A 57,671-nucleotide genomic window follows, 5' to 3' on the forward strand; every position below is an offset into this window, starting at 1 on the left:
GACACTTGCTCACCGGCTACGCAATATACCGCTGCATGAGGCTATCTCGTGGCTTTGCGTGTGCGTTTTGTGGCACGCGTTGATGTCGCCGTTGACTTTTGATTAGCAGCCGGCTTTGCTTTCGTTGTTCGCTTTCGGTAGCCGGACGTACGCCGCCCTTTACGCGTGAAAGATTTAGAGGGGGCGGCAGGCAAGTCGCTTAACGAGGCCGGCGGTGGCGATGTTTTCACGGTTTCAATTAAGCCTGTCACTTGTGCCGTTAATCCTTGCATAAAAGGATGATATCCACACTGACGATCCGCCATATCTTGCAGTTGCCGCTCCCAATCCGCCGTCATATCCGGATATGTGGCACTGTCTGGCAGTGCGGCGATAAGCCCTTTACCACTGGCGCTGGCGTGTAACGTTTTTCCTTGCCGCGTTAATAACCCACGTTTCACCAATAACTCAATGATACCCGCACGGGTTGCTTCGGTGCCTAAGCCGTCAGTCTCACGCAATATCTCTTTCAGGGCTTTGTTTTGTACATAGCGACCAATGCCTGTCATCGCTTGCAGCAGGGTCGATTCCGTAAACGCCGCAGGCGGCTCTGTCATGCAATCTTTAATCTCACCGCGTTCACAGCGTTCTTGATCGCCTTTATTCATCAGCGGCAAGGGGGCGGCGTCACTGTCAGCCGTTTGTCGAGTCGGCAACAAAGCACGCCAGCCTGCTAACGTCAGCACCTTCCCTTTGGCGATAAAACAGCCGCCTGCGATATCAAATATGAGCTTGCCTTCCGCGTATTCGGCAGCAGGGTAAAACTGCATCACGTATTGGCGTGCGATGAGCTGATAAATCTTTGCTTCATCGGCTGACAAGCTTGTCGGCGCGACTTTCGCCGTGGGGATAATCGCATGATGAGCGCCTACTTTACTGTCGTTCCATGCCTTACCTTTACGCTGAGGATCAGCCTCATCACATGCCTGGCTAAGCGCCTCACAGCCTTGCTTAATGGCACCGAGTATCTTATTTGCCTCGGCGAAGTGGCCTTTGGGCAAATAACGACAGTCTGAGCGCGGATAAGTGATCAGTTTGTGGCGTTCGTAAAGCTGTTGGCACACATCCAGTGCTTTTTGCGCACTAAAACCAAACCGCTTTGAAGCGTCAATTTGTAATGCCGACAAATTGTACGGCAGCGGCGCGGCCTGTTTGCGTTGTTGACGCTCCGCTTCAGTGACGGTCGCGGTTTGTCCTGCGATGCGTTGTGCGACATTTTCTGCCAAGGGACGAGACAGGACGCGTCCCTGTTCATCTTGCCACTTTGCACATGCCTCACTGGGCTGCCAACGTGCCCGTATCTCTCCCTCTGGATGAGCAATGATCGCATCCAGTTGAAAAAATGGGTGTGGCACAAAGCTGTCTATCGCCTGATCACGGCGCACCACCAGCCCTAACACTGGCGTTTGCACACGTCCGACTGATAACACGCCTTGGTAGCCGGCCTGTTTCCCTAACAAGGTATACGCGCGAGACAAATTCATCCCATACAACCAGTCGGCGCGTGAGCGCGCTAAGGCAGATACGGACAGAGGCATATAGGCTTTGTTGTCTTGCAGTTGCGCGAGGGCCTTTTTCACCGCAGAAAGGTTTAAATCACTGATTAGAAGGCGCTTAATGTTAGCTTTTTTGTTGGCACTGACCTTGGCGTAATCAATCACTTCATCAACCAACAGCTGCCCTTCTCGATCGGGATCGCCCGCGTGCACCAATTGGTCAAACTGCTTGATCAGCTTTTTAACAATAGCCAGTTGCGCCGCGGCGACTTGACGAGGACGGAGCTGCCATTTTTCAGGCACAATAGGCAGATCAGCCAGATCCCACTTTTTATAGCGGCTGTCATACGCATCCGGCTCAACCTGCTCCAGTAAATGGCCGATACACCAGGTCACCACGTCGCCTTGAGCGGTCTCGATGTAACCTTTGTGATTTTTGTGCGGTTTGGGTAATCCAGCCGCAATTGCGCGTCCGAGACTGGGTTTTTCCGCTATAAACAATCGTGCCATGACAAAGCCTTTTTAACCGTCGCTGAGCGCATGGTATGCAAAGGCCGATCAGGGCGCAATAAAAAACCTGTACATATGCACAGGTTTTTCGAGGTGAGCGCGATGGGTATTCACTCAGAGATAAGTGACATACTTGCTGGCATCGCGCTTTGGGGCATTGGCTGGGGCGCAATCAGGCGTCCCTAAGTATAAAAAGCCCACAATCTGATCGTCACCTTCTACCGACAGCGCGTCGCGCACAGCAGGATGATAAGCAAAGGCGCCAGTGCGCCAAAACCCTTGAAAGCCCTGCGCGACAGCGGCCATTTGCATCGCTTGCGTGGCACATCCCGCCGAGATATGTTGCTCAATGGTAGGAACTTTATCGTGCGGACGCGTACGGGCAATCACTGCGACCACCATAGGCGCTCGAAACGGGGCGTTACGCGCTTTCTCAATCGCCGCCTCATCCGCGCCATTGGTTTGTGCGGCGTCGGCAAGAATGGAGGAAAGCCGGGTGAGCCCCTCACCTTCACAGATCACAAATTGCCATGGCGTCAACGCGCCGTGGTCAGGGGCGCGCAGTCCTGCTTGAATGATGTTTTCAAGCACGTCACCGCTCGGTGCAGGCGCGGCAAGACGCGGTATCGAGCGACGCTGTAAGAGCATTTCAAGTGCGTCCATGATTCATCCTTTTTGCCGTTAAACGGCCATGTATAACTCGGTTACAATAGATTAACACAGCCGTGAACAGATAAAATCGTGCAATGTGTATGGATTTAGAGTGCCAACGCCGTTTCAATCCCTTGGCGAATCGCGCGTTTCGCGTCCAATTCGCCCGCATGCTCTGCGCCGCCAATCAAATGGTAAGACACCTTCGCCTCATCCAACTGCTCAGCGAGCTGGTTAACGGACTCTTGCCCTGCACACAAGATGATCTCAGTGGCAGGAATCAAGTGCGCCTCATCTTTGATACTGACGTGCAGCCCCTCATCATCAATTTTGTGATAGGTCACCCCTCCTACAAGATTCACACCCCGTTTTTGCAAAGTTTTACGATGGATCCAGCCAGTGGTTTTGCCCGGCCCTTTGCCAACACGTCCCTCGCGGCGCTGTAGCACCCACACCTGCTTATCGCTATGGGTATCATGGCCAGGATACAAGCCGCCTTCGTGGCTTATGGTTTTATCAATGCCCCACTCTTTAAGCCAATCATCCAAGCTTTGATCGCTGGGCTCGGTGATCATGGTGGCAACATCGACCCCAATGCCTCCAGCACCAATGATGGCAACATGGCTGCCAAGGGCTGGCTTCTCGCGAATAAACGTTTGGTAATCAATCACTTTTGGATGGTCGATACCTTCAATCGCGGGGCGACGCGGTTTGACGCCTGTTGCGATAACAATGTCGTCGAATTCGCGCAAGGCGTCGACATCCACAGACTGATTGAGTGTCACCGTCACCCCCGCTTTTTCTAGCCTTCGAAGGTAATAGCGAATGGTTTCTTTAAACTCTTCTTTTCCTGGAATGGCCATCGCCAAATTAAATTGCCCGCCTAGACGATCCGACTTTTCGAATAAGGTCACGTCATGACCCCGCTCAGCCGCTTCGGTGGCACAGCTAATCCCTGCCATGCCTCCCCCAATCACCGCTACTCGTTTCACTTGCCGAACAGGCGTCGCCACCAGTTCCGTTTCGTAACAGGCTTTCGGGTTCACCAGGCAGCTTGCCCGTTTTCCTTTGAACACGTGATCTAAGCAGGCTTGGTTACAAGCAATACACGTATTGATGTCATCCGGCTGTCCCGCCTTAGCTTTGGCAACAAACTCCGCATCGGCCAAAAATGGCCGAGCCATCGATACCATGTCCGCCTGCCCGCTCGCCAAAATCGATTCGGCGACCTCCGGTGTATTAATGCGGTTACAAGTGACCAAGGGCACCGACACTTCACCTTTAAGTTTTTCGGTCACCCAGCTAAACGCACCACGTGGTACCTGGGTGGCGATGGTGGGCACGCGCGCTTCATGCCAACCGATCCCCGTGTTGATAATGGTCACGCCCGCTTGTTCAAGGCCTTTGGCTAAGGCAACCACATCCTCGAAGGTATTGCCTTGCTCGACCAAGTCCAGCATCGATAGGCGGAATATCACGATAAAGTCGTCGCCAGCAGCCTGACGGACCGCACGCATCACTTCAACGGCAAAGCGCATTCGATTTTCAACCGCCCCGCCCCACTGGTCATACCGACGATTAGCGCGGTGACAGAAAAATTGGTTAATGAGGTATCCTTCCGATCCCATGATCTCGACGCCATCATAGCCCGCTTCTCGGGCGAGCGCGGCACTGCGAGCAAAGGCTTTAATCGTGCGCCAAATCGCCCGCTCGCTCATTTCAAATGGGGTGAATTTACTGATAGGCGCGCGAATGGCTGACGCACTTTGCGCGAAAGGATGAAAGGCATAACGCCCCGCATGCAGAAGCTGAAGCGCAATTTTCCCGCCATTGGCATGGACCGCTTCAGTGATGGCACGGTGTGCACGTGCCGCGCGTCCGGAGCTAAATTGCGCGCTAAATGGGGTCAAGCGACCGCGAAAATTGGGCGAGAAGCCACCTGTGACAATCAACCCTACATCGCCTTTCGCACGCTCGGCGTAGAAGGCCGCTAGCTTTTTAAAACCATCGTTTGCTTCTTCAAGCCCAGTATGCATAGAGCCCATTAGGACCCGATTTTTTAGGGTGGTAAACCCAAGGTCGAGTGGGGCTAGCATGTGGGGATAAGGGTGCTGTTCCATTGCTTGCTCACTTATTGTTTGTGGTCTGACCAGACTATAGCGCTGACAGATACGTGATTTCAAACATTCGTTTACAAGTTAGCAACATGGTGTCGCGATTTATGATCTAGGTAGGACTTTCACCCAGTATTAGCGTATATCGACAATCGCTAGCACCTATCGCTCTTGGCTCTGATCAGCTAGGATATCAGCGACATGCACCGATGGACTCAAGTATGAAAAAACTGTTCCGCTTTATTGCATCCCTTTTTAAATGGCTGTGGCGTGCGCTCAGTTTCGCGCGGCAGCTTTTGTTAAACGTCCTTTTCATAGGCGTGATTGTTGCCATCTACTTTGCGCTCACCTCAGAAACACCCCTAACGCCCAAAAAAGAGGCAGAGTCCGTGAAGGTGGCACAGTCTGATCCCGAGCCACGCGCGCTTTTGCTGAATATTGATGGCCCGATTGTTGAACAGCGTCAACGGCTTAGCCCAATTGATACGCTGTCGCGCAACGCGCTCGGCCAGCCGGTTGAAAGTGAAAATGTGTTGTTTGACATTGTCGACACCATACGCCATGCCGCCACCGACGAGCAGATCAATGGGATTGTACTCAGCCTAGGCGACATGCCGTCCACCAGCTTGACCAAGCTGAGGTATATCGCCAAAGCCATCAATACGTTTAAAGAGAGTGGCAAACCCGTGATTGCCATCGGCGGCACCTATAGCCAAAGCCAGTACTATTTGGCCAGCTATGCCGATGAAGTGTTGATGTCACCTGATGGCATGGTGATGCTGCAAGGCTATGGCAGCTACAACCTTTACTGGAAGGACTTACTCGATAAATTGGATGTCTCTACCCATGTGTTCCGTGTGGGGACGTATAAATCGTTTGTTGAGCCTTACACGCGCAACAACATGTCTGATCCCGCCCGCGAGGCGAATCAAGCCTGGCTATCTCAGCTGTGGGATGCTTATGTGCGCGATGTCGCGGAGAACCGCGGTATCCAAGCCGATATGCTGTCTCCCAGCGCTGAGCAACTCCTCACTCGATTACGCCGTTTCGAAGGTGACTTCGCCGCATTATCTAAAGACGTGGGAATCGTTGATAAGTTAATGACACGCCAGCAAATCCGTCGCTATCTCGCCGAGACGTTCGGGAGCGATGGCAAAGACAGCTTTGAATACACAGGTTATTACGATTACCTGCCGAAGATACAAAATGGGTTTAGCTTGCCAGGCAACAATAACATTGCCGTCGTCGTCGCCAGCGGCCCCATCATGGACGGGCAACAACGCCCGGGTACGGTGGGGGGGGATACCACCGCAGCCTTGCTTCGCGATGCGCGCCTAGACAACAGTGTTAAAGCCGTGGTGCTACGTGTTGATAGCCCGGGAGGCAGCGCTTTCGCCTCTGAAGTCATTCGTAATGAGGTGGATGCATTGCGTGAGGCAGGCAAACCCGTGGTGGTTTCCATGTCAAGCGTCGCCGCCTCCGGTGGATATTGGCTATCGGCCAGTGCCGACCAAATCATAGCTCAACCGACGACGATCACTGGTTCAATTGGTATTTTTAGCCTATTCACTACCTTTGAGAACACGCTAGATGATTTGGGTATCCAGTCGGATGGTGTGGGCACCACCCCGTTTGCCGGAGTGGGGCTGACTCGCGCTCTCCCTGATGAGGTAGGAGAAATCATGCAACTCGGCATCGAGCACGGCTATCACCGCTTCCTCTCCGTTGTCAGTAACCACCGTAACATGTCGATGGAACAAGCCGATCAGGTCGCGCAAGGCCGCGTCTGGACGGGACAAGACGCATTGAATCTCGGCCTAGTGGATAAGTTAGGTGACTTTGACGATGCGGTATCAACCGCTGCCGAACTCGCTGGCATTGAGAGCTACCAGCTCGATTGGATGCAGCAGCCACTCACACCCTTCGAGCAGTTTATTAATGACATGCTCGGACGAAGTGCGAGTGCGCTTGGTAAGACGGTCCAGGCGAACATGCCATCGATAGCGCAACAACTGGCGTCGTCACCACAGTGGCAGTCATTGACCTTGTTGGAAAAATTTAACGACCCGCAAGGGCGTTACTTATTCTGCTTGAACTGTCAGTATCAATAAAATCGACTAGCCCTGACCATACAGTCAGGGCTTTTTCCTGTTTTTCTTCTATTCTGTGTGCCGCTCGGTGTTATCGATGTAATCGTTACATGTATACTGTGCCCACGCTCATTTAATGCAGATTTGACATGATGGAACGTAAACACATTTATATCGCTTACACAGGTGGCACGATCGGTATGCAAAAATCCGATCATGGGTATGTCCCTGTGTCAGGTTTTCTTCAACAACAATTGGAGAAAATGCCCGAATTCCATCGTCCAGAAATGCCGCTTTTTACTATTCATGAGTACGAACCACTCATTGATTCATCGGATATGACGCCAACGGATTGGCAACGGATTGCGGACGATATTGGCGAGAATTATCATCAGTACGATGGCTTTGTGATCTTACATGGTACCGACACCATGGCTTACACCGCGTCAGCCCTGTCGTTCATGCTTGAAAACCTAGAAAAGCCAGTGATCGTGACCGGCTCGCAAATTCCGATCGCAGAGTTACGCTCAGATGGGCAAGCCAATCTATTAAATGCACTTCATATTGCGGCCAATTATCCGGTCAATGAAGTGACCTTGTTTTTCAATAACCAGTTATTACGTGGCAATCGCAGTACCAAGTCCCATGCCGATGGCTTTAATGCCTTTACCTCGCCCAACCTACCCGCGCTGCTTGAAGCCGGCATTCATATCGAGGTAAAAGCAGATAAGCTTAACCAGCCATCCGTCGGCCCTTTTAAAGTGCATACCATCAATGATCAACCGGTTGCGGTGATCATGATGTACCCCGGCATCTCTCCCGATGTGGTGAAAAACGCACTCAAGCAGCCGGTCAATGCCATGATTTTGTTAACCTTTGGGGTGGGCAATGCGCCCCAGCAGCCCGAACTACTGGACTTGCTCAAACAAGCCACCGATCGTGGCGTCTTGGTGCTTAACTTGACCCAGTGTTTGGCGGGACGCGTGAATATGGGCGGTTATGCCACAGGCTGTGCATTGGCTGACGCTGGCGTATTGAGCGGCTACGACATGACGCCAGAAGCGGCGTTGGCTAAGCTTCATTTCCTGCTTAGTCAGTCCTTGCCGTTTGAGACCCTACGTACCTTGGTACAAAAAGATCTCCGCGGTGAACTCAGCTATTACTGATGCGTTGCTATCCAAGCAAATCACTCAGTGTGTGACGCCGGCAAGGTTGCCGGCGTTTTTATTTGCTAACGTATAGACAGAGCCAATCATTTTATATTGGTTGCCACTCAAAGGAGCGCAAAATGAGGGTATTACATGGTGACTCATTGTCGCCGCATACAAGGAAGATCGCACTCGCATTGAGATTGAAACATCTCACCTATCAACTCGCGCCTACCTCGCCCTTTGAGGCGCATGAACGTGTCATTCATCACCCACCGATGCAAACGGTGGTCGCGCTCGCCGAAGCATCACATACCATTTACCAAGACACAGTGATTACGGCCTACCTAGATGATGCCTATCCTGATCCGCTGCTTTATCCCGGTAACCCCACCCATCGCGCCGAGATTCGCTGGATTGAATGGTTTTGTCGCTATCAGCTTGATCCCTTAATCACAGATACCTTGTTTTATCAGCGGGTAGTACGCGGGCATATTTTAGACAAAACGGTGGATCACCAAGCGGTGAACCAAGCCCTGCAAACATTACCCGCATGCTGCCAATATTTAGGTGAGCAGGTAAAGGCAATGCCCACCCAGACAGTGACGATGGCGAGTATCAGTGTGTGGAGTCTGTTTCGTTGCGCAAAAATGGCAGGATTGGTGCTGGACGACCGATTCGCCGCACTGAGTGATTACCTCTCAGCCCTCGACCAACACCCTTTGTTCAATGCCTATGCGCAGGAAGAAAATCATCAATTGACGCCGTTTTTCGCCAGCCCGATTAGCCTAGCGACGATCTAGGTATCAGCACGCTAATGGCCGATTCAATGATAGATGCGGCCATCGCCGTGATCGCTGATCGCTAGTGCTTTGTGTGACTGTCCTGAGTCGTAACCTCAATCCGAGCTTCGTCTGGACGAGCGAATTCACGCTTCAGTTCCGCTTTCGATTTCCACGTCACATTGCCCCCTTTCGCGACGGTCATGTGTTGGGGCTGGCTGTTGTGACGTGATTGATACAACATAACGGCTTGCAAGGCTTGGTCGCGTTGCGCTTGGTTCAAGCTGGTACCGTCTGGCCATTTGCCCGTCTCCACGGCATAGCACAACCGATCATATACTTCAGGCGTCATTGCCTTTAACACTTGTTCAATATCCATGATTACCTCTTGGCGATCCTCATTAGACTATTATGCCTGAACTTGGTGGGTGGACGGCATGCTTGGTTCAGTGCGCTTTATCACGCTTTAGACCATCAACTACACTCAAAGATCACGTATACTCATCGCAACTGACTCAGGATACGATAAACCATGGATTTACGATTACTCACGCGTTGTTTTTACCCATTGGGTCTGATTGCGAGTTTACTGCTACTCGCCGGCTGTGAAGGTGAACCGACCACGAATCAAGTCTGCGAAACCCACCCAGAGCTATGTGCAGGACTGAACACCGGTGATGGGCAATGCCGATTTGAGCGCTCTGATTTGATTTTCGATCGCTTATCTGTCTATCAAAACCCCACCGATATGAACAAGCTGGCCGAGCTTAAACAAACCAAAGTCTACCTGCGCTGCATGGAACTGGTGGCAGAAATTGAGCCCACCACCTTAAAAGAACGCAAAACTAAGCGTACCGAGGCGGTATATCATGCTTACGACGCCATTGAGCGACTAGAAAACGAACTGAAAGAATCTTACCAACCGCCCGTGATTTACTATCGCTGGTCTCAAGGCGATAACAGTGCGTTACCACAGTTTTTAAAGCTAGAGGGAACACGCCACCTCGAAACGCCACAATTGCAGCTCGGACTTGCCACCTATTATGTGTCACGCAACAAAGCGAAAACGGTAGAGATCCTACTCCATGCATTGTCGCTTTATGACGGTGACAATGACACGGTTCGCAAAGAGGTGATCCCAGAAGCAATTAAGTCACTGGCGACCACTAATCATGCGCTAAAACGCTTTGAACATGCTTACTTGTGGGCAAAAGTGGGGGAAAGTTACAATCTTCCGATTGCGCGCGGTGATCGCCTCGCTCGGCTCTATCCGTTGACAGAGCAGCAGCAAAAATCGCTACAACGTCTGGCGTTCGAGATCGCCGCCGCCATCGAAGACGGTGAGTTCGAAGCAACCTTGCTACAAGCAATCGACAAAGAGACTCAAGCATCCTCGTAGACAGCTAGCCTCACCACTTCCGTGCAGCCCTTGTACCCGCATGCTGCACGGATGAGGCCGCCTTTGTTCCCGACTATCGCTTGTCATACCAGTTTAACTTTCACGATCGCGGTTCTACTTCTACGCTAACAATTACCAGCAGTCGCTCCGTGTCTGCAGCCGATGCGTTAATCGCTCGCGGTTAACGCGCATACAGACATGGCCGCAAGGGCGTCAAATGTTTAGGCGATGTAAAAAAAATCCGTACTTTTTTTTGACTTTAAACAATTTTGGCTGCGATTACCCTTGCATGGCGGGGTCCTATTCTGTAATTTTACTACCAGTTTCATCTCACTAGAAATTAAGTTGTGGAGCAACATAATGACTATCAAAGTAGGTATTAACGGTTTTGGCCGTATCGGCCGTTTCGTATTCCGTGCATCTGTCGAGCGTAACGACATCGACGTGGTAGCAATCAACGATCTTATCGACGTTGAGTACATGGCTTACATGCTGAAGTACGATTCAACCCACGGTCGCTTCAACGGCACAGTTGAAGTAGAAGGTGGTAACCTTATCGTTAACGGTAAAACCGTACGCGTCACTGCAGAGCGCAACCCAGCAGACCTTAAGTGGGATGAAGTGGGTGTTGACGTTGTTGCTGAAGCAACCGGTATCTTCCTAACTGACGAAACCGCACGTCAACACATCCAAGCGGGTGCGAAGAAAGTGGTTCTAACCGGCCCATCTAAAGATGCGACGCCAATGTTCGTTATGGGTGTTAACCACAACGACTACGCGGGTCAAGACATCGTTTCTAACGCTTCTTGCACCACCAACTGCCTAGCACCTGTCGCGAAAGTATTGAACGACAAGTTCGGTATCGTATCTGGCCTGATGACCACCGTTCACGCCACGACTGCGACGCAAAAAACCGTTGATGGTCCGTCTGCGAAAGACTGGCGCGGCGGCCGTGGTGCTTCTCAGAACATCATCCCATCTTCAACCGGTGCTGCAAAAGCGGTTGGTAAAGTATTGCCAGTACTAGACGGCAAACTGACTGGTATGGCGTTCCGCGTACCAACTGCCAACGTGTCTGTTGTTGACCTGACTGTAAACCTTGACAAAGCAGCGTCTTACGACCAAATCTGTGCGGCGATGAAAGAAGCGTCTGAAGGTGAGCTGAAAGGTGTTCTAGGTTACACCGAAGATGCCGTGGTTTCTCAAGACTTCATCGGCGAAGTACAAACATCAGTATTTGATGCCAAAGCAGGTATCGCACTGACTGACAACTTCGTGAAAGTGGTTTCTTGGTACGACAACGAAATCGGCTACTCAAACAAAGTATTGGATCTGGTTGCACACATCGCTAAGTAATGCGCATGTAACCCTATCCAACGTAAAGGCGGCCATTGGCCGCCTTTTGTTTATCAGGCCCCATGGCTCGGGACCACGCTTTCTGTGAACGTGTCTTCGATAACTGATTAAGGAACACTTACCCAAGAGGATCAGGCTATGACTTCTCCCACTCTGCATGTTGAGCGTCAACTTTCTGCATCTGTCGATCTGTGCTATCGCCAGTCCGTTCCGATTCTTCGTGTTACTCACCCTGCGTGTTCAGCCACTATTAGCCTATTCGGCGGACACCTCATCACGTTTGCTCCTGCAGGTGAAAAGTCACTGACTTGGATGAGTGATAACGCTATCTATGATGCCAACACCCCCTTACGAGGTGGTGTACCCATTTGCTGGCCATGGTTTGGTCACACCGGGCAACCTTCTCATGGCTTTGCTCGTCGTCAAATGTGGCAGTTAGCGAACATTGAAGAAACAGCGAAAGGCGTCACCATTCAACTGCAGTTATCCGACTCAGACGCTTCGCGAGCACTATGGCCACATTGTTTTCAGGCGACAGTGACCTTTACGCTCACTCATCACGCCGACATCGCCCTAACCGTGACCAATACAGACCAACGCCCTTGGACCATGGGTGGCGCCTTGCACAGCTACCTTGCGGTAGAAGATAGCGAGCAAGCCAACGTGGAAGGGCTCGGTTGTCAGTATCTTGACAACTTTGCGGCAGGCAACGCCATGCCAGCGACGGGGAAAGTGACCTTCGAGGAGCCAGTTGATAGGATTTATACGGGGGCTAACGACACCCTCACCTTAACCGATCCAGTGGGAAACCGCCGTCTCAAGGTCAACAACCAAGGGGCAACGAGCGCCGTCGTCTGGAATCCAGGCCAAGCGGCGTCCATTCAGATGGCGGATATGGACGATAACGGATACCTCAAATTTGTCTGTGTTGAAGCGGCGATTGAACAGCCCACACAAGTTGTCCATCCAGGACAAAGCTACACGTTAGCAACCCGGTTAATGGATGAGCGCCACTCAAGCTAAGCGCGCGTCACAGGCCGCTTTACACCCAAGCGGCCTGTTTTAATGGGTAAAACTACATAAAAATATAGTTTACCCCCAAGTAACCCGACGCGGCGGTAGATTGATCCACCATTGGGCTATCGGCAATATCATCATCCAAATTGGTGTAGCGCACACCACCCATTAGCTGAATACGCTCGGTCAGCATAAAATAACCACTGGCACCAATAAAATAATGGCCAGCCGAGCCCGGCTCATAAGCAGATAACCCCGACCGTGCCGCTTCGTCTTCGCTGATCCCATACAAGTGCTGATTGAGCTCATGGCTGTTATAGGAGTAACCCACTTCCGGTGATACGCCCCAACGAGCGTGATTAAAGCCATATTTCCAGCTTACTTCGCCATACACCCCGTCTCTGTCATGCGTGACGCCTTCCCCAGCCAGCACCTGGAAACGACCTATCGGCGAGTGGTACTGATAAGCTAACGCCGCCACAATCGACGTATCACGTTTGTCGAGCTGGCTCAGTTGCGGATCATCGGTATCGGCGGGGTCAAAACGGCGTGGATCATAGGTCGCTGATAAAACAAGATTGTGTGTTGAATCTTTCGGGGCTAGCCTTGCACCTGCCGTCAGCCCGCGAAAATAAAAATGGTCGGTATCAACATTGACCGTGGGGACCACAAGCGGGTCGGTATCCGTGTCTTTATAGACCTGAGGTGAAAATGCGCCTATCACACCAGCAGAAACACGCGTCTCCGCGTAAGCACTGCCGGTGGCTAGCATAAAGGCGCAAGCGACCCAAGCCGTTTCTCTCGCTATGTTCATCATCTATTCCCTTCTTGTTTGACGGCTGGCAACCGTCAGCCTAATCGCCCTAACGGGTAAAACTATCACCGTTAGCATACCTCACTCGCTTGAACGCCAGCTGTCAATATCTTGACAAGACAAGTGTACGGATACGGCAACAAAAATTATCGAAAAAACAAACAATTCTTTCACGCAAAATCGGCAAATCAGGTCTAACCTTATTAAAAGGAAAGGGACCATTCAGCCAATTTTGCACCTTTTCTTTTTGAGTTATTAGACGATTTAGGGGGCAGGACCATGACTATTTTCGATCACTATCGTCAGCGTTACGAAGAAGCGAAAGACGAGGAAATGAGCCTTCAGGAATTCTTGGATCTTTGCCGAGAGGATCGCGGCGCGTATGCCAACGCGGCAGAGCGTTTGCTGATGGCAATTGGCGAACCTGAAAAGATTGATACCTCGCTTGATCCTCGACTCAGCCGTATTTTTTCCAACCGAGTGATTTCCCGCTATAAAACCTTTGAAGACTTTTATGGCATGGAAGACTCGATTGAGCAAATCGTCTCTTACCTCAAGCACGCCGCCCAAGGGTTGGAAGAGCGTAAACAAATTCTCTATTTGCTGGGCCCGGTCGGGGGCGGTAAGTCGTCCTTGGCTGAAAAACTGAAAAGCTTGATGCAGCAAATGCCTATCTACGTGCTGACGGCGAACGGCGAGCGTAGTCCAGTGAACGATCACCCATTTTGTCTGTTTGATGCCGAAGAAGACGGCCATCTACTCGAGAAAGAGTACGATATTCCCCATCGTTATATTCGCCATATTATGTCACCTTGGGCGGCGAAGCGGTTGAAAGAGTTTGGTGGGGACATTAGCCAGTTTAAAGTGGTGAAACTGCGCCCATCGATTCTCAACCAAGTCGGGGTGGCCAAAACAGAACCTGGGGATGAAAACAACCAAGATATTTCTTCACTGGTGGGTAAAGTTGATATCCGTCAGCTTGAACACTATTCACAAGACGATCCTGATGCCTACTCCTACTCTGGTGCGCTGTGTCGCGCCAACCAAGGGATGATGGAGTTCGTCGAAATGTTCAAGGCGCCTATAAAGGTGCTCCACCCGTTATTGACCGCCACCCAAGAAGGCAACTATAACGGGACAGAAGGCCTATCGGCTCTGCCATTTGATGGCATCATTCTCGCACACTCAAACGAGTCCGAGTGGCAATCGTTCCGCAACAACAAAAACAACGAAGCCTTCCTCGACCGTGTCTATATCGTCAAAGTGCCCTATTGCTTGCGCGTGTCAGACGAAATTCGAATCTACAATAAGCTACTGTCTTCCAGTGAGCTACGCCATGCACCTTGCTCACCCAGCACACTGGATATATTGGCACGCTTCTCTGTGCTTTCACGGCTAAAAGATCCTGAAAACTCTAGCATTTATTCAAAAATGCGCGTGTATGATGGTGAAACCTTGAAAGATACGGATCCCAAAGCCAAGTCCTATCAGGAGTATCGCGATTTTGCTGGGGTCGATGAAGGGATGGACGGGCTCTCGACACGCTTTGCGTTCAAGATCTTGTCGCGAGTCTTTAACTTTGACCACGCAGAAGTCGCCGCAAACCCCGTGCATCTTTTTTATGTGCTGGAACAGCAAATTGAACGTGAGCAGTTTCCGCAAGAGATCGCTGAACGCTATCTTGAGCACCTCAAAGGCTACTTGATCCCCAAATATATCGAGTTTATCGGCAAAGAAATTCAAACCGCGTATCTCGAGTCCTACTCAGAGTACGGGCAAAATATTTTTGACCGCTATGTCACCTATGCTGATTTCTGGATTCAAGACCAAGAGTTTCGCGATCCAGATACTGGCCAGTTGTTTGACCGCTCGGCGCTCAATGCGGAACTGGAAAAAATCGAGAAGCCCGCTGGTATCAGTAATCCAAAAGATTTCCGCAACGAAATCGTCAACTTTGTCCTCCGCGCACGTGCCAATAACGAAGGCAAAAACCCAGCTTGGACCAGCTATGAGAAGTTGAAAACCGTCATTGAGAAGAAAATGTTCTCCAATACCGAAGATTTGCTTCCAGTGATTTCCTTCAATACCAAAACGTCGAGCGAAGAGCAGAAGAAACACGACGACTTTGTCGCTCGTATGATGGAAAAAGGCTATACCCGCAAGCAAGTTCGCTTGCTCGCAGAGTGGTATTTGCGCGTGCGTAAATCATCGTAGCCCTCGGGCTGACGCAGATGACGGGAGAGAGATATGGCGCATTTTATTGATCGTCGTCTCAATGGCAAAAATAAAAGCACTGYCAATCGACAACGCTTTTTACGCCGACACAAGCGGCAAATTAAAGAGTCCATTGCTGACGCCGTCAACAACCGCTCGATCACGGATGTTGAAAGCGGAGAGGATATTTCTATCCCTTCTCGTGACATCCGTGAACCGACTTTCCACCAAGGCAAAGGGGGACAGCGTGATGCTGTCCACCCTGGTAATGATCAGTTTAGCCCAGGGGATCGTATCGCTCGTCCCCCTGGTGGCGAAGGGGGCGGTGCCGGAGAAGGACAAGCCAGTCCTGATGGCGAAGGTCAAGATGAGTTCGTCTTTCAAATATCAAAAGACGAATATTTGGATCTCTTGTTCGAGGATCTTGAGCTTCCGAACCTGAAGAAAAACCAAATGAATAAAATGGTGGAGTACAAAACGCATCGCGCGGGGTACACCTCAAATGGGGTGCCCTCGAATATTGCCATTGTACGTTCACTACAAAACTCACTGGCACGACGCACGGCGATGTCAGCCGGCAAACGCCGAGAGCTGGCAGAGCTTGAAGAGGCGCTTGAGCGCGTGCGCGAGGCCGAGCCTGCACAACCGCTTGAAGTGAAACGACTCGAAGAAGAAATCACGGCATTGAAGCGCAAAATCGCCGCGGTTCCGTTCATCGATACCTTTGACTTACGGTATAAAAACTACGAAAAGCGGCCACAGCCAAGTAGCCAAGCCGTGATGTTTTGCTTAATGGATGTGTCCGGCTCGATGGATCAAGCGACCAAAGATATCGCGAAACGGTTTTATATCCTGCTTTATCTTTTCCTTACACGCACCTATAAAAACGTGGAAGTGGTCTTTATTCGCCACCACACGCAGGCGAAAGAAGTCGATGAGCACGAGTTTTTTTACTCACAGGAGACCGGCGGCACAATTGTATCCAGTGCCCTGCGGCTGATGGATGAAATCATCAAAGATAGGTATGACCCGACAGAATGGAACGTCTATGCGGCACAAGCCTCGGATGGCGATAATTGGGCCGATGACTCACCCGGTTGCCGAGAACTACTGCAAAACACTCTGTTGCCGGTCAGCCGTTATTACGCCTATATCGAAATCACCCGCCGCGCGCATCAAACACTGTGGCGTGAATATGAGGCGTTGGCGCAAAGCCATGACAACTTTGCAATGCAAAATATTCGCTCAGCGGAGGAAATTTTCCCCGTGTTCCGCGAATTGTTTAAGCGTCAGGTCGAAGCCTGACGCCATACCGGCATAGACGTATTTTATCAGGGAGACATGGTATGGCTGTCACCAAAGGTAAACGTAACACTCCACTTCATGATGGACCCGATTGGACCTTTGACCTGCTCGAGCAGTATCACAAGGAAATCAAACGCGTCGCTGAACACTACAAGCTGGATACTTATCCAAACCAAATCGAAATCATTGCCGCTGAGCAAATGATGGATGCTTACTCAAGCGTCGGGATGCCCATCAATTACAATCATTGGTCGTTTGGTAAAAAATTTATCGAGACCGAACGCAACTACAAACACGGGTACATGGGGCTCGCGTACGAGATAGTGATTAACTCCAATCCGTGTATTTCTTATTTGATGGAAGAAAACACCATCACCATGCAAGCGCTGGTGATGGCACACGCCTGTTATGGCCATAATTCCTTTTTCAAAGGCAATTACCTGTTTCAAACTTGGACAGACGCAGGCTCCATTATTGATTACCTGCTGTTTGCAAAAAATTACATCAGTGAATGTGAAGAAAAGTACGGCCTGGCAGAAGTAGAAAACCTGATCGATTCCTGCCATGCCCTGATGAACTATGGGGTCGATCGCTATAAGCGGCCACAAAAGATCTCTCTTGCCGAAGAAAAAGCACGCCAAAAAGCCCGAGAAGACTACCTGCAAACGCAAGTCAATGAACTCTGGCGTACCATCCCGAGTGGCCAAAAAGAGCAAGAAGAAGAAAAACGCCGTTTCCCTGCCGAGCCACAAGAGAACCTGTTGTATTTTTTTGAAAAGCACTCTCCACTGCTTGAGCCATGGCAGCGAGAAATCGTGCGGATAGTGCGCAAGGTCAGCCAGTATTTTTACCCGCAAAAGCAAACTCAGGTGATGAACGAAGGCTGGGCGACATTTTGGCACTACACCATCCTGAATCACCTTTATGATGAGGGGCTGGTGACTGATAGCTTTATTATGGAGTTTTTACATAGCCACACCAATGTGGTGGCACAACCGCCTTACAACAGTCAGTTCTATTCCGGCATTAACCCCTACGCACTCGGGTTTGCCATGTTCCAAGATATTCGTCGCATTTGCGAAAATCCCACTGAGGAGGATAAGTACTGGTTTCCCGATATCGCCGGGAAAGACTGGCTCGACACCGTTCATTTTGCGATGGCCAACTTTAAAGATGAAAGTTTCATCAGTCAGTTTCTCTCGCCTAAAGTGATGCGGGATATGAAGTTTTTTGCCGTCAATGACGATGACCGGCAAAGCTACATTGAAGTGACCAGTATTCATAATGAACAAGGTTATCGCCAATTACGTGAAGATCTCTCCGCGCAGTACAATCTCAGTAATCGCGAACCGAATATTCAAGTCTTCGATGTCGATTTACGTGGCAACCGTTCACTCACGCTTCGCTATGTCCCTCATAACCGGATCCCACTCGCGAAGTCTTATGAAGAGGTGCTCAAGCACGTCCATCGGCTGTGGGGGTTTGAAGTGATCCTCGAAGAGGAAACCAGTGAAGGACGCGGAAAAATACTGAGTAGCTGCCCCAAGCGGCCGCAGTTTGATCCTGACATCTTGATGGGCAGCCACTAACCTTGTCGAGCCATCCATAAAAAAGCCGCCATGGTCATCAGCATGGCGGCTTTTCTTATACACATGGTTTCACTCATTGGATCGCGTTAGGCTTCTTCTTCAGCCATATGTGCCGCAATTGTTTCACGGTTACTAAACCACAAGCCACCGCACTCACGTCCGTATTGTTTGACTCGATCGCCAATCATTGGGTGCTGATTATTGGCTATCATATCACGTAAGTCATTGTAAAAGCTCAATGCATTTTCACAGGCGCGGCGATCCATAAAGTAATATCCGCCCACACGCGAATAAATCTGACGCATGCCATTAATGGTTAACACATACACCTTGTTGCCAGAAAAATGCGCCATCCCTTGGAACAAACGATAGTCAAAGTGATTAAACGCGCGCCCCATACAAATGCGCTCGCACAAGGCGGGATCTTGCTTACCGTATTTGTCCTGGATCTTTTTAACGTCTTTTAAGACTTCACCTTGTTCATCGATAAGTCCCAAGAACTGCTCAAAGCTTTCGCACTCAAGCACTTGCTCACAACGTTTAATCACATGGTCAATAAGGTTTAAGCAGTCATCAGCTCGGTTTTTCGCTGCATAACGCATGTACACGCCACTGATGTCGGTGCGCGCCGCGAGTAAGTCCTCAAGCACACCATGCACATCTTGCCCCTCTAGGGTGACCAGCGTATCAAGAATGCTCAGTCCTGATGTACGCATATAATCATTTACGCGTGTTGGTTTGCCATGTTGAATGGTTAACCAGCCATCACGCGCCAGGCGCTGCAACACTTCACGTAAGGTGGTGCGAGTGACCCCAATCAGTTCAGACAGTTCACGCTCTGCAGGTAAAATGGAGCCTTTAGGAAAGTGATTATTCCAAATACTTTCAATTATATATTTTTCAGCAAATGTTGCTGGGCTATCCGCCTTTATAACCATTGAATCTAAATTCCAATTTGCTTCTTGCTCTGATTAATAACTCATCATACCACCAGACGCCATCAGCAGAAACCGCTGAGTGAGATCACCGGATATCGCGTGACATCTGCTATCTTTTTGTACCAGATCAATGAAAAACTGGGCATAAATCGCAAAACTAACCCATACAAGATGTAACAAAATATGTCTGAGGCAAACTAGCGCACACTTATGCGTGACGAAGCTATCCATCCACGCATTGTGAACCATGCGTCCCGATAACCCTTCGTCACTGATATCTGTCACCCTCTTACTGTGCCCATGCATCCATTCGCCGATTGGGCGTTTGTGTCGGTGCACGTTACTCGCCCATCCGCGCACTAGGTAGGCATAGATAACAATGAGACTTTCACTATGGCGAAGACCATGACACTCAGAACTGCGTTTCTTAAGAATTTTCTCGGCAAAGCACCTAATTGGTACAAACTAGCCATTGTTGGCTTTTTGATCCTTAACCCAATTGTTTTCGCGATCGACCCTTTTATCGCTGGCTGGCTACTGGTGGTCGAGTTTATTTTCACCCTCGCGATGGCTCTGAAATGCTACCCGCTGCAACCCGGTGGCTTATTAGCGATTGAAGCGGTCGCCATCGGCATGACCAGTCCCGCACAAGTCAAACATGAATTAGTGGCCAACGTTGAGGTTCTGCTACTCCTCGTCTTTATGGTGGCCGGGATCTATTTTATGAAACAGCTACTGCTGTTTATTTTCACCAAAATCCTGTTGGGCATCCGATCGAAAATCGCCTTATCATTGGCCTTTTGTGGCGCGGCGGCGGCGCTCTCTGCCTTTTTGGATGCCTTAACCGTGATTGCCGTGGTGATCAGTGTCGCCGTGGGCTTTTACTCCATTTACCACCGCGTCGCGTCCGGAAAAGAGTTCGGAGCTAACCATGATCATACCTCGGATGAAAGCTTAAGCGACGAGCTTAGTCGCAACGATTTGGAAAACTATCGAGCGTTTTTGCGCAGCCTACTAATGCATGCCGGCGTGGGTACCGCACTAGGCGGGGTAATGACCATGGTCGGCGAGCCGCAAAACCTGATCATAGCTGACCAAGCTGGCTGGCATTTTGGCGAGTTTATTTTACGCATGTCTCCGGTCACGCTACCGGTTTTCTTTGCCGGCTTGCTGACCTGTGCCCTTGTCGAAAAGTTTGGCTTATTTGGCTATGGCGCACACCTACCGCAAAACGTATTAAAAATTTTGGTGGGATACGATAACGCACAGCGGGCCAAACGCACACCACAGGATGTCGCCAAGTTGGTGGTACAAGCACTCATTGCTGTTTGGCTGATCACTGCATTGGCTTTACATTTGGCCGCCGTCGGTTTAATTGGCTTAAGTATCATTATCCTTGCCACCGCGTTTACGGGCGTCGTCGATGAGCACCATATCGGTAAAGCCTTTGAAGAAGCGCTGCCATTCACCGCGCTATTGGCGGTCTTTTTCTCTGTGGTCGCAGTAATCATTGACCAGCACTTATTTAAACCGGTGATTGATCTCGTGTTGTCACTGGACGGGCATTTGCAATTGACCATGTTTTATATCGCCAATGGCCTGCTTTCTATGGTGTCAGATAACGTGTTTGTCGGCACCGTGTATATCAACGAGGTGAAAACCGCCCTGCTCAATGGCGTGATTGGCCGCGAGCAGTTCGATATGTTAGCCGTTGCGATTAACACAGGTACCAACTTACCCTCGGTCGCCACGCCCAATGGCCAAGCGGCTTTCTTATTCTTACTCACCTCAACCCTCGCGCCGCTGCTACGCCTTTCTTACGGGCGCATGGTATATATGGCTTTGCCTTATACCATTGTCATGGGCGTATTGGGCGTGATTGGCATTGAGTTTTTCTTGGTGCCCGCTACCGAGTGGATGCTACACCAAGGTTGGATTTCCGAAACCATCCATATGGGCCAGCAAGCCATACCGAGCACTCACTAACGCACTTCTATCATTGACCTTCGTCTCAACAAACGATTGAATAGCAAGGCTCTCAATATAGGGCCTTGTTTTTTATCAGGAGTGAGTTATGTGGCGCGCCTTAAACCAGTTTTCTCGCAGCCGAGCGTCCTGGCTGTTGTTGCTTCTATGCGTTGTGGGGCTGGAAGCCACCGCGCTTTACTTTCAACATTATCAAGGGCTGGCACCTTGTGTGATGTGTATTTATGAACGCGTTGCCCTATTTGGAATTGGCGTGGCTGCCTTGCTGGGTTTAATCGCGCCCAACGACCCTTTTTGGCGTACTCTCGGCTTGCTTGGCTATGGCGTCACAGCTGGGTGGGCGCTCAAGCTCTCATTAGAGCACGTCAGTTATCAATTTCCTGATCCGAACCAACTATTCGGTGCCACCTGCGATGTGGCGGTGAACTTCCCGACTTGGGCGCCACTCAACCAATGGCTGCCATCCGTCTTTGAAGCCTACGGTGATTGCAGCAAAGTGGTGTGGCAGTGGCTAGGCTGGTCGATGCCCCAATGGCTAGTGGGGATCTTTTCCGCGATGTTAGTTGTCTGGACGCTAGTGGTAATTGCCCAGTTTATTGGCCGCCCCCCACGCCGCATTTTTTCATAATGGCGGGTGACGGATCGTGTAAGATAGCGTCGACTTCATCGGCGCTTTCGCTCCTTGCGACGTGGTTGAACCGCTCACAAAGCACCTTGATTAAAGGGCGATCTGCGCCACTAAAAACCCCAGCATCAAGGCGATGAGGCTCACTCCAATAGATGGCCTGATGTTGGTGTAGCACGGGCGGTCCATCAAGGATGTCACACCAAAAACTGCACAATAAGATCACCTTGTCGCCGTAATCGAATTCGGTTTCCACAATCGGTGCCCCGACATGGATCTCTACCCCAAATTCTTCACGCCACTCGCGTTTGAGAGCCTGCTGGTCAGTCTCGCCTTGCTCGACTTTGCCGCCGGGAAATTCCCACCAACTAATAAACTGCGCATCTGGCTGCCGTTGGGCCACCAGCACTTGCTTGTCGCGCATGGCAACGCCGGCCACAACACGTATTGGCGAGGATTGTTTTAACGATTTCATGTCATTAACGCCCACAGCACTTTTTGAACTTGGCACCACTGCCACATGGGCAAGGATCGTTGCGACCTATCGACTTAAATGGGTTAACCTGGTGCGCACCATGCGTGCCTTGTTGTGCTTCATCCGCCGCTTTCGCCACGTCTTGGATCATTAAATCCAGTTGATCCATATATTGGCCCGGCTCAACATCAATGCCAACCTCTTTCATCTGCGCTAACGTGCCTGCTTCATCGTGTAGCAGCAGCATGCTAGTGACTAAGGCGGATAACATCCGGCGACTGCCATCATTCATGCTCACATCGTGCCAGTATGGCTCAACATAGGGCCACACCGCTAAAAAACCCTCGGCGAAAGCTTGGGCGTGCTCACCGCGCATCGACAACATTAAGCTATCCGGCAATACATAATCATTACGCATCAAGGCGTGATATTGCTGCTCGAGGTGCGCCAGCACTGACTGTTTATCGTCTGGATGGAGACCGGCCGCCTCCTCGTCGTCTTCTACCCCAGCGGTCACTAATACCGACAGCCAAGTGTCAGGGTCTAAAGGAGCCGGACAAATGTTCGCGGCCAGCAGTGCACCTTCCACAAAGCTGGCAGGCATACCGTCCCAGTGCTCAGAGAGCGTCACTAGTGTTGACATAAGCTTTCCTGTGTCATCAATTCTGTTTGTTAACGTGCTTTATCGAGTGCACGCACTATCTCATCGGCGCGATTAAGAACGCGAATCACCTTAAAGCAGGCATCAGCCTGGGGATAATATTGGCGCAAATACTTGAACCATTGCTTGATGCGGTTGGGGAAATACTGCGCCTTATCACCTTGGCGTTCTTGATCGGTATAGCGAACCAGCAATGCTAGCACCGCAGGCCAAGGCATCGGTGCAACGCCATCACGGATATGCTGACCCAGATTGGGCATGTTTAACGCCCCACGGCACACCATTAAGGTATCGCAGCCGGTCATTGCTTGGCAGCGCAGTGCATCCTCACGGTGCCAAATATCGCCATTGGCCGTGACTGGGATGGGCACGTGTTGATTAATGTCAGCAATTAAATCCCAACGAATGGTACCCGCTTTGTAACCATCGCGCTTGGTACGTCCGTGAACCACTAACTCATCAGCGCCTGCCTTTGCCACGGCCTCGGCAATGAACAAGTAATCATCAAGATCATTAAAGCCAAGACGTATTTTGGCGCTCACCGTATAGGCAGGATCCACCGTATCGCGCACCGCTTTAACCACATCAAACATGTGCTCTGGGGTTTTGAGCAACGCCGCGCCCCCACGGTTGCCATTCACCGTTTTCGACGGACAACCAAAATTGATATCAATGCCTTGCGAGCCAAGTTGGATCGCACGGACGGCATTGCTCGCCATCGCCGTTGGATCTTGGCCCAATAGCTGTACACGAACCGGGGTCCCCGCCGTCGTGGTGCCCCCATGCGCTAACTCAGGACAAAAGCGATGAAAGACTTTTTCCGGCAAGCGTTGGTCAACCACGCGCACAAACTCAGTGACACAGAGGCTGTAGTGATTAATCTCCGTGAGCAGCTTGCGCATTAAGGGGTCCAGGACACCTTCCATCGGGCCTAATACAATGCGTGGGAATTGATAATTCGTGTGACTCATGCCGTACCTTTACCGTTAAGGCGCGCTATTTTGCCAGCTTTTCCACCAAAGCGCAGCTAACAAAAAAAGCCAGTCGCAATAGGACTGGCTTTCAACGCATTAGCGACGCCGATAAGGGCTTAGCCTTCAGCTCTCGCCGCTTCAACCATGGCTTCGAGCTGTGGGTACGGCAAATAGCCGGGCGCGACCTGATCGCCAATGATCATCGCGGGCGTACCTCTTAGCCCTAGCTCAACAAACGCGCGATAGTTCTCTGCGACCGCTTTTCCGGTCATTTCTTTGCCGGCAAGCAATGCTTCGGTACCGGTTTTCTGCGCGATTTTCTCTAACGAGCGCGCATCATGCATACCGCGCTTTTTCATCAATAATTCATGGACCTGCGCAAATGTCTGTGGCTGTTCTAGCCACACGTTCATCGCATACACCGCGGAATTAGTGCCGAGCGATTCGATACTCTGCTGTTTGAGTGGTACAGCAATATTAATCACCTTGACATCGTCATGCGCGGCCACCAGTTTCTGCAATTCTTCTTCCAGTTTTTTACAGTATGGGCAGTTGTAATCCATAAAGTTCACCACGGTGACTTCAGGGTTCTCTGCACCAATCCAGCTGTGGGTGTCCGATTCAAACCAGTCTCGGCGTGCAGCAAGGTTTTCCTTTAACGTCTTTTGTTGTTCCACAAACTTTTGCAAGCTCTGGTTGAGATTGGCGATCAGTTTAGGGTTTTCTTCTAACAAGCTGACAATTTCATCCAGTTGCGCTTGCTCAGTATCAGACAACGCATTCGCGCTGACAGGAAGAGCCAGAAGCAGTAGAGCCCAAAGAGGGGCGATATAGCGAGATAAGGACATTGGGTTTCCTTTTGATAAATGTAAATTCATAACACCAGCCTTAACCATAGGCCAAGCGGTGTCGTGAAGCCTGTTGTGATTGACGTGATTTTTCCTTGCTCGATCACCATCACGGTGGGCGTCACTGTCACTGAAAACGCATCAGAGAGGTTTCCATGTCGGTCGTTCACCACGGGAAAATCATAACCATGATGAGCAAGGTATCCAGCAAGGTGTTTATCTGAGCCTGAGCGTAACGCGAACAAAACCACTTGCGCATGGCCGCTTAACCAATCTACCGAGGGTGTCACAAAACGGCATACACCGCACCAGCTTGCCCACACATAGACAAGCACGGGGTCGTGTTGCGACATGGCGACCAAATCCTGTTGACGGCCATCCAGCAAATGCACCGACTCGACTGGCACTTGACTGGTGTCGATATCGCGGCTGCGCCACCAATCCACCGCGGTGCTAGATATCAGCACAAATACGATGAGCCAGCAAAGATCACGTGCACCGGGTTTGACCCGTTGACGCCATGACCGTTTCATTTGCTTGGCTGTCATGGTGTTTTCGCCTGCTCAAGCGCCGCCATCACCGCTTTGTCAGTCAAAATAACCGGTAACGCAACGCCTTCAGGCGCACCAGGGCCATAAACGATATTAAACGGTACCCCATAGCGCTGGTGCTTTTGCAAGTATTGGGTCACGGTGTCGCTCGGACGGGTCCAATCACCTTGCATTGCCACCACATTCGGCGCGGTGATGGCGTCATACACGGGGGATTGTAAAATCACACCCACTTTGTTGGCATGACAGGTAATGCACCAATCGGCCGTCACATCAACAAACACCACTTTGCCCTGACTCACCGCTTGATCGATCGCAGCCTCATCAAGACTCACCCAGTCCGGTTCCGAGTTCAATGGCGTCGCCCATCGCTGCGCGGTCAATGACGCACCAATCAGCCCAAGCACCACCACCACTAACAGTCCCGCCGAGCCTTTGATCGCCGCCATTTTTCCAAGTGTGCGGTATGTTAGCCACACACTGGCAACCAGCAGTAGCGTCCCCACTGCGATAGCACCAGCAACGCCTAGATATGGCATCCACAACCAGAATAACCACACCGTGGTACCGGCCAGCAATAACGCGARTACCCGTTTGACATGATTCATCCACGGGCCAGGTTTGGGCAATGCGCGCGTCAGCCCAGGAAAAGCCGCGACCAGCAGCCACGGCAGTGCCATGCCAACGGCGAGTGCAGTAAAGATCAACCACAGAGAGGCCAACGACCCACCCAGCGCATAGGCGACAGCTGTCCCAAGAAAAGGCGCTGAACATGGCGTGGCCAGTAAGGTTGCAAACACCCCTTGAACAAAGTGGCCGCTGGTGGTGTGGCCGCCGCGTGTCGCCATCCAGGTTTGCCAACTGGACGGTAAATCAATGCGCAGCACATCAAACAAACTCAAGGCGAACAGCCAAATCACCAGCGTCATCACCCCAATAAATATCGGGCTTTGAAACTGGATCCCCCAACCGACGGCTTGCCCCGTCAGTTTTAAGATCATCAACAGCCCCGCAATCGCCCAAAAGGACACCAGGATCCCCACCGCTGAGGCCAAAAACTGGCCGCGAATAGCGCCACGTGTGGCACCTGGATTAGCCACGATACTGTTGAGCTTGAGCCCAAGCACGGGAAGCACACAGGGCATTACGTTGAGAATCAAGCCACCCAAGAGGGCAATACCGCCAATCATCCAAATCGATAACCCGGCTTGCGAAACCACACTGCCCGCCTGCACGGTAGTGGCATGCTCAGCCAGCAGTTGCTTATCCATGACCGTCACTTGAACCGGTTTATCGGTAAGGTTGGGCGTTTCAATCCAATTGGTGACATCAAAGGTCGCGGTCAAGGTATCGCCATCACGCTGGATACTGGGCACGCCAAAGGTATCATCGATAACCGCATCACCATCCACCAGCATATCGGGTTGCTGCCAAGCTTGGCTCCCAGTCACAGTGACCGCGAGTTGTTGCTGATTGGTATCCCACACCGCGGACTCAATCTGTACACTGGGTAGCGGCTTAGGCACTTGGCTCATCGCTTGGTTGAACTGATACATCCGCTCACCATCAGCCTCAAGCGTGCTCGGGGTAAAATCGAGAGAGATCGGATAGTCAGTAATCACACACACAGTAGTGCACGAAGATAAACGCAAGGTGGCATCCAGCGATATCGGCTGTTGCCACGTATCCACCTTGAAAGTCAGCGGGAAGGTCACTTGCCCTTTGTAGCCCAACATGGTCAGGCCAAGGAGCTCATGGCGCTTAGGTGCCGGCCAATGCCAAGTAATATCGTCCAAGTTTTGGCTATCATTGATGATAAGTTCCGGCGCCACCCCGCCCTCGCCTGGCGAGCGCCAGTAGGTTTTCCAATCACCTTCTAGGCGGATAGACAGCAGGCCATCAAGACGCTGCGTATCAGGGTCACCCTGACCGGTGAGAGCCAAACGTGCCTGTACAGGGGGATGTTCCGGATTTTGTAACCACCCTGTATCTGGCGCATTGGCCAATACTTGGGTGCTGAATAACAGTAAGCAAAAGGAAACGAGGTGGCGCAGTGCAAACTGGCGCAGTACAACACGTCGCCATACGCTAATTTGCTGTGCTATGTCCCCGTTGCTTTGATTTCGATTCATGTGTCGGTTCCTTGTTAAAGAGAAAAAACGCGGCTGGAGAAGAATCCGCTTTATTCTCGGAACACACAAAAACAAAGGTGCCGTCGCCGATAGGTCGGCGGGTCGTGAGTGGGTAAAGTGGCCGATACGCTAACGGTCGCCATCACCGCAAGTAGCACAATTAACCACCAAAGCGGTGACGGCAGCCAGTCTAACGCCAACAAAGTGGGATGCATCAGTTGCTCGGAAAGCGTGCATTTTTTACCGAGCACGCTATCAGCTCCTTTCGCGTCGCCAATATTGGCTGCTTGGCAAATCGCTTGCGCTCCTGATTGCCAACTCAGTTGGTTTTGCAAGGCACACACCGCCAGTACCCAAAGCGCAATCGCGAGGGCCCAGCCAGCTTTTGAACGACGCGTATACCTTTGCATTTCACCTCCTGTCGAGTTGGCCATCATTATGCCCAACAACAGAAATTAAACAATGGGTTATACCACATGGCGATATTTACACCACGTCACGTCTATGAGACTAGGTATAACTACTAATGTGCTTATTAGCCCCACCACTGATTTTGAATCTGCGCCTGTTTATAACTCTCGCGTTGCTTCATACGGTCGAAATAGTTAGCCAATAGTGGAAAATCAGCACTATTAACCCATCCTGAATAACCTAGCAACTCAAGCCTTGATAACACGACAGTCCAAATCACATCAGCTAATGAGTATTCATCACCTAGCAGGAACGACTTACCGACTAATTGTTGTTCAGCAAAGATAATAGACGCATGTGCACGCTGCTCAACCTGCTTGATATGTTGCACATCCACTCGAAATGTCTTACTGCGCTCAGAACGTGCCGCGCAATCCAAGTATATCTGCTTTAACTCAGGGTATTGCTTAGCCAGTATCAGTGACTTTTTTATACGCTTGTCTAATATTTTCTCAGATTTTTCCATCGAAGGATGGCGGGCATAGCTAAGAATCTGGAGATCAATGGTATCTGCTAGCTCAAGCAAATAATCCATTAATTGGTAGTTAGTATCACTTTGTGGCAGCAAGCTTTTTCCATTCGGAAGCGATGCGATAAATCGAATGATGTGAGCAGAGTCAGTGATCACTTCCGTTGTATCCTTTTGCCACTCAAGTGTAGGGATGACGCCTTTAGAGTTGAGTGCCAGATACCAGGGATCCAGTTGTTCCTGTGAACGCAGGATGTCGATTACACGCCCAGTCCAGTCCAAACCTTTCTCTTCCAATGCCAGTCGTACCTTCATTGAGCATACTGACAAAGGGTGATGATATAATTTGAGTGTATACATACTGATATCTTGATTTTCATTGAGTTTTAGCTAGATCGGCTATGAAGGACTAGTTCCATCTCTACGATCGCGGTTTTATCGGCAGCATTCGAGGTAATAAATCGGCTTCAGGGGAATCTAAAAAACGGTGCTTAAGTGCTCCTGAAACATGCAGGAAAAGCGCCACTAATAATCCGTATACAAGAATAACATGAACTTGTTTCGCCATCCCTGCAAGCGGCAGATCTTTGTCAAATAGTGGTGGGATCTCAACAACACCAAAAAGACTGATCGAGAAGCCTGAAAAATTAGTCATGGCAATGCCGCTTAAGGGGATCATCAGCATCAATGCGTAGAGCACTAATGTAACTCCCTTAGACAAGCGCCGTTCCCAATTAGCCAAAACGTTCGGTAATTTAGGGTAAGAGCTAACATGACGCCAAATAACCCGAAACACTGCCAGCTGCATGAAGATGACGCCAAACGATTTGTGTAGCATCACCAATTGAAACCGAGTTGGATTCGACGTTTCCAGCCCTGTCATGTAGCTGCCGACTAGGATAAGCACTAATAACACCAGCGCCATACCCCAGTGGAGTCCCTTCGCAATTTTTCCATAGTAAAAACTATGATGTTGTTTCTTCGTCATAAGTCACCTTTAAAAATTTGATGAACACCCAAAGCCTGATTTCGACCGTCTTTTTTCAGGTTATTGTCTCCCAGTGAAAAGATATATAGGATTTATGTGAACTCATTGTTTACTGAGAGCGATAAATGTGAATATCCTTACTCTGATGGAAACTTTCGCAGTGGTCGTAGATTCGGGGAGTTTTACCGCGGCTGCTGACCGATTGGCACTATCCAAATCATTTGTTAGCAAGCAAGTAACGCTACTGGAGAGGGAGCTGGGCTCGCGGTTGCTTTATCGCACAACACGTAAGCTAAGCCTATCTGACGAAGGAGCCCGCTTTTACAGCCATTGCAAGCTCATCATAAAAGAGGCCGAAAGTGCGCGTGCTGAGGTGATAGACAGCCAAAACTCACCAAGGGGGAAAGTTCGAATCACCATACCTCAAAGCTTGATTATCTCAGGGCTTGGCGGGTTGCTATTTGATTTTCAAAGCCAATATCCAGATATCGAGCTAGATGTGATTGCCAGCGGACGAGTTGCTAACCTCGTTGAAGAGGGAGTTGATGTCGCTATTAGGGTTGGTCAGCTAGAGGATTCTAGTCTTATTTCACGCAAGCTTACTGATTGTACCTTCCAAACGGTCGCCTCTCCCCATTATCTGGAAACAAGAGGAGTCCCAACACAGCCAAAGGATTTAATTCAACACAACTGTCTTATCTACGGTGAATCTAAACTTAATAAAGGCTGGCCTTATCGCTTACCAAATGGTGAGCAAATTACAGTAAAAGTCTCAGGGAGCCTAACCTGTAACGATGGCAGCTTAGTCACCGATGGAGTGTGTAAGGGGATGGGGATCGGGTTTGGTCCGGATTTTCTGTTTAGAAAATATGTGGACAGCGGGGATTTACGGGTCGTATTGATAGATTATTCACTCCCACCAACAACGATATCAGCACTCTACCCTCACAACCGCCACCTAACAAGGCGGGTGCGTGTCCTAATCGATTTTTTAGCAGAACGGTTGGATGTGAAGAAAGCAAAAAGTCGCTAACCTCGACAAGTAAAGCCCCTCTCGTTGCGTGAGTTAAACCATGGTATCTGTCACTCAAACAATAAGGAGCCGAATAAAGAGCTACGTGTTAAGCGCTATACGTATCGAATCGCTATTGGATATGATCTTCCCAATCAATCACATCGATTTCGTACACCACGCTGTCTTTTACCGAGATCCCCGCTTTATGCATCGCCGCCTTTGATCCTGTGATCAGCGGGTGCCACTCGGGTAAGGGCTTATGTTCAGCCAGCAAGCGGTAGGCACAGGTTTCCGGCAACCAATAAAACTCATCAATCTTATCACGGGTAAGCTTCAGGCATGACTCTTCATAAGAGAAGCGATTGGGATAATCTTTGCACGAACAGGTTTTATCATCGAGCAAACTACAAGCGACATTGGTGTAGTAAAGCTCGTCTGTCTCTTCATCAATCAATTTGTGTAGGCAGCAGCGGCCACAGCCGTCACAGAGTGATTCCCACTCCTCGTCGCTCATTTGCGCTAAGGTTTTTTGTTGCCAAAAAGGCGTGCTCATGATGTTTGCTCTCTTTTTATTTCACCGCCTTTTCGCGGCGACGACATTGCGCGCTTGTTATAACCATCATAGCCGTAAAGTGCAAGCAAGCCTTTGTGTGGGTTGGATAGTCAAAAAACGGATGATAGAGTGCCCGCCTTTGTTCATTCATAGAGGCTATGACTATGCCTAGTGCATCGCCATTTTCATGCCGCCTTGGCTGTGGTGCTTGCTGTATCGCCCCTAGCATTTCGTCACCCATTCCCGGGATGCCAAACGGTAAACCCGCAGGTACGCGCTGTGCACAACTGGATGAGCATAACTTATGTAAACTGTTTGGCTCCCACGCCCGCCCCGATGTGTGCACCGCATTCGATGCCGACCCCGATGTGTGTGGTAATACCTATCAGCAAGCGCTCGATAACCTTATTTATCTGGAAGCGGCGACATAAAAAACGCTGGCCTCTCCTAGCCAGCGCTTGGTAGTCTCCGGTTGTTTTCAGAGCAACGGATTAGCTTTGAATACCCACGATTAGCCAAGGTGCGTTCGGCTGGCGTAAGTCACGCTCTAGGTGCCAAATATCGGTAATGTCCTCTTCCACGCCTTCAACACGGTCACAATAACGGCCGGTGAACTTCAGGCTCAGCTGGGCGGTGCGGCTGTCATAATCGGCGCGGACAATCTCTGCATCCACATACATCACTTCCGTATGCTGCTCTTCATCCAGTCGCGCACGCTCTGCCGCTAAATCATTATAAAGCTCGGGCGACACATATTCTTGGATTTTATCCAACTCATTATGATTCCAAGAGCCTTGTAAAATACGATAATGTTCGCGAGCACCACTTAAAAAGCTTTGCATATCGAACTGCGGGGGGAAATTAAACGGCACATCATTGTTTGCAGCGCCAAACCCACCAGACGTCGCGCCTGTATCTGCCGCATTTTGTCGGAATGCATGAGGCTGTTCATGGTAATAGCCTTTATTTTGCCCCGCGTACGCTGGCCCTTGCGCTTGTGCGCCCGCTTTGGCTTGGGTAAGCCCGCGAAGAAATTTCATCGCAAAGTAGGCAATGACCCCCAAAATCAAGATGTCCATGAACTGGATACCTTCAAAGGCACCGCCGAAGAAAGCGGCCAGTAAACCACCGGCGAGCAAGCCACCGAGTAGACCACCGGCGAGTCCTTTTTTGCTGGTTTTCGAGGTGTTTTGTTTGAGTGTGTTGGTATTGGTGGTGGTATTTTTGGGCGCAGGGGCCGTTTTAAAGCTTTTGCCAAACGATTTGCCGCCACCGAAGCGTTTTGCTTCTGCATAAGGTGCTGTTACAACAAAGACAAACATCAAGGCAGCAACAGAGAGTAATCTTTTCATTATTGCATCATCTGTGGTTTTAGACCGTTATCATGCTAGAGTTTCCGGTGATGAAGTCAATTAGCAGTGCGAGAATAATTGTTACCAAACGTCATACTAGCCCCGCTGTTTTGCGGTCACTAGGAACCATTTGTCTCGCCTGGACTCCAAGCCATTAGTACATTTCTCACTGCAATAGGACCAAGCCATGAATGATACCCACAGTAAATTTGTCGGCTACTTGCTCTGGATCTTTGGTTTTCTCGGCTCCCACCGCTTTTATTACGGCAAACCAGTGACAGGTACCCTTTGGTTTTTCACCCTAGGCCTTTTCTTTGTCGGCTGGATTGTGGATCTGTTCTTGATTCCCGCCATGGATAAAGAGGCCGATCTTCGTTTTCGCAGTGGCCCCACGGATTTTACCATTGCTTGGCTATTACTGACCTTTCTGGGTGTGTTTGGCATTCACCGCATGTACATGGGTAAATGGATCACTGGCTTTATTTACCTATTTACCGGTGGCTTTTTCTTACTTGGCGTATTGTATGATTTTTGGACACTGAACGAGCAGGTGTCGATTAAAAACATGCAAAAATTTTCTTAATCATCACTAACGCCAAACTAACTCAATGATGCGCAACGCATTTAAGGTTGCGCACTTCTCCCTCGCTGCTAGTATAAGTCGCTTACCGCAGCGCGATATGGATCTGCCCACATGAGCCAACAGTTTCAGCTTTTACGTGAGCGACGCTTCTTGCCTTATTTTATCACCCAGGCATTAGGCGCTTTTAACGATAACGTCTATAAAAATGTGTTAGTGATCATGGTCGCATTCGCGTCGGCCGAACAATTGCCCATGGATGCAACACTGTTCATCAACGCCGCCGCAGGCTTATTTATCCTACCTTTTTTCTTGTTTTCTGCCTTTGCCGGCGAACTGGCGGATAAATATGATAAAGCGCTGATCATGAGGCGGGTGAAATGGTTAGAAGTCGTTATTATGTCAAGCGCTGCTGTCGCGCTGTATTTTCACGCCTGGATTGTGTTACTTGGCTTATTGTTTTTGATGGGGACTCAATCGGCTTTTTTTGGCCCGGTAAAGTACGCATTGTTGCCACAAACACTCAGTGACAAAGAGCTTGTTTCGGGTAATGCCTTGGTAGAAACGGGCACATTTTTATCGATTTTGCTTGGCACCTTGCTCGCCGGTTTTATTGCCCACCATCCAGACTCAAACCAGATAGCGGGGGGCGCTGTATTAAGCTTTGCCGTACTGGGCGTTATGTCTGCCTATGCTATCCCACCTGCGCCCGCAGGAAACCCAGGGCTCAATTTACGCTATCGGCCGGTGGCTTTAATGCGGCAAACCCTGCGCTTTGCGCGTAAAGACAAAGTCACCTTGCAAGCGATTCTCGGGATCAGTTGGTTTTGGTTTTTAGGGGCGAGCTACTTAACCCAATTCCCTAAATTTACGGCATCGATTGGTGGGGGAGAAATCGGCGTGTCGTTTTTACTGACCTTGTTTTCAGTCGGCATTGCCGTGGGGTCACTGTTGTGCGATAAGCTCTCCGGTCACCGTATCGAACCGGGCATTGTCCCCTTGGGCAGCATAGGGTTAACCGGTTTTGGCTTACATTTGTTTTTTGCCACACCAGCGGTCCCGACACTCCACTCCAGCCTGGTTGCTTTTATCACTGACCCAGCTCTGACCTGGGTATTTATCGATTTATTGATGATTGGCGTGTGTGGCGGGATTTTTATTGTGCCGCTGTATAGCTTAATGCAACAACGCGCCGATAAAGCTGCGCGTGCGCGTGTGATTGCCGCGAACAATATTTTCAATGCACTATTCATGGTAGCCAGCGCAGCGCTCGGCATCACACTATTGGTGGTGATGAAACTATCTATTGCGCAATTCTTCTTGGTATTGGCCGTACTTAACCTTTTAGTGGCGGTGTACGTCAGCAAACTGGTCCCCATCTTTGCGTTGCGCTTTTTTACCTGGATGGTCACACATACCCTGTACCGTGTGACACACAAAGACTTGCACCACATTCCTGAAAAAGGCGGGGCTTTGCTGATTTGTAACCATGTCAGCTATATGGACGCACTCTTGTTAGCAGGCGCTTGCCACCGACCTATCCGCTTTGTGATGTTTGAAGATTTGTATAAATTGCCAGTACTGCATTGGTTCTTCCGAACGTCAAAAGTGATCCCCATTAGTCATCGTGGCCGCACGATCCGTGCTGCCATGAACGAAATTCAAAAAGCACTTGAGAATGGCGAGGTGGTGCTGATTTTCCCAGAAGGCCACCTCACTTATGACGGTGACATTGATCAATTCCGCCGCGGGATGGATATGATTCTGCAACGCTCACCCGTGCCTGTGGTACCGATGGCATTACAAGGCCTTTGGGGCAGCTATTTCAGCCGCCATGGCGGGAAAGCCATGTTAAAACTGCCCAAACGCGTTTGGTCAAAAGTCACGGTTGTAGCTGGGGAAGCTGTTGAGCCTGAGCAAGCGACCTCAGAGTACATGCGCGAAGAAGTCATCCGCCTGCGAGCCGATCGACCTTAGTCAATCGCTTGGCGTTGCGCCCAGTGCGTTAACATCGCTCGAGACGGTTTAATCCCCGCCTCGGGCGACAACGATGGCCAAGGTAAAAATGCGACTGGGCGTTGATAAGCGGGCAATGTTTTGCAATGAGCCATCAGTTGCTTGGCATCGATATGTGTGTCACTTTGAACGATCGCAAGCGGTCGCGCACCGAACTCACTGTCATCAATGGGCACCACTATCACTTGGCCGATCTCTGCGCATTTTTGCAAATGAGCCTCAATCAGCTCAGGTTGGACGTTCTCCCCACCGCAGGTAAATTGATTATCCTTACGCCCGATGAGACGCAGTGTCGGCGGCTGAATCTCTGTACACCAGCTGGCTAAATCGCGCGAGGCTAGGCCTTTAGAGGCATCAAGCGGTTGCAGTATGCCCGCTTGCCAAAACCCTAAAGTTAACGTTTCTCCTCGGTGGATCACCTCACCGTCATCTGCCACTCTCACGTCACGATAAGGTAGCGTGGTGCCCACGTCATCTTGTCCATCCGCTCGCTTTAGGGTGACCGTCGATGCCGTTTCTGTCATTCCATACCCGCACCAGCAGCGAATTCCCTTTTTTTCCGCCTGTTTAGCCAGTGGGCGAGGGATCGCCGCCCCACCGAGTAGCACATGAGATAGCGACGATGCTCCCGACGTTTTGTCCAGCACCGGTAACACGCGATGAAGCTGGGTCGGCACCAAAGAGGCGTGAGAGACATGAGTGAGGGCAGTCGCTAACCTTTCACCACGGCAAGGGTATAGTGCGAGTTTTGCGCCTTTGTACAGCCAACGCCACACAATGGCCAAACCAGAAATATGAAATAAGGGCAAAGATAATAGCCAGCAGTCTACGCACGCCGCTGACACACTGTCCGCCAAGCCTGAAAAAGGCAGTCTCTGCGTTAAACCGGCTGCGCTGGCAAGATGCTGGCGAGCGGCATGCACCACTGCCTTGGGCGCCCCCGTCGAGCCTGATGTCAATGTCAGAGTTAAAGGTCTATCTGGTTGCCAAGAGGCAGAGGGAGGCGGCGACGTTGACGTCGCATCGAATAGTGTAGGCGCTAGATAGTGATAGGCGTCTAGATTGTCCAGCACTGCCGCTGTCACTTCCTCGCTCAAGCCATGGTTCAATACCAGTGTTTTTTTCCCTGCCTGCCAAGCGGACAACAACCCTATCACGAGCTCTTGTGGCGCCAAGGTGCTATCGAGCACCACAGTTGGTGCCTCACCCAGTTGGTGCTGCTGACAATCAACCCGATCCTGAAGCGCTTGCCATGTTAACGGCATATCGCTCTCGATGGCGCTGGCATCAGGTGCCACTGCGGCCCAGTGTTGCCATGGCCATGTGTTAAACCCAAACATGGCCCTCACAAGGTGTTTATCCAAATCAGTGGCTGATCGTGCAAAGGGATCAATGGCTGAGGGGCACCTGGCCATGTGCGGTCGAGTTGCTGCTGGTATATGCCCAGCGTATCGAGTCCAGGCACCACGTCTGGGGTTAACCAACTCGCTAAACGCGATAATTGGGTTAAACCCAAACTGGTTTCCAATGCTGAGCTCACGACAGGCGTTTTTCCCAGCGTGTGCGCGCGACTGATCCATTGATTGATGTTATCCAAAGCCCCCATCAAGCTCGGCTTTATCACCCAAACCGGCGCGACCTCGCTTTCGATCAAACTAGGTTCATGCGCTTCCCTTAACGTTTCGTCCCACGCCAAGGGATAGCCTAAGGCTTGGGCCTGCGCCAAAGACTGGTAAGGGTCGCGGCATGGCTCTTCAATCCATTGAATACGCGCTTGATGCGTTTCACTAAGGCCGTTCCAAAAACTGGCAAGCTGCTCGGGGTGCCAGCGGCGGTTGGCATCAAGACGCAAAGTCAACACCGGTAACGCCTCTAACAAGGTCGTCACCATTAGCCGGTCGCGAGCGACCTCATATTCACCCACTTTGACTTTCGCTTCATGAGCTTGTTCTGCAGGTTGCTGCAACAACGTCATTAGCAGCGCATCCGGGTCGCCAGTGCAGACAGGCACGTAACCAAACCCCGACAGAGTCGGTAAACGTTTATCTAACTCAGCTTGCGCAATGCTTAAGCCCCATGCGACCGAAGGCGGCAATTGCGGCATGGCGATATTCCGGTGATCACACCATACGGAGGTCGCCGCGATGAGTGCATGGCGAGCCTCGTCAAAGGTTTCTTGGCTAAAACCGGGTAATGGCGCGATCTCTCCCCAGCCACGTTGAGCCCCCTCACTCAATTCAACTACCAAGCCTTCTCGCTCAGTAACATGCTGATCGCGAATAAATAAGCCTGAATTGACTGGCAAGGTATAGTGATAGATCCGTGCCTGTCTCATAATGACCTCTATGGATTGCGTGGAAAACGGTCAAACTCGGGGCGGCGTTTTTCATTGAAGGCGTTGCGCCCTTCTTGCCCCTCGTCCGTCATGTAAAACATCATGGTCGCATTGCCCGCCAGCTCTTGTAGCCCAGCTTGGCCATCACAATCTGCGTTTAAAGCGGCTTTCAAGCATCGAAGAGCCATAGGGCTGTGCTGGAGCACTTCCCGGCACCAACGCACAGTTTCTCGCTCAAGCTCATCCAGCGGCACGACTGTGTTCACCAACCCCATATCAAGCGCTTCTTGCGCATTGTAAAACCGACACAGAAACCAGATCTCTCGCGCTTTTTTCTGTCCTACGATTCGGGCCATATAGGAGGCTCCCCAGCCGCCATCAAAACTGCCAACTTTAGGACCCGTCTGGCCAAACTGGGCATTGTCTGCGGCGATGGTTAAGTCGCACATCATATGCAGCACATGGCCGCCCCCCACCGCATAACCCGCTACTGCGGCAATGACGGGTTTGGGGCAGGTGCGGATCTGACGCTGAAAGTCCAGCACGTTCAAATGGTGCGTGCCTTCATCATCTTGATACCCGCCGTAGTCGCCCCGCACGGACTGATCGCCGCCGGAACAAAACGCCTTCTCTCCCAGCCCAGTGAGGATAATCACGCCCACTCGGCTGTCATAGCGCGCATCAGCCAACGCTTGCATCATTTCTTTTACCGTTTGTGGCCGGAATGCATTGCGTACCTGAGGGCGGTTAATGGTGATCCGAGCGATACCGTCGGCGGATTTATGGTATAGGATATCGCTAAACGCATGCTCAGTCGGTTCCCACTCAATCGGCGCGTAAAGCTCTTTTTCTGTCATTCCCGGCGTGACAGCCATAGTGTCTCCCCTTCCTCGGTTGCTTGGGACAAAGCCCGTCATAAAGATAAAAAGTCAAGCGAGTGCGTGACTTTGCGTGAGTACCTGCACAAACCTATCTGGATTTTCAACATGGCTGTTGTGCCCTGCCCCTTCTATCGGCGTGGCGGGGATCCCGGTGTGTTGCCATAGTGAATGTGCAAGTGAGGTAAATTTGTTGTCGTGCTCTCCACAAAGGTAGTCAATCGTGACGCCTTGTCGAAAGGCTTCACCCAGCCCCGCGCGTAAATTCGCCTGGCGGCCCAAAGAGGTCGCCAACAGCATTTTCGCCACGGCGGGGCCGTGATTATTTCCCCGCTCAAGCACTAAAGCGGTACGCTGGTCAGATGTGAGTGACTGGAAGACGGTTTGCTGGTACCAATCGTTTAACACCTCTGACAGGGTTTGATGCGCAAAGCGCGCCGCCCACTGGCTATCCTGTGCCAGCCGCTTGCGTCGTTGGTGGCTATCCGCAAAACCTGGGTGACCCGCTTCCAAGAAGACCGCGCGCCAAAGACTGGGGTGAGTGCAGACAAGATGCATGGCAAGGCGCGCGCCGAGCGAGTATCCGACTAAACATGCCTTTTGATGCCCCCACACCTGGTAACACGTTTGTCGTATTGCTGCGACTGTCGTGGCAAAGTCAACGGCTTGATAGCTCACACTGCTACCATGACCAGGCAAATCAATGCACAGCCAATGACAATGGTGCATTTTATCGGTCACCGTACGCCAATCTTCTCCGCTACCTAAAAAACCATGGAGAAACACCACTTTCTTTCCATGCCGATCGCCGCCTTGTTGGTAACTAAGCATGTGTCCCCCTGGCTGCCATGGCAGCTAAGCACTCGCTGAGTACCTGTCCCGCTTCTCCGGCCGGTGTCACCACTTCAATCACATCAGCCCCAGGGGTGGTGAGTGCCTGACTCACGCTTCGCACGAGATCATCTGGGGTCACGGGTTGATGGAAACCCAAAGAGAATTGCGCCGCGATGTGTTCAAAACCTAGATCATGCGGCATCCGGTAGTAGGTATCACAAAGGGTTTGATCAACCGGCAGCGCATCAAAAATGCCACCACCATTGTTATTCAGGATAAGGATGGCGGCCGGCGCAGACGTCTCCCGCCATAATGCGAGGCTATTAAGATCGTAAAGTGCACTGGTATCACCCAACACCACTAACATTGGCTGAGCGCGGTATCGCTGCACCCCAGCGGCACAGGCGAGTAAACCATCAATGCCCGAGGCGCCACGGTTGGCAAATACCCGATGGTGAGCAAGGTGAGACCAAATATCCGCTAAGCGGATCGCCAAGCTATTACCGATAAAAACATCCGCTTGGTGAGGTAACATCGCCGGCAGAGTTTGAAAGACATTGTGTTCCGACAAAGGGGAAGTCGGTATGGCGGCGGCTGCCAGTTGCATCTGATACTTGGCACCGTTGACCAGGGCGCATTGCCACGCGCTCACATGCGTCGAATCAGCTATCGCGTCAGAATGTGCACTGTCGACAGCATCAGTCAATGCGTTTAACCATAACCGCCACTGGGACGGCGGCACGACAAACTGTTCGACAGACAAATGATGAGGGGCAAGTGACTGTGTGTGTTCGCTGATCAGCCAGTAGTGAGCTTGCGTTTGCGCCAGCCATTGGCCAAGGCGTTTAGACACCAACCGCCCACCGAGCTGAATTACCCATTGGGCTTGATTCAATTGCTGGAAAAGATCGGGATGGTTAAGCCACAGATCGTAGCCAGGTGCACTGCTCGCCACCCCTGCCTGTGGATCGGCCAAGATAATGGCATGAAGCGCACTCGCTAACCGCTCCACGGCCTCGGACAGCCCCTCTGGCACGGCACCAAGTACAATTACCGTTCGTGGTCCTCCATCAGCCGGCGTCCACCAAGGCGGCCATTCAGGCATCGCAGAACAGCGAGCTTGATGGTGGCGGGTATAACGCTGGCCGCTTTGCCACCAGTGGGCAACAGACTCGCGAAGCTTTTCCTCCTCTGTCTCATCGCGATTGCCATAAAAAGGCTCACGAAACGGACAGTTAATATGGACGCTCCCCCCTTGCTCAGCCTGACGTGCAAGTAGCTGATCCACTTTGGTGAGTAACGCCGGCAAAGGGATCTCAGCAGTCGGCGCCGGAAGCGCCAATTCAGCGGTCACATGAGAAGAAAACAGGCCTGATTGGGTAATCGCTTGGTTCGCGCCACAATCCATTAATTCAAACGGGCGGTCAGCAGAAAGAATCACTAACGGTTCACCGGTTAAGCCACTTTCCACCACGGCAGGCAGCAAATTTGCCACCGCGGTGCCTGAGGTCACAATCACCGCGATAGGCTCACGGACACTCTTGGCCAAACCAAGGGCAAGGTAACCCAGCCCGCGCTCATCAAAGTGACGGTGGATTGTCACCGGACGTTGGGGATGCTGACTTTGTTTCACCGCGGCCAGCGTCAAAGGTGTGGAACGTGAACCGGGCGCGACACAAATATGCCTGACGCCTAGGCGCGATAGCTCTTCTATCACAACCTCTGCCCAGGTGTGTGTGAGAGAAAGCGACATTAGCAGGCTCCGAGTCTGATGGCGTCTTTTTCAGGCACCGTGCAAGCAGGCAAACACTGACGGAGAGTCGTGAGCTTATTGTCCAGCTCTTGCCACTCAGCATCCGGATCCGAGCCAGGGACAATACCGGCGCCGGCATATAAGTCCACGGTATTCTCTGTCACTTGTGCACTGCGTATTGCTACACAAAACTGGCTTTCACGCTGAGAAAGATAACCGACCGCACCGCTATAACGGCCACGTGCAATGCCTTGCTCGGCTAAAAAGGTACGCGCATTTTCACGGGGCAACCCGGCCACCGCGGCGGTGGGCTGTAAGGCACTGAGCAGCACAGTATCATCAACACCAGGCCCGATAATGGCGCTGATTCGACGACGTAAATGCTGAAGATGGCGAAGCACAATCAGATGCGGTTCAGGGTCAACCGTCATGGTTAACGCATGACGGCGAAGTCCGGCGAAAATATCGTCCACCACCAGCTGATTCTCGTGCACGTTTTTCGTGTCACTTAATAGCCACTCGCCAAGATGGTGATCTTCACTAAAGCTTGCGCCACGACGAACTGTCCCTGCTACCGCTTCTGTGGTCACACGACAATCGCGACGGCGGTATAGCCGCTCTGGGGTTGAGCCAACAAAAGCGTCATCAGGGCCGGTTGCAAAAAGGAAGTGAAAACTCTCGACATTGTGCTGTTGGCTATGCTGTAACAGCTGGCCGGCACTGATCGGCGCATTGAGCGACAGACGCGTTTGACGTGCCAGCACCACTTTTTGTAGTGCGGTCTGCTCCATGTGTGTCAACGCACAACGGACAGATTGACACCACTGAGCGTGGTTGGGGGTATGTGTCTCTTCACGGACAACCGCTTGCCCTGCCGCCAAAGGACGGCCTTGCCAAATCACCTGATTAAGTACCACTTGGCTGTCACACGCCGTGGTGAGATTAATACTCAGCTGCCATTGCTGGTCACGCCTGACGAGCTCAACCACTGGCAAGAAAAAATCACCACAGCCGGGTGCATCATCAAAGGCCACACAGCCCCAAATGCGCTGGTCAGGCACCAGACTGGCTTGGGCCGCTTGTAGCTGAGAAAACTGATGGCTAGCGCCCAGTGCCAATACCTCTTCACGACCATCGCGTGATTGCCAGTAGGTTTTCGGGTAAATAGGCTGTGCATCCAACCAAGCAACGGGCGACAAATCACCTGGCCAAGTAAACGCCATGGTCAATTGTGCAGGCGCTTGACTGATCGCTACTTGGCTTTGTAAATGATTAGCCGCTTGAATCAAGGTAGTCACGACATCCTCCAACCGCCTAGGCGGCAGTGCTCTTTGCAAGTCAATCCGTACTCTTTTATGTAGCACGTTATTCTTGCTTATCAGTCTACCTGTGAGCGTCTTTTACAAATATGCGCTAGATCAGTTATCTGTCAAACTTGGTCGATTTTTTTGCGCCATTCCTGGCAGTGAAACTTTATCTGCCCAAGTCTTTCGAATTGGCAAACAAATAGTGTAAGTTACCAAAAAAGCCTAATAACAATTTTCACCTTTTTATTTACAGGAACGTTAATGCAACCTATTGGAATGTCCGCCAAGCTGGATGATGTCTGCTACGACATTCGCGGTCCAGTGATGAAAGAAGCGAAACGCCTCGAAGAAGAGGGCCACCGCATTCTTAAGCTGAATATCGGTAATCCCGCCCCGTTCGGTTTTGATGCCCCCGATGAAATCTTGGTGGATGTGATCCGCAACCTCCCCACCTCGCAAGGATATTGCGATTCAAAAGGGCTCTACTCCGCCCGTAAAGCCGTGGTGCAACACTACCAAAAGCGCGGCTTGATGGACTTAGACGTTGAAGACGTCTATTTGGGCAACGGTGCCTCCGAGCTTATCGTGATGGCCATGCAAGCCCTGCTTAATAATGGTGACGAGTTACTGGTGCCCTCACCTGACTATCCACTTTGGACGGCGGCGGCATCTTTATCAGGGGGCAAGCCTGTCCATTACCTTTGCGATGAAGAGTCGGACTGGTATCCAGACTTAGACGATATCAAACGTAAAATCACGCCCAGCACCCGGGGGATTGTCCTGATTAATCCCAATAACCCGACAGGGGCTGTCTATAGCCGCGACTTTTTGTTGCAAGTGGTGGAGATCGCGCGCCAGCATAATCTGATCATTTTTGCGGACGAGATCTACGATAAAATTCTCTACGACGGGACGCAGCACTACTCTATCGCCACCTTAGCACCGGATGTACTGTGCTTGACCTTTAATGGCTTATCCAAGGCCTACCGAGTCTGTGGCTTTCGCGCCGGCTGGATGCTGGTCACAGGGCCGAAACAACATGCACGCGGTTACATCGAAGGCCTTGAGATGCTGGCATCGATGCGGCTTTGTGCTAATGTCCCGATGCAGCATGCGATTCAAACGGCGTTGGGGGGATACCAGAGCATCAACGAGCTTATCTTACCCGGCGGTCGGTTGCTGGAGCAGCGCGACAAAGCCTATGAGCTTATCAACCAAATTCCAGGGGTGAGCTGTAAAAAGCCGAAAGGCGCGCTCTATCTCTTCCCGAAAATCGACACCAAGCGGTATAACATTCATAACGATGAAAAGTTAATGCTCGACTTTTTATTGCAAGAGAAAGTGCTCATGGTGCATGGAACGGGCTTTAATTGGCATCAACCCGACCATTTCCGGCTTGTCACCTTGCCGCGCGTCGATGACTTGGAGATGGCTATCAGTCGCTTTGAACGCTTTCTCAGCGGGTACAGCCAAGAGAGCTAGTGGGTGTTACCTGTCGATAACGCAAGCACGTGCGACACGGCTTGCGTTATGTTATTGATCACCGTATTCCGTTTATAACGCCCTTATTCGTATGTCTCGATACTGCTCTCGCTGCCATAAAGCCCACGCCATTTGCATTTGCGATGCCATCATCAAGATTGATAATCCCAATCCCGTGATCCTGCTTCAGCACCCTGATGAAGTCTCGCACCCAAAGAACAGTGCCTGCCTGCTGAGCCTTTCGCTACAACATAGCGTGACCTTCGTCGGAGAAGATTTTAGCCACCATCCCCAACTGAATGCGTTATTGGCGGACCCGGACATTACTTATGCCGTGCTCTACCCCGGTGAAAACGCGATGGCACTCAGTGAGATGGCGGCCCAAGGTGCGAGTGCCAAACAAGGGGTTATTTTGCTGGATGGGACCTGGAAAAAAGCCTACAAAATGTATCAGTTGTCGACCAATTTACAGGCACTTCCGAGTATCCGTATTGACGCCTGTGCGCCAAGCCAATATCAGATTCGTAAGAGTCGGAAGCCGGGTGCCCTGTCCACCCTCGAGGCCGGCTATATGGCGCTGAGTCAACTCAGTGGCGACCCCACACCCTATCAGCCGTTGCTCGACAGTTTTGACCTTCTCGTTCAGCGCCAGCTCGCCTTTATACCCAATGCGAGCAAGCGCCACGACTGAACGAGCGACTTGCTTAGTGTCCCGCACACTGAGGGCGTCATCACCCACGCTCGTCCCCGATCGCTAGCGAATCGCGTACAGCGGACCATTACTGGCGGCGGTAAACATGGTGCTGTGGAGCTTTTGCGCAAAGCTGTCAGTCATCGACGACAGGTAATCGGCAATCACTCGCATTCCTGATTGGCCGTTCGCTCGGGCGGCCAGCCAATCGCGTCGATAATCCGTTGGCAACAAACGCTCGGGATCAGAGGCAAAGGCATCAAACAACTCCATGACCAACTGTTGGCCCTTGTACTCCACCACCTGAAGCTCTGGCTGTTTAACCACAAATTCACTGACAAAGCGCTTTAGCACCTCCAAAACACCGGCCATGACCTCAGTCAAATAGGCATTCCACGCCAATAGCGGAGAGGTAAAACTGTGGGTGCCATCTTGATTGGTCGGCGCGATCTCCACTGAGGTCAATAACGTATTGACCAGAGCGCCAATCGCGTCCTTACGCTCGTACGGAGGGCCAAACATTTGCTCACTTAGCTCACCAATGTTGGCCTCGAGCCATGGGTCACCACACTCTGCCAAATAGCTTGCTACTGACTCTTGCCATTGCTCCCTCGTCACTAGGCCCATCACGATGGCATCTTCCAAGTCATGGACGCCATAAGCGATATCATCGGCCAGCTCCATGATGGAGCAATCGAGTGATTTATAGCGTGTTTTGCGGTGTTGATCCGTGGCCGTATGATCACGAAACGCTAAAAATAACGCGCGATCCGCCTCATTTAATGGCGCGAGCACCCAATCTCGCCGCGCTTTATCATCATCATAAATGCCCTTGGCGGGTTGCCACTCCCGCGCTTTGAGATGGCGAAAGTCGTTAACGGGCGCAGGCTGATTGCCATTGTGAGCGGCACTGATCAATGCGGGGTACTTCATCACACCAAGCAAGGTGCGACGTGCCAAGTTCATCCCATGATCTTGTGTATAAGGCTCAAGCAGCGTGACAATGCGAAAGGTTTGCGCATTGCCCTCAAACCCTCCGTCATTGCGCATCATGTAATTCAGTGCGATTTCGCCGCCATGGCCGTAAGGAGGATGACCGATATCGTGAGCCAAACAGAGGCTTTCCATCAAACCGGTCGACGGAAGCAGTGGGCGAAATGCTGGTTGTTTCTCTTTGAGCTGAGCGACGATGCCGGTACCAATTTGCGAGACCTCAAGTGAATGGGTTAACCGAGTCCGATAAAAGTCGCTGTGCTCGGCACCGAGCACCTGGGTTTTTGCTTGCAAGCGTCGAAAGGCAGCTGAGTGCAGAATCCGCGCACGATCGCGTTGGTACGCCGTGCGTTTATCATGACGACGCTTTTTCTGCTCATTTGTCATCTGGCGAATTTGCCAGGCGTCAGATAGGTCAAAATCCATCATCACTGATCTCATCCAACGACAGTGTAAAACTATCCACAAAAGTGGCCATAAAGTAATCGCTCGCCGGAGAGCGCCTTTTCTCTAACGAGGCTTCCAGCCGCTTCTTCGCTTGCTCAAACTCATGGTTCCCTGCTGCAATCTCTTCCAGGCATTTTAAATAAGCACATAAGGTGTCGGCCTGTTTCACCAGTTGGTAATCATCCGGCGCGATGTGGTCTGAGTCTATTAGCCCGCTATATTCCTCTTGTAACTCAGGCGGCAGCATCGCGATAAGCTTTTTCTCGGCCATTTTCTCTATTTTTTTATACTCCCCCGCAATGGATGGATTGAAGTACTTTACTGGGGTAGGCAAGTCACCCGTGATCACTTCGCTGCAATCATGGAACATCGCTAATACTGCGATACGCTCGGGTTGATAGTGACCATTGAAGCGTTTGTTATTGATTAACGCTAACGCATGCGCCACAAAGGCAACCTGTAAACTATGTTCAGAGATATTTTCGGCGGAAACATTGCGCATCAGTGGCCAACGATAAATCAGCTTCATTCGCGCAAGGTGGGCAAAAAAGTGGCTTTGTTTTTGAGTCATCGCATCCTGCTACCATGCTACACATCGCTGTCATTGTGTGCATTCAAGCCAGCAGACACAAGTATTATTCGCGCAAAGCGCCAAACACCACTTTGCGCGAGCGTGGTTACACCTTTATGAGGTCTCGGTTTTTATCCAATGTTGAGGGACCAATGCCTTTGACCTCCATCAGTGCGTCTGGCGAGCTAAATTCACCGTGGGCTTGGCGATACTCAATAATGGCCTTGGCCTTCGCCGGACCAATCCCCTTGAGTTGCTCTGATAACTGCTGCTCACTCGCGGTATTGATGTTAACGGAAAGACGTTCAACTTGCTCAGTCGCTTGAACGGCGTTTTCATCAGCACTCCAACTCACCGGCGCCGTCACCAACGCAAGGGCAAAGAACAGACAGGATAAAAGGTGTTTCATGATTTCACTCCTTGTAGAAATGTCAGCCTTACCCTAAGTCCGCGCTCGCCTATTTGCATGTGAGCGATAAAAGAAAAACGACGCAGGACAAAGTCCTAGCGCCGTTTTTCTTACTCAAGCAAAGAGGGTGCGAGAGAGATCGAACTCCTGCTGCCCACTCGCTTACTGGGTATCTGACTCCGCGTAAGTCACATCCACCTCTTCGCGCAACGCTTGTAAGGTCGCAGACAGTGACATGTTACTCATCGCGCGTTGAACACGCGCCGCCATTTGGCTTTGCGGGCTGATATCTGGCACCTCAGGCACCATCACCTTATCCAGTGCGACAACCACCACATCACCTTGACGGTTTTGCGTCACGCCATAGCTGGCGTTGTCAGATGCTGGCTGTGGCAGAGAAAACGCCAGCTCAGCGATAGCTTGTTGCTGAGAAACACGGTTGAGTGTGATGGGGGCACTGAAGGTGTAATCGCTCCCCGTTACCTCACCGCTTTCTTCGAGTTGGGCAATCAAGTCACCGGCGGTTTCTTTTGCTTGCTCTTGGCCTTTCTCGGCGGCGAGCGTTTCGCGAACTTGGTCTTTCACTTCCGCAAAACTAAGCTGTTTTTCCGGCTTCACATCATCAAGGCGCACAACAATCGCATGCTCACCAGACAACTCAATCAACTCTGAGTTAAGCCCGTTTTCACGTACGTCATAGCTGTCAAGTGCTTGCTGGATCTGAGGACGAGCCATCAAGCCAGTCGCCGCGTCTAACGCAAAATAATCGGTATACTGCACCTTGCTGTTCACCGCATCAGCCGCAGGCTCCAAACCATTCGCCTCTTCAAAAGCGACTTCCGCCAGTGTGGTAGACTGCGCGTAGAAACGATCCGCCGCGCGCGCTTGTTGCAATTCGGTACGGATATCGTCTTTTACCTCTGCAAGCGGTGTCACATCCGCCGGATCAATATCGTCTAAACGGATAATATGATAGCCAAAGTCAGATTGAACGAGCCCAGAGACATCGCCTTTCTCTGACAGCGCATACGCCGCTTTCTCGAACGCCGGATCCATCACATCAGGTTCAATCCAGTCCAGCGACCCACCCTGCTCAGCACTGAAGGTGTCATCAGACATTTCCTTCGCTAAAGCAGCAAATGCGGCGCCTTGATTCAGGCGCTCTAGCGCTTGCTGGGCTTTGGCTTTAGCCTCATCACCTGTCCCTTCAATCAGGATGTGGCTCACTTTACGACGTTCTTGTGAGCCATACTGAGACTGATTCTCTTGGTAATAAGTCGCGATGGCTTCATCCGAGACCTGAACCTCATTAGCCAGCCCCTCTCCCGTGAGCTCTACATAAGCGACTTTGACCATGCGAGGCTGGATATAATCGTCTCGGTTAGCTTGATAGTATGCTTCCAGCTCGTCGTCCGTTAGTGATACCTGCTCTGCAAAATCAGCCACTGGGAGCGTGATGGTGCGCACTTGGCGGCTTTGCGCCTCTAAGCGATACAGATTCTCTAACTCACTGGGCAAGACAAAGCCTGAGCCTTGTAGGCCATTAACCAGCTGCTGACGCATTAAGTCTGTGCGCATATAGTTGGCAAATTCATCGGCACTCATGCCCGTTTGGCGCAGAGCGGCTTGATAACGATCGTTATTAAACTGCCCGCCTTGACGGAACTGTGGCATCGCTCTAATCGCTGCTTTGACTTGCGCATCACTCACACGCAAACCGAGTTCGCTAGCCGCCTGCTCTAACAGCAAGTCATTGATCATTCGATCTAAGATGTTTTGACGAAAACGCTTCACATACTCTGGGTTGCCCAGCAGTTGGTTAAACTGCTCTCCGGCTTGTTGCTGCATACGAGCACGTTCGTTTTGATAAGCTCGATCGAGCTCTGCACGGCTGATTTCTTTATCACCGACGGTTGCAGCGGGCGGGTTGGAACCGCCTGCCAGATAGCTGCCGACACCGGCAAAAGCAAAGGAAAAGATGATAAGGCTTAAAATGATCTTCACCGCAAGACTATTGGTGCCTTCGCGTATACGTTCCATCATAACTGGCCGGTACTCCAACTGGTTTGGGCTGGTTGTCTTTCAACTAAAAAGGCGCATCATGTGATGCGCCTTTACGCTCTTGTGCGCCGAATTATACGCGGTTGTTAGTGGCTTTGCAGCTCTAGCGCCCCGTCAAACGCGAATAATTCGGCAGCGAGTCACGAGGATTACTCGTTAACGGCGTCTTTTAACGCTTTACCCGCTTTAAAGCCAGGTACTTTGGCCGCCGCGATATCAATTTCAGCGCCCGTTTGTGGGTTACGGCCCTTGCGTGCAGCGCGTTCGCGTACAGAGAAGGTGCCAAAGCCCACTAGCGCGACCTGGTCGCCTGACTTCAATGTGTCAGACACCGCCTCTACGAAGGCATCCAATGCACGGTTTGCTGAGGCCTTAGAAATATCCGCACCTTCTGCAATATGATCAATCAGTTCCGACTTATTCACTTTTTCATCCCCTTAGATTACATCTCCGCAAACCTATCAATGTTGCGGTATTCAATAACAGACGCTTTGTCGACGAAAGACGTTGAAAGCGCGCTTGCCCGCCCCATGCAGGCAATGCGTCAAAGCAACGTTAGCGAGCAAAAAAAACGCTGACAAGCCTTTTACTGCCTGTCAGCGTTTTACGTTGCTTAATTTTGCTGCATGTCACTCTTTTCGGCGTTAACCAGCTCAATTCCGAGCGGATTATTCTCTAGCGCAATGGTCAAAACATCATCAATCCAACGCACAGGGTGAATAGATAAGTCCTCTTTGACGTTGGCAGGAATATCCTCTAAATCACGCTCGTTTTCTTTTGGGATAACCACCGTTTTTATGCCGCCGCGACGTGCCGCGAGTAGCTTTTCTTTCAAGCCACCAATCGGGAGCACTTCACCGCGTAAGGTGATTTCTCCCGTCATCGCGACATCGGACCGCACTGAGTTACCGGTTAAGCTTGAAACCAAGGCAGTACACATCGCGATGCCCGCACTTGGGCCATCTTTGGGCGTTGCGCCTTCTGGAACGTGGACATGAATATCACGCTTCTCGTAAAAGTCGCTGTTGATACCCAGCTTCTCAGCACGGCTGCGCACCACGGTCATCGCCGCTTGCACTGATTCTTGCATCACATCGCCCAGCGAGCCTGTGTGCGTCAGTTTGCCTTTACCTGGCATCGCTTCCGTCTCAATAGTGAGCAAGTCACCACCCACTTCGGTCCAAGCAAGCCCAGTCACTTGGCCCACCCGGTTTTGCTCATCCGCTTTACCATAATCAAAGCGGCGGACGCCTAAGTAATCTTGCAAGTTCTCATCCGTCACCGTCACTTGCTTGAGCTCGCTATTAAGCAGAATTTCTTTGACCGTCTTGCGACAAAGTTTAGAAATCTCGCGCTCAAGGTTACGCACGCCCGCTTCGCGTGTGTAGTAACGAATAATGCCGACAATGGCCGAGTCTTCAATCGTGATCTCATGCGGTTTCAAGCCATTACGAGCCACTTGCTTGTCAATCAAATGCTGCTTAGCAATGTTGAGCTTCTCGTCCTCGGTGTAACCAGACAGGCGGATCACTTCCATCCGATCCAGCAGTGGGCCGGGGATATTCATCGAGTTAGATGTGGCCACGAACATCACATCCGAGAGATCGTAGTCAACCTCTAGATAATGATCGTTAAACGCATTGTTTTGCTCAGGATCAAGCACCTCAAGCAGCGCCGATGAGGGATCGCCACGCATGTCAGACGACACCTTATCAATTTCATCGAGCAGGAACAGCGGGTTACGGACGCCCACTTTCGACATCTTCTGGATAAGCTTGCCGGGCAATGAGCCGATATAGGTGCGACGATGGCCACGGATTTCCGCTTCATCACGTACGCCACCCAACGCCATACGGGTATATTTACGCCCAGTGGCGCGAGCAATAGACTGCCCTAGCGAGGTTTTCCCCACCCCTGGCGGTCCCACTAAGCAAAGAATCGGGCCTTTCAGCTTCTTCATCCGATTTTGTACCGCGAGGTATTCCAAAATACGGTCTTTGACGCGCTCAAGGCCATAGTGGTCGGCATTGAGCACTTCTTCCGCGCGGGCTAAATTCTTTTTCACTTTTGAGCGTTTTGCCCATGGCACACTAATCATCCAATCGATATAGCTGCGTACCACGGTGGCTTCCGCCGACATCGGAGACATCATTTTCAGCTTTTGCAGTTCTTGCTCGGTTTTTTCCCGCGCCTCCTGCGGCATTTTTGATTCTTCGATTTTCTGCTTCAGCGCTTCAAACTCGTCCGGCGCATCATCCAGCTCACCCAGCTCCTTCTGAATGGCTTTCATTTGCTCATTGAGGTAGTACTCGCGCTGGCTCTTTTCCATTTGCTTTTTAACGCGACCACGAATGCGCTTCTCAACCTGAAGCAAGTCAATCTCAGACTCCATCATAGTCATCAGGTATTCGAGACGCTCGGAAATATCAACGATTTCCAACACATTTTGCTTGTCTTCAAGCTTAAGCGGCATGTGGGCAGCAATGGTATCAGCAAGACGCGCCGCCTCTTCAATACCATTTAAGGATGTCAGTACTTCTGGCGGGATCTTTTTGTTGAGCTTGATAAAGCCTTCAAACTGGCTGATCGCCGTGCGAACCAACACTTCCTGCTCACGCTCATCCAAGCTTGGCGTGGTCAAATACTCGGCCTGCGCAGTGAAGAAATCATCTTCACTAAACTGATCGATGCGCGCACGCTGCATCCCTTCAACCAGCACTTTCACCGTGCCATCTGGAAGTTTAAGAAGCTGGAGAATGGTTGCCACCGTCCCAACGGTGTATAAATCTGAGATACTTGGATCATCAGTGGCGGCATCTTTTTGCGCAACCAGTAGAATCTGTTTGTCGTTGTCCATCGCCGCTTCAAGGCAGCGTATCGACTTTTCCCTTCCCACAAAAAGCGGGATCACCATGTGAGGATAAACCACCACATCCCGAAGTGGCAGCACCGGAATGTCAATGCGCTCGGAACGCTCCAAGTTCATATGCTTCTCTCTTCCGTTCAATCTGATTATGAGTATATGGGGTCTGTTGGACAGGTTTCAACGGCTCAACCGTCAGAAAATAAAAAAGGGAGTTGTCACTCCCTTTTTCTATATCACTGATAACCTTGTGTAACGATATTACTCGCCACCCGCCGCTTGGTTATCCGTGTGTTCATACATCAGTAGAGGTGCAGATTCGCCTCGGATCACTGAATCGTCAATCACCACTTTGCTCACGTCTTTCATTGACGGTAAGTCGTACATGGTATCCAACAAGACAGCTTCGACAATCGAGCGTAGGCCACGTGCACCCGTTTTACGCTCCATCGCTTTTTTGGCGATAGCACGCAGTGCGTCGTCTCGAAACTCCRGCTCCACCCCGTCGAGTTCAAGCAACGCGCCATACTGCTTGGTCAACGCGTTTTTCGGCTCGCGCAGAATTTGCACCAAGGCATCTTCGTCAAGCTCTCTCAACACCGCGGTTACGGGTAGACGGCCGATAAATTCAGGGATCAGGCCATACTTCACCATGTCCTCGGGCTCAACTTTGCCAAAGAACTCATCGGCTGAACGGTCCGTGGCGCCTTTAACCTGCGCACCAAAGCCAATGCCAGAGCCTGTATCGACACGCTGCTCAACCACTTTATCGAGCCCCGCAAACGCACCGCCACAGATAAACAGGATTTTCGACGTGTCCACTTGCAAAAATTCCTGCTGTGGATGCTTACGTCCTCCCTGAGGAGGAATCGACGCGACTGTCCCTTCTACCAATTTAAGCAGTGCTTGTTGCACCCCTTCCCCAGAAACGTCTCGGGTAATAGATGGGTTGTCGGATTTACGAGAGACCTTGTCAATCTCATCGATATAGACGATACCACGCTCCGCTTTGGCGACATCATAATCGCACTTTTGCAACAGCTTCTGGATAATGTTTTCCACGTCTTCACCGACATAACCGGCCTCGGTCAATGTGGTGGCGTCTGCCATGGTAAATGGCACATCCAAAAAGCGCGCAAGCGTTTCGGCCAGTAATGTTTTACCACTACCGGTAGGGCCGATCAGCAAGATGTTACTCTTGCCCAGCTCCACGCCATCTGCGCTTTTATCACCGTTTCGCAAGCGTTTGTAGTGGTTGTAGACTGCAACCGAGAGCACTTTTTTCGCTTGCTCTTGGCCAATGACATAATCGTCAAGGTGTGCACGAATCTCACTCGGCGCGGGTAAGCTATCTCCCTCGCGCTTTGGCATCACTTCTTTAATTTCTTCACGGATAATGTCATTACACAGGTCAACACACTCATCACAAATGTAGACCGATGGCCCGGCAATTAACTTACGAACTTCGTGTTGGCTCTTACCACAGAATGAGCAGTAAAGCAGCTTTCCGCTTCCACCGTCTTTTCGCTTGTCTGTCATTCGCTAACCTCTTTGGGGCATTTGCCCGTCGTTGCCTTATGTTGAGTTTACAACAAATCGGCCACTTTTTCCGACCCAACCACTGACAAGCTTTGCGCTTGTTCACGCAGCTTGCTTGATTTCAACGCCCTAAGGCATGTTGGGTTTAGTCTCGTTGACTTAATACGGCGTCAACCAAGCCATAGTCCACCGCTTCCTGTGCCGCCATGAAGTTATCACGGTCGGTGTCACGTTCAATCACTTCCATCGGCTGGCCTGTGTGCTCAGCCAACAGGGTGTTGAGACGGTGCTTGGTTTTGATCATTTCTTGGGCATGAATTTCAATGTCAGACGCCTGGCCTTGGAAGCCCCCCAGCGGCTGGTGAATCATGACCCGTGAATTCGGTAGGCAATAACGTTTGCCTTTGGCTCCACCCGCCAACAGGAACGATCCCATTGAGCACGCTTGGCCAGTACACAGGGTGCTGACATCAGGCTTGATAAACTGCATGGTGTCATAGATCGCCATGCCTGCCGTGACCACGCCACCTGGCGAGTTGATGTACAAATAAATGTCTTTTTCTGGGTTTTCTGACTCTAAGAACAGCATCTGCGCCACAATCAAATTTGCCATTTGATCTTCCACTTGCCCAGTGAGGAAGATGATGCGTTCTTTTAACAGGCGAGAGTATATATCGTAAGAGCGCTCGCCGCGCGAGGTTTGTTCCACCACCATAGGAACAAGGGCGTCCATAATTGGCGGCATGGCATTATTGTGTTGTTGGCTCATAGCGTAATATCCCTAATCGAATTCGTTATAACTCTTGCCTTAACCAAGGTTTAGCACAAAACGCTGTAACAGGTCACTAAAATCTTAAATCGATGCACGCAGCTTAATGATCCAGCGAGGTTTTTTATGGCTAAAACGTCTCGCACTCTTGACGGTTAAGCGGCCAATATAGCGACTCAGTAGATGGAAAAAATGGCCCAAATGACAAGTCATTAGGGCCATTGTAAGCAAATCCATTTACGCAGTGTCAATGCGACACAAACGTTTTTTAACCTTGATTAAGCTTGCTGAGAAGCGTTCATCAAGTCACTAAAGCCGACTTCAGCTTCGGTGACAGTGGCTTTTGCCAGTAGCGCATCAATCGCTTGCTCTTCTAGCGCGACGTTGCGCATGTTTTCCATCAGCTTCTCGTCTTTCTCGTAGTAAGCGACAACTTCTGATGGATCTTCATACGCCGATGCCATTTCTTCGATCAGTGCTTTAACACGCTCATCATCCGCTTCAAGCTCTTCTGACTTGATCACTTCCCCAAGCAGAAGACCGACGCTTACACGGCGTTTAGCTTGCTCTTCGAACAGCTCACGTGGTAGCTGAGAAGCGCTATCCATGTTGCCGCCAAAGCGTTGTGCCGCTTGCTGACGCAAGGTGCCAATTTCTTGCTCAATCAGCGCAGACGGTACGTCGATTTGGTTTTGCTCAACCAAGCCGTCAAGTACCTGCTCTTTCACCTTGTTCTTGATCGCTTGCTTGAGCTCGCGATCCATGTTTTTACGCACTTCCGCTTTCAGGCCTTCTACGCTGCCATCGGCAATACCAAAGCGCTGTACAAACTCTTCTGTCAGCTCAGGCAGCTCTTGCTCTTCCACCTTGTGCAGTTTAATCGCAAACTGCGCCGCTTTACCTTTTAGGTTCTCAGCGTGGTAGTCGTCTGGGAAGTTCACATCGATAGTGAATTCTTCACCCGCTTTTTTACCCACTAGGCCGTCTTCAAAGCCTGGGATCATACGACCTTGGCCCATTTCTAGTTGGAAGCCTTCAGCTTTACCGCCTTCAAACTCTTCACCGTCGATGGTACCAACAAAATCCAAGGTGACACGGCTGTTTTCTTTCGCTTCACCCTCTGCTTCAACCCAGCTCGCTTGTTGCTTGCGCAGGGTATCAAGCATCTCGTCCACATCACTTTCTTGAACGTCTGCTTTTGGCTTCTCAACGCTGATAGCATCTAGGCCTTGAAGCTCAACCTCTGGGTACACTTCAAAGTCAGCTTTAAAGACCAAATCTTTACCCGCTTCGTTTTCAACGGGTGTAAAGCTTGGCGCCCCTGCTGGGTTCACTTTTTCTTGAATCATGGCTTCGATGAAGTGACGCTGCATCACTTCGCCCAGCACGTCTTGGCGTACTGTGTCACCGTACATGCGTGACACCATCTTCAATGGAACTTTACCTTTACGGAAACCATCAAAACGACGATTCTTAGCGATATTGCGTAGCTCTTTAGTGACTGCGTCATCGATGTTGGCAGCAGGCACTGTGATGGTCATTTGGCGCTTAAGGCCTTCGGTGGTTTCAACGGTAACTTGCATTATAAATTTAACCTCAAATTTACTCAGGGGTACTGAGTGATGTTTACCAGTTTTACTGGTGGCATCATCTGAGCTATGAATCCGTCATAGCCCCTGCGAATCCGGATACACGCAACTGGCGTATCGAGCTATCTCATCCGAGACTGAAAATTAAGACGCGCTATTATAGCGGCACCCGTCAACTGAGTCGAGACAAGGGGCGACCGATGGCGTTTCAATATCAAAATTGGGGTGATATCTCACAATTCAACCGCGTAGGATCACACTTTTTACGGTTTTATGTGTGTTTGGTTATTTTCAGAGCAGTTCGGTGAGACAAACAGGGAAGAAAGCAGAATGGCGCGCCCTACAGGATTCGAACCTGTGACCCACGGCTTAGAAGGCCGTTGCTCTATCCAACTGAGCTAAGGGCGCACTGTCTTTACGCAGCGTGGATTATAAAGCGACGTTAGGCGTCGTCAACGCTTTTCCCTAAAATATTGACGTGGTTGCTCAAAACCACATCATTTACTGGCTATGTATTCATGCCACGCGGTGAGGCGAGAACGCGAAATTAATGCTTTTTGTGTTTCAGTCTCGTCAAGCATCGTGCGAGCATGATCGGCTGAGTGCTTTTTTTCCCTTCCCCCTCATTAAACTGCATTAGCAAACGTTTGCGTAATAGCTTTTAGGTGCGTTTTTTGTCACACTATTGCCAACATTGCTTTAGCCGAAGGATAGTTATGGCCGCACAACTCATTGATGGAAAGCTGATCGCGCAAACCGTGCGTCGAGAGGTTGCCGCCCGCGTTTCCGCTCGCACTCAAGCGGGACGTAGAGCCCCCGGATTGGCGGTAATTCTGGTCGGAGACGATCCTGCCTCCCAAGTTTATGTTGGCAGTAAACGTCGTGTCTGCGATGAGGTCGGGTTTGTGTCAAGGTCTTACGACCTCCCGGCTTCGTGCTCTCAACAAGAGTTACTCTCACTCATTGACACCTTAAATGCGGATGACAGTATTGATGGCATTCTCGTCCAACTGCCCTTACCTGCAGGGATTGATGCCACGTCCGTATTGGAGCGCATCCGCCCAGACAAAGATGTCGATGGGTTTCATCCCTACAATGTCGGTCGCTTGTGTCAACGCATGCCAACCCTGCGTTCTTGCACACCAAAAGGGATTATTACCCTCCTAGACCGCTACAATGTCCCTCTTCGTGGTAAACATGCGGTGATCGTGGGTGCCTCCAATATTGTTGGCCGCCCGATGACGTTAGAACTGCTATTGGCGGGCTGTACAACCACAACGTGCCACCGGTTTACCCAGGATTTAGAAGCCCATGTTCGACAAGCCGATGTGCTGGTTGTCGCGGTCGGTAAGCCTAAGTTTATTCCTGGCGACTGGATCAAGCCCGGCGCCATTGTGATTGATGTGGGCATTAACCGCATGGAAAACGGCAAGCTTATCGGCGACATCGAATATGAGCTCGCCTATGAAAAGGCTAGCCATATTACCCCTGTCCCAGGTGGCGTGGGCCCGATGACTGTCGCGACCTTGATTGAAAATACGCTCATGGCCTGTGAGCAATACCACGATGGTCACTAGCATGAGAGAGGGTCAAACTGGCCCTCTTTTTTTTCAGGATACTAAATCCGTTTGTCCATCTTGGATGAGCTGATTTCGTCCCCCTGCCTTGGCTTGGTACAAACACCTATCTGCGCGCTGAACAAGTTCATCAATACGGGCATCGGCATGGACCATCCCTATACTGATGGTGATTGAAAACGCCTTATCATAGGGTGACCAAACGGTCTTTTCCAATTCTTCTCGCATCGCCTCAAGCCGGCGCACAAAGCTCTGCTCGTCATTGCCGTAGAGGATACAGAATTCCTCCCCACCGAAGCGAGCGACCATGTCCTCCGGAAAATAGCGTTTCATCATCTTTGCCAGCTCAATCAGCGTAATATCGCCGATATGATGACCAAATTGATCATTGATCTTTTTAAAATGATCGACGTCG

The 57,671-nt window shown here is 50.9% G+C and carries 51 protein-coding genes and 1 tRNA gene (1 of these 52 only partly in view); 18 read left to right on the forward strand and 34 right to left on the reverse strand.

From position 1 onward, the window contains the following. Positions 1–41: 41 nt before the first annotated feature. The 3 genes from BZG23_RS10600 to BZG23_RS10610 form a co-directional block, all read right to left on the reverse strand. Positions 42–2,045 (reverse strand): DNA topoisomerase III, encoded by a 2,004-nt coding sequence (locus BZG23_RS10600; protein ID WP_077606893.1) that lies wholly within the window; start codon positions 2,043–2,045, stop codon positions 42–44. 114 nt (positions 2,046–2,159) lie between these two features. Next, complete coding sequence (locus BZG23_RS10605) at positions 2,160–2,708, reverse strand: NAD(P)H nitroreductase (protein WP_077606894.1); 549 nt, start codon at positions 2,706–2,708, stop codon at positions 2,160–2,162. A gap of 95 nt (positions 2,709–2,803) precedes the next feature. Further along, complete coding sequence (locus BZG23_RS10610) at positions 2,804–4,816, reverse strand: NADPH-dependent 2,4-dienoyl-CoA reductase (RefSeq protein ID WP_077606895.1); 2,013 nt, start codon at positions 4,814–4,816, stop codon at positions 2,804–2,806. 215 nt (positions 4,817–5,031) lie between these two features. On the opposite strand from BZG23_RS10610, the gene sppA reads away from it, so the two are divergent. The 3 genes from sppA to BZG23_RS10625 all read left to right on the forward strand — a co-directional run bounded on the left by sppA (position 5,032) and on the right by BZG23_RS10625 (position 8,851). Further along, the gene (sppA, locus tag BZG23_RS10615; RefSeq protein WP_077606896.1) at positions 5,032–6,921 is read left to right on the forward strand and encodes a signal peptide peptidase SppA; all 1,890 of its coding nucleotides are present in this window, start codon (positions 5,032–5,034) and stop codon (positions 6,919–6,921) included. A 131-nt stretch (positions 6,922–7,052) separates the two neighbouring features. After that, positions 7,053–8,066: an asparaginase gene (ansA, locus tag BZG23_RS10620; protein WP_046075464.1), complete on the forward strand. Its 1,014-nt coding sequence runs from the start codon at positions 7,053–7,055 to the stop codon at positions 8,064–8,066. Positions 8,067–8,188: 122 nt separating this feature from the next. Continuing rightward, positions 8,189–8,851 carry a glutathione S-transferase family protein gene (locus BZG23_RS10625; protein WP_046075291.1) on the forward strand — a complete coding sequence of 221 codons (663 nt, stop codon included), beginning with the start codon at positions 8,189–8,191 and terminating at the stop codon, positions 8,849–8,851. Positions 8,852–8,912: 61 nt separating this feature from the next. On the opposite strand, the gene BZG23_RS10630 is transcribed toward BZG23_RS10625, so the two are convergent. Further along, positions 8,913–9,209, reverse strand: a complete 297-nt coding sequence (locus tag BZG23_RS10630; RefSeq protein ID WP_046075290.1) for a YeaC family protein — start codon at positions 9,207–9,209, stop codon at positions 8,913–8,915. Positions 9,210–9,362: 153 nt separating this feature from the next. On the opposite strand from BZG23_RS10630, the gene BZG23_RS10635 reads away from it, so the two are divergent. From BZG23_RS10635 to BZG23_RS10645, 3 genes are all read left to right on the forward strand, one after another. Then, positions 9,363–10,229 (forward strand): DUF2989 domain-containing protein, encoded by an 867-nt coding sequence (locus tag BZG23_RS10635; RefSeq protein ID WP_077606897.1) that lies wholly within the window; start codon positions 9,363–9,365, stop codon positions 10,227–10,229. Positions 10,230–10,589: 360 nt separating this feature from the next. Next, positions 10,590–11,585 carry a type I glyceraldehyde-3-phosphate dehydrogenase gene (gene gap / locus BZG23_RS10640; RefSeq protein WP_046075288.1) on the forward strand — a complete coding sequence of 332 codons (996 nt, stop codon included), beginning with the start codon at positions 10,590–10,592 and terminating at the stop codon, positions 11,583–11,585. Between the two features lie 138 nt (positions 11,586–11,723). Beyond that, complete coding sequence (locus tag BZG23_RS10645; protein WP_077606898.1) at positions 11,724–12,608, forward strand: D-hexose-6-phosphate mutarotase; 885 nt, start codon at positions 11,724–11,726, stop codon at positions 12,606–12,608. 52 nt (positions 12,609–12,660) lie between these two features. On the opposite strand, the gene BZG23_RS10650 is transcribed toward BZG23_RS10645, so the two are convergent. After that, entirely contained in the window at positions 12,661–13,419 is a 759-nt protein-coding gene (locus BZG23_RS10650) for a MipA/OmpV family protein (protein ID WP_046075286.1), read from the reverse strand. 276 nt (positions 13,420–13,695) lie between these two features. On the opposite strand from BZG23_RS10650, the gene BZG23_RS10655 reads away from it, so the two are divergent. Genes BZG23_RS10655 through BZG23_RS10665 form a run of 3 tightly spaced genes read left to right on the forward strand, consistent with a single transcriptional unit; the run spans position 13,696 to position 18,524 of the window. After that, positions 13,696–15,630: a PrkA family serine protein kinase gene (locus BZG23_RS10655; protein WP_046075285.1), complete on the forward strand. Its 1,935-nt coding sequence runs from the start codon at positions 13,696–13,698 to the stop codon at positions 15,628–15,630. A gap of 33 nt (positions 15,631–15,663) precedes the next feature. Continuing rightward, positions 15,664–16,935 carry a YeaH/YhbH family protein gene (locus tag BZG23_RS10660; RefSeq protein ID WP_077606899.1) on the forward strand — a complete coding sequence of 424 codons (1,272 nt, stop codon included), beginning with the start codon at positions 15,664–15,666 and terminating at the stop codon, positions 16,933–16,935. A gap of 41 nt (positions 16,936–16,976) precedes the next feature. Then, on the forward strand, positions 16,977–18,524 hold the full coding sequence (locus tag BZG23_RS10665; RefSeq protein ID WP_046075283.1) for a SpoVR family protein: 1,548 nt from the start codon (positions 16,977–16,979) through the stop codon (positions 18,522–18,524). A gap of 86 nt (positions 18,525–18,610) precedes the next feature. On the opposite strand, the gene fadR is transcribed toward BZG23_RS10665, so the two are convergent. Then, positions 18,611–19,462, reverse strand: a complete 852-nt coding sequence (gene fadR, locus BZG23_RS10670) for a fatty acid metabolism transcriptional regulator FadR (RefSeq protein ID WP_046075282.1) — start codon at positions 19,460–19,462, stop codon at positions 18,611–18,613. 405 nt (positions 19,463–19,867) lie between these two features. On the opposite strand from fadR, the gene nhaB reads away from it, so the two are divergent. Next, the gene (nhaB, locus tag BZG23_RS10680) at positions 19,868–21,448 is read left to right on the forward strand and encodes a Na(+)/H(+) antiporter NhaB (protein ID WP_077606927.1); all 1,581 of its coding nucleotides are present in this window, start codon (positions 19,868–19,870) and stop codon (positions 21,446–21,448) included. Positions 21,449–21,536: 88 nt separating this feature from the next. Continuing rightward, entirely contained in the window at positions 21,537–22,076 is a 540-nt protein-coding gene (dsbB, locus tag BZG23_RS10685) for a disulfide bond formation protein DsbB (protein WP_077606901.1), read from the forward strand. On the opposite strand, the gene BZG23_RS10690 is transcribed toward dsbB, so the two are convergent. The 9 genes from BZG23_RS10690 to BZG23_RS10730 form a co-directional block, all read right to left on the reverse strand. Next, positions 22,042–22,548: a (deoxy)nucleoside triphosphate pyrophosphohydrolase gene (locus BZG23_RS10690; RefSeq protein ID WP_077606902.1), complete on the reverse strand. Its 507-nt coding sequence runs from the start codon at positions 22,546–22,548 to the stop codon at positions 22,042–22,044. The genes dsbB and BZG23_RS10690 overlap by 35 nt on opposite strands. A gap of 4 nt (positions 22,549–22,552) precedes the next feature. Next, positions 22,553–23,191: an SEC-C metal-binding domain-containing protein gene (locus tag BZG23_RS10695; protein ID WP_077606903.1), complete on the reverse strand. Its 639-nt coding sequence runs from the start codon at positions 23,189–23,191 to the stop codon at positions 22,553–22,555. A 29-nt stretch (positions 23,192–23,220) separates the two neighbouring features. Further along, positions 23,221–24,180 carry a tRNA dihydrouridine(16) synthase DusC gene (dusC, locus tag BZG23_RS10700; RefSeq protein ID WP_077606904.1) on the reverse strand — a complete coding sequence of 320 codons (960 nt, stop codon included), beginning with the start codon at positions 24,178–24,180 and terminating at the stop codon, positions 23,221–23,223. Positions 24,181–24,299: 119 nt separating this feature from the next. Continuing rightward, entirely contained in the window at positions 24,300–25,031 is a 732-nt protein-coding gene (locus BZG23_RS10705; protein WP_077606905.1) for a DsbA family protein, read from the reverse strand. A 26-nt stretch (positions 25,032–25,057) separates the two neighbouring features. Beyond that, complete coding sequence (locus tag BZG23_RS10710; RefSeq protein WP_077606906.1) at positions 25,058–25,579, reverse strand: protein disulfide oxidoreductase; 522 nt, start codon at positions 25,577–25,579, stop codon at positions 25,058–25,060. After that, complete coding sequence (locus BZG23_RS10715) at positions 25,576–27,714, reverse strand: protein-disulfide reductase DsbD family protein (RefSeq protein WP_077606907.1); 2,139 nt, start codon at positions 27,712–27,714, stop codon at positions 25,576–25,578. Before BZG23_RS10715 ends, BZG23_RS10710 begins: the two co-directional genes overlap by 4 nt. A gap of 50 nt (positions 27,715–27,764) precedes the next feature. Beyond that, positions 27,765–28,124, reverse strand: coding sequence for a hypothetical protein (locus BZG23_RS10720; protein ID WP_077606908.1), 360 nt, complete (start codon positions 28,122–28,124; stop codon positions 27,765–27,767). 125 nt (positions 28,125–28,249) lie between these two features. Next, a complete protein-coding gene (locus BZG23_RS10725; RefSeq protein ID WP_077606909.1) occupies positions 28,250–29,014 on the reverse strand; it encodes a glutathione S-transferase family protein in 765 nt (254 codons plus the stop codon). A 61-nt stretch (positions 29,015–29,075) separates the two neighbouring features. Next, the gene (locus BZG23_RS10730; RefSeq protein ID WP_077606910.1) at positions 29,076–29,642 is read right to left on the reverse strand and encodes a cytochrome b; all 567 of its coding nucleotides are present in this window, start codon (positions 29,640–29,642) and stop codon (positions 29,076–29,078) included. A 127-nt stretch (positions 29,643–29,769) separates the two neighbouring features. Between BZG23_RS10730 and BZG23_RS10735 the strand changes: the two genes are divergently transcribed. Continuing rightward, positions 29,770–30,675, forward strand: a complete 906-nt coding sequence (locus BZG23_RS10735; protein WP_077606911.1) for a LysR family transcriptional regulator — start codon at positions 29,770–29,772, stop codon at positions 30,673–30,675. A 112-nt stretch (positions 30,676–30,787) separates the two neighbouring features. Here BZG23_RS10735 and BZG23_RS10740 read toward each other — a convergent pair whose 3' ends face one another. Further along, positions 30,788–31,210, reverse strand: coding sequence for a YcgN family cysteine cluster protein (locus BZG23_RS10740; protein ID WP_077606912.1), 423 nt, complete (start codon positions 31,208–31,210; stop codon positions 30,788–30,790). Positions 31,211–31,374: 164 nt separating this feature from the next. On the opposite strand from BZG23_RS10740, the gene BZG23_RS10745 reads away from it, so the two are divergent. After that, positions 31,375–31,641 carry a YkgJ family cysteine cluster protein gene (locus tag BZG23_RS10745; protein ID WP_077606913.1) on the forward strand — a complete coding sequence of 89 codons (267 nt, stop codon included), beginning with the start codon at positions 31,375–31,377 and terminating at the stop codon, positions 31,639–31,641. Positions 31,642–31,701: 60 nt separating this feature from the next. Here BZG23_RS10745 and BZG23_RS10750 read toward each other — a convergent pair whose 3' ends face one another. Beyond that, positions 31,702–32,562 carry a Tim44 domain-containing protein gene (locus BZG23_RS10750; protein WP_077606914.1) on the reverse strand — a complete coding sequence of 287 codons (861 nt, stop codon included), beginning with the start codon at positions 32,560–32,562 and terminating at the stop codon, positions 31,702–31,704. 187 nt (positions 32,563–32,749) lie between these two features. On the opposite strand from BZG23_RS10750, the gene BZG23_RS10755 reads away from it, so the two are divergent. Both BZG23_RS10755 and BZG23_RS10760 read left to right on the forward strand, forming a co-directional pair. Beyond that, complete coding sequence (locus BZG23_RS10755) at positions 32,750–33,145, forward strand: NINE protein (RefSeq protein ID WP_077606915.1); 396 nt, start codon at positions 32,750–32,752, stop codon at positions 33,143–33,145. 111 nt (positions 33,146–33,256) lie between these two features. After that, positions 33,257–35,119, forward strand: a complete 1,863-nt coding sequence (locus BZG23_RS10760) for an MFS transporter (RefSeq protein ID WP_077606916.1) — start codon at positions 33,257–33,259, stop codon at positions 35,117–35,119. Here the strand turns inward: BZG23_RS10760 and BZG23_RS10765 are convergent. From BZG23_RS10765 to BZG23_RS10790, 6 genes are read right to left on the reverse strand one after another with little or no spacing between them, the layout of a single operon-like run. Then, positions 35,116–36,498, reverse strand: coding sequence for an AMP-binding protein (locus BZG23_RS10765; protein WP_158011375.1), 1,383 nt, complete (start codon positions 36,496–36,498; stop codon positions 35,116–35,118). The genes BZG23_RS10760 and BZG23_RS10765 overlap by 4 nt on opposite strands. Positions 36,499–36,503: 5 nt before the next feature. Further along, positions 36,504–37,493, reverse strand: a complete 990-nt coding sequence (gene menC, locus BZG23_RS10770) for an o-succinylbenzoate synthase (protein WP_077606918.1) — start codon at positions 37,491–37,493, stop codon at positions 36,504–36,506. 8 nt (positions 37,494–37,501) lie between these two features. Continuing rightward, positions 37,502–38,368: a 1,4-dihydroxy-2-naphthoyl-CoA synthase gene (menB, locus tag BZG23_RS10775; RefSeq protein WP_077606919.1), complete on the reverse strand. Its 867-nt coding sequence runs from the start codon at positions 38,366–38,368 to the stop codon at positions 37,502–37,504. 54 nt (positions 38,369–38,422) lie between these two features. Beyond that, complete coding sequence (gene menH, locus BZG23_RS10780) at positions 38,423–39,202, reverse strand: 2-succinyl-6-hydroxy-2,4-cyclohexadiene-1-carboxylate synthase (RefSeq protein WP_046075266.1); 780 nt, start codon at positions 39,200–39,202, stop codon at positions 38,423–38,425. After that, positions 39,195–40,958, reverse strand: coding sequence for a 2-succinyl-5-enolpyruvyl-6-hydroxy-3-cyclohexene-1-carboxylic-acid synthase (gene menD / locus BZG23_RS10785; RefSeq protein WP_046075265.1), 1,764 nt, complete (start codon positions 40,956–40,958; stop codon positions 39,195–39,197). The genes menH and menD overlap by 8 nt, the downstream gene beginning before the upstream one ends. After that, positions 40,958–42,256 (reverse strand): isochorismate synthase, encoded by a 1,299-nt coding sequence (locus BZG23_RS10790; RefSeq protein ID WP_046075264.1) that lies wholly within the window; start codon positions 42,254–42,256, stop codon positions 40,958–40,960. Before BZG23_RS10790 ends, menD begins: the two co-directional genes overlap by 1 nt. A 270-nt stretch (positions 42,257–42,526) precedes the next feature. Between BZG23_RS10790 and BZG23_RS10795 the strand changes: the two genes are divergently transcribed. Together BZG23_RS10795 and BZG23_RS10800 are read left to right on the forward strand one after the other, a co-directional pair. Then, positions 42,527–43,747 (forward strand): pyridoxal phosphate-dependent aminotransferase, encoded by a 1,221-nt coding sequence (locus tag BZG23_RS10795; RefSeq protein WP_046075263.1) that lies wholly within the window; start codon positions 42,527–42,529, stop codon positions 43,745–43,747. Between the two features lie 91 nt (positions 43,748–43,838). Next, on the forward strand, positions 43,839–44,438 hold the full coding sequence (locus tag BZG23_RS10800) for a tRNA-uridine aminocarboxypropyltransferase (RefSeq protein WP_046075262.1): 600 nt from the start codon (positions 43,839–43,841) through the stop codon (positions 44,436–44,438). Between the two features lie 63 nt (positions 44,439–44,501). On the opposite strand, the gene BZG23_RS10805 is transcribed toward BZG23_RS10800, so the two are convergent. The 10 genes from BZG23_RS10805 to BZG23_RS10850 form a co-directional block, all read right to left on the reverse strand. Next, entirely contained in the window at positions 44,502–45,860 is a 1,359-nt protein-coding gene (locus BZG23_RS10805; protein ID WP_046075261.1) for an anti-phage deoxyguanosine triphosphatase, read from the reverse strand. Beyond that, positions 45,847–46,449: a 5'-deoxynucleotidase gene (yfbR, locus tag BZG23_RS10810; RefSeq protein WP_046075260.1), complete on the reverse strand. Its 603-nt coding sequence runs from the start codon at positions 46,447–46,449 to the stop codon at positions 45,847–45,849. Before yfbR ends, BZG23_RS10805 begins: the two co-directional genes overlap by 14 nt. Before the next feature lie 106 nt (positions 46,450–46,555). Next, complete coding sequence (locus BZG23_RS10815; protein WP_046075259.1) at positions 46,556–46,858, reverse strand: ComEA family DNA-binding protein; 303 nt, start codon at positions 46,856–46,858, stop codon at positions 46,556–46,558. A gap of 162 nt (positions 46,859–47,020) precedes the next feature. Then, positions 47,021–48,901, reverse strand: coding sequence for a peptidylprolyl isomerase (gene ppiD / locus BZG23_RS10820; protein WP_046075258.1), 1,881 nt, complete (start codon positions 48,899–48,901; stop codon positions 47,021–47,023). Between the two features lie 167 nt (positions 48,902–49,068). Beyond that, the gene (locus tag BZG23_RS10825; protein ID WP_046075257.1) at positions 49,069–49,344 is read right to left on the reverse strand and encodes an HU family DNA-binding protein; all 276 of its coding nucleotides are present in this window, start codon (positions 49,342–49,344) and stop codon (positions 49,069–49,071) included. 188 nt (positions 49,345–49,532) lie between these two features. After that, a complete protein-coding gene (gene lon, locus BZG23_RS10830; RefSeq protein ID WP_046075256.1) occupies positions 49,533–51,905 on the reverse strand; it encodes an endopeptidase La in 2,373 nt (790 codons plus the stop codon). A 138-nt stretch (positions 51,906–52,043) separates the two neighbouring features. After that, positions 52,044–53,321, reverse strand: a complete 1,278-nt coding sequence (clpX, locus tag BZG23_RS10835) for an ATP-dependent protease ATP-binding subunit ClpX (RefSeq protein WP_077606920.1) — start codon at positions 53,319–53,321, stop codon at positions 52,044–52,046. 145 nt (positions 53,322–53,466) lie between these two features. Further along, positions 53,467–54,090 (reverse strand): ATP-dependent Clp endopeptidase proteolytic subunit ClpP, encoded by a 624-nt coding sequence (gene clpP, locus BZG23_RS10840; protein ID WP_046075254.1) that lies wholly within the window; start codon positions 54,088–54,090, stop codon positions 53,467–53,469. A 278-nt stretch (positions 54,091–54,368) separates the two neighbouring features. Next, on the reverse strand, positions 54,369–55,673 hold the full coding sequence (tig, locus tag BZG23_RS10845) for a trigger factor (RefSeq protein WP_046075253.1): 1,305 nt from the start codon (positions 55,671–55,673) through the stop codon (positions 54,369–54,371). Between the two features lie 337 nt (positions 55,674–56,010). After that, a tRNA-Arg gene (locus BZG23_RS10850) sits at positions 56,011–56,087 on the reverse strand. A 308-nt stretch (positions 56,088–56,395) separates the two neighbouring features. Between BZG23_RS10850 and folD the strand changes: the two genes are divergently transcribed. Then, positions 56,396–57,256, forward strand: a complete 861-nt coding sequence (folD, locus tag BZG23_RS10855) for a bifunctional methylenetetrahydrofolate dehydrogenase/methenyltetrahydrofolate cyclohydrolase FolD (RefSeq protein WP_046075252.1) — start codon at positions 56,396–56,398, stop codon at positions 57,254–57,256. 33 nt (positions 57,257–57,289) lie between these two features. Here the strand turns inward: folD and BZG23_RS10860 are convergent, their stop codons facing one another. Further along, positions 57,290–57,671, reverse strand: partial view of a response regulator gene (locus BZG23_RS10860; protein WP_046075251.1) — the 3' end only. The gene runs 860 nt beyond the window's last position; only the last 382 of its 1,242 coding nucleotides appear in the window; the start codon falls outside the window, past its right edge; the stop codon is at positions 57,290–57,292.

This window comes from Salinivibrio sp. ML290, assembly GCF_001995695.1.
Lineage (GTDB): Bacteria > Pseudomonadota > Gammaproteobacteria > Enterobacterales > Vibrionaceae > Salinivibrio > Salinivibrio siamensis.

What these genes read in the sequence shown, in the direction of transcription:
- menD (WP_046075265.1), bottom strand. Translation starts at nt 40,958, where the DNA reads ATGTCGCTTTCTCTCACACACACCTGGGCAGAGGTTGTGATAGAAGAG.
- BZG23_RS10740 (WP_077606912.1), bottom strand. Translation starts at nt 31,210, where the DNA reads ATGAGCACGCCTTTTTGGCAACAAAAAACCTTAGCGCAAATGAGCGAC.
- BZG23_RS10655 (WP_046075285.1), top strand. Translation starts at nt 13,696, where the DNA reads ATGACTATTTTCGATCACTATCGTCAGCGTTACGAAGAAGCGAAAGAC.
- BZG23_RS10690 (WP_077606902.1), bottom strand. Translation starts at nt 22,548, where the DNA reads ATGAAATCGTTAAAACAATCCTCGCCAATACGTGTTGTGGCCGGCGTT.
- yfbR (WP_046075260.1), bottom strand. Translation starts at nt 46,449, where the DNA reads ATGACTCAAAAACAAAGCCACTTTTTTGCCCACCTTGCGCGAATGAAG.
- BZG23_RS10805 (WP_046075261.1), bottom strand. Translation starts at nt 45,860, where the DNA reads ATGATGGATTTTGACCTATCTGACGCCTGGCAAATTCGCCAGATGACA.
- BZG23_RS10760 (WP_077606916.1), top strand. Translation starts at nt 33,257, where the DNA reads ATGAGCCAACAGTTTCAGCTTTTACGTGAGCGACGCTTCTTGCCTTAT.
- BZG23_RS10750 (WP_077606914.1), bottom strand. Translation starts at nt 32,562, where the DNA reads ATGAAAAGATTACTCTCTGTTGCTGCCTTGATGTTTGTCTTTGTTGTA.
- BZG23_RS10765 (WP_158011375.1), bottom strand. Translation starts at nt 36,498, where the DNA reads ATGTTTGGGTTTAACACATGGCCATGGCAACACTGGGCCGCAGTGGCA.
- BZG23_RS10635 (WP_077606897.1), top strand. Translation starts at nt 9,363, where the DNA reads ATGGATTTACGATTACTCACGCGTTGTTTTTACCCATTGGGTCTGATT.
- BZG23_RS10795 (WP_046075263.1), top strand. Translation starts at nt 42,527, where the DNA reads ATGCAACCTATTGGAATGTCCGCCAAGCTGGATGATGTCTGCTACGAC.
- BZG23_RS10605 (WP_077606894.1), bottom strand. Translation starts at nt 2,708, where the DNA reads ATGGACGCACTTGAAATGCTCTTACAGCGTCGCTCGATACCGCGTCTT.
- BZG23_RS10610 (WP_077606895.1), bottom strand. Translation starts at nt 4,816, where the DNA reads ATGGAACAGCACCCTTATCCCCACATGCTAGCCCCACTCGACCTTGGG.
- menB (WP_077606919.1), bottom strand. Translation starts at nt 38,368, where the DNA reads ATGGCTGTCACGCCGGGAATGACAGAAAAAGAGCTTTACGCGCCGATT.
- tig (WP_046075253.1), bottom strand. Translation starts at nt 55,673, where the DNA reads ATGCAAGTTACCGTTGAAACCACCGAAGGCCTTAAGCGCCAAATGACC.
- BZG23_RS10695 (WP_077606903.1), bottom strand. Translation starts at nt 23,191, where the DNA reads ATGTCAACACTAGTGACGCTCTCTGAGCACTGGGACGGTATGCCTGCC.
- BZG23_RS10630 (WP_046075290.1), bottom strand. Translation starts at nt 9,209, where the DNA reads ATGGATATTGAACAAGTGTTAAAGGCAATGACGCCTGAAGTATATGAT.
- dusC (WP_077606904.1), bottom strand. Translation starts at nt 24,180, where the DNA reads ATGAGTCACACGAATTATCAATTCCCACGCATTGTATTAGGCCCGATG.
- nhaB (WP_077606927.1), top strand. Translation starts at nt 19,868, where the DNA reads ATGACACTCAGAACTGCGTTTCTTAAGAATTTTCTCGGCAAAGCACCT.
- lon (WP_046075256.1), bottom strand. Translation starts at nt 51,905, where the DNA reads ATGAACTTGGAGCGTTCCGAGCGCATTGACATTCCGGTGCTGCCACTT.
- BZG23_RS10625 (WP_046075291.1), top strand. Translation starts at nt 8,189, where the DNA reads ATGAGGGTATTACATGGTGACTCATTGTCGCCGCATACAAGGAAGATC.
- BZG23_RS10665 (WP_046075283.1), top strand. Translation starts at nt 16,977, where the DNA reads ATGGCTGTCACCAAAGGTAAACGTAACACTCCACTTCATGATGGACCC.
- folD (WP_046075252.1), top strand. Translation starts at nt 56,396, where the DNA reads ATGGCCGCACAACTCATTGATGGAAAGCTGATCGCGCAAACCGTGCGT.
- ansA (WP_046075464.1), top strand. Translation starts at nt 7,053, where the DNA reads ATGGAACGTAAACACATTTATATCGCTTACACAGGTGGCACGATCGGT.
- dsbB (WP_077606901.1), top strand. Translation starts at nt 21,537, where the DNA reads ATGTGGCGCGCCTTAAACCAGTTTTCTCGCAGCCGAGCGTCCTGGCTG.
- BZG23_RS10650 (WP_046075286.1), bottom strand. Translation starts at nt 13,419, where the DNA reads ATGATGAACATAGCGAGAGAAACGGCTTGGGTCGCTTGCGCCTTTATG.
- BZG23_RS10645 (WP_077606898.1), top strand. Translation starts at nt 11,724, where the DNA reads ATGACTTCTCCCACTCTGCATGTTGAGCGTCAACTTTCTGCATCTGTC.
- BZG23_RS10815 (WP_046075259.1), bottom strand. Translation starts at nt 46,858, where the DNA reads ATGAAACACCTTTTATCCTGTCTGTTCTTTGCCCTTGCGTTGGTGACG.
- BZG23_RS10725 (WP_077606909.1), bottom strand. Translation starts at nt 29,014, where the DNA reads ATGTATACACTCAAATTATATCATCACCCTTTGTCAGTATGCTCAATG.
- fadR (WP_046075282.1), bottom strand. Translation starts at nt 19,462, where the DNA reads ATGGTTATAAAGGCGGATAGCCCAGCAACATTTGCTGAAAAATATATA.
- clpP (WP_046075254.1), bottom strand. Translation starts at nt 54,090, where the DNA reads ATGAGCCAACAACACAATAATGCCATGCCGCCAATTATGGACGCCCTT.
- menC (WP_077606918.1), bottom strand. Translation starts at nt 37,493, where the DNA reads ATGAGACAGGCACGGATCTATCACTATACCTTGCCAGTCAATTCAGGC.
- sppA (WP_077606896.1), top strand. Translation starts at nt 5,032, where the DNA reads ATGAAAAAACTGTTCCGCTTTATTGCATCCCTTTTTAAATGGCTGTGG.
- BZG23_RS10745 (WP_077606913.1), top strand. Translation starts at nt 31,375, where the DNA reads ATGCCTAGTGCATCGCCATTTTCATGCCGCCTTGGCTGTGGTGCTTGC.
- BZG23_RS10600 (WP_077606893.1), bottom strand. Translation starts at nt 2,045, where the DNA reads ATGGCACGATTGTTTATAGCGGAAAAACCCAGTCTCGGACGCGCAATT.
- BZG23_RS10755 (WP_077606915.1), top strand. Translation starts at nt 32,750, where the DNA reads ATGAATGATACCCACAGTAAATTTGTCGGCTACTTGCTCTGGATCTTT.
- BZG23_RS10730 (WP_077606910.1), bottom strand. Translation starts at nt 29,642, where the DNA reads ATGACGAAGAAACAACATCATAGTTTTTACTATGGAAAAATTGCGAAG.
- ppiD (WP_046075258.1), bottom strand. Translation starts at nt 48,901, where the DNA reads ATGATGGAACGTATACGCGAAGGCACCAATAGTCTTGCGGTGAAGATC.
- menH (WP_046075266.1), bottom strand. Translation starts at nt 39,202, where the DNA reads ATGCTTAGTTACCAACAAGGCGGCGATCGGCATGGAAAGAAAGTGGTG.
- BZG23_RS10720 (WP_077606908.1), bottom strand. Translation starts at nt 28,124, where the DNA reads ATGCAAAGGTATACGCGTCGTTCAAAAGCTGGCTGGGCCCTCGCGATT.
- BZG23_RS10710 (WP_077606906.1), bottom strand. Translation starts at nt 25,579, where the DNA reads ATGACAGCCAAGCAAATGAAACGGTCATGGCGTCAACGGGTCAAACCC.
- BZG23_RS10800 (WP_046075262.1), top strand. Translation starts at nt 43,839, where the DNA reads ATGTCTCGATACTGCTCTCGCTGCCATAAAGCCCACGCCATTTGCATT.
- BZG23_RS10705 (WP_077606905.1), bottom strand. Translation starts at nt 25,031, where the DNA reads ATGTCCTTATCTCGCTATATCGCCCCTCTTTGGGCTCTACTGCTTCTG.
- gap (WP_046075288.1), top strand. Translation starts at nt 10,590, where the DNA reads ATGACTATCAAAGTAGGTATTAACGGTTTTGGCCGTATCGGCCGTTTC.